General features: G+C 38.4%; 57 protein-coding genes, 1 pseudogene and 1 riboswitch (1 of these 59 running past the window's edge). Of the genes and pseudogenes, 20 read left to right on the top strand and 38 right to left on the bottom strand.

Annotated elements, in window-relative coordinates; genetic code table 11:
• The 3 genes from CD31_RS06305 to CD31_RS06295 all read right to left on the bottom strand — a co-directional run.
• Positions 1-691, bottom strand: the 5' portion of a protein-coding gene (locus CD31_RS06305; protein ID WP_016994356.1) for a conserved virulence factor C family protein. The gene continues 437 nt to the left of window position 1, outside the view; only the first 691 of its 1,128 coding nucleotides appear in the window; it begins with the start codon at positions 689-691; its stop codon lies beyond the left edge, outside the window.
• A 12-nt stretch (positions 692-703) separates the two neighbouring features.
• On the bottom strand, positions 704-2,590 hold the full coding sequence (locus tag CD31_RS06300; RefSeq protein ID WP_036076335.1) for an ABC-F family ATP-binding cassette domain-containing protein: 1,887 nt from the start codon (positions 2,588-2,590) through the stop codon (positions 704-706).
• Between the two features lie 124 nt (positions 2,591-2,714).
• Positions 2,715-3,065: an aminotransferase-like domain-containing protein gene (locus CD31_RS06295; protein ID WP_036076334.1), complete on the bottom strand. Its 351-nt coding sequence runs from the start codon at positions 3,063-3,065 to the stop codon at positions 2,715-2,717.
• Between the two features lie 33 nt (positions 3,066-3,098).
• On the opposite strand from CD31_RS06295, the gene gmtX reads away from it, so the two are divergent.
• The gene (gmtX, locus tag CD31_RS23265) at positions 3,099-3,377 is read left to right on the top strand and encodes a gamma-mobile-trio protein GmtX (protein WP_016994353.1); all 279 of its coding nucleotides are present in this window, start codon (positions 3,099-3,101) and stop codon (positions 3,375-3,377) included.
• A gap of 230 nt (positions 3,378-3,607) precedes the next feature.
• On the opposite strand, the gene CD31_RS06285 is transcribed toward gmtX, so the two are convergent.
• The 9 genes from CD31_RS06285 to CD31_RS06245 all read right to left on the bottom strand — a co-directional run bounded on the left by CD31_RS06285 (position 3,608) and on the right by CD31_RS06245 (position 16,285).
• Entirely contained in the window at positions 3,608-4,186 is a 579-nt protein-coding gene (locus tag CD31_RS06285; protein WP_036076333.1) for a GNAT family N-acetyltransferase, read from the bottom strand.
• Positions 4,187-4,463: 277 nt separating this feature from the next.
• Positions 4,464-5,306, bottom strand: coding sequence for a DUF5700 domain-containing putative Zn-dependent protease (locus tag CD31_RS06280; RefSeq protein WP_036076332.1), 843 nt, complete (start codon positions 5,304-5,306; stop codon positions 4,464-4,466).
• A gap of 392 nt (positions 5,307-5,698) precedes the next feature.
• A complete protein-coding gene (locus CD31_RS06275) occupies positions 5,699-6,313 on the bottom strand; it encodes an HD domain-containing protein (RefSeq protein ID WP_036076331.1) in 615 nt (204 codons plus the stop codon).
• Between the two features lie 699 nt (positions 6,314-7,012).
• On the bottom strand, positions 7,013-8,056 hold the full coding sequence (locus tag CD31_RS06270) for an S-methyl thiohydantoin desulfurase domain-containing protein (RefSeq protein WP_036076330.1): 1,044 nt from the start codon (positions 8,054-8,056) through the stop codon (positions 7,013-7,015).
• 16 nt (positions 8,057-8,072) lie between these two features.
• Entirely contained in the window at positions 8,073-9,647 is a 1,575-nt protein-coding gene (locus CD31_RS06265; protein WP_016994349.1) for an OPT/YSL family transporter, read from the bottom strand.
• 22 nt (positions 9,648-9,669) lie between these two features.
• Complete coding sequence (locus CD31_RS06260) at positions 9,670-10,422, bottom strand: IclR family transcriptional regulator (protein ID WP_036076329.1); 753 nt, start codon at positions 10,420-10,422, stop codon at positions 9,670-9,672.
• 12 nt (positions 10,423-10,434) lie between these two features.
• Complete coding sequence (locus tag CD31_RS06255) at positions 10,435-12,114, bottom strand: hydantoinase B/oxoprolinase family protein (protein ID WP_016994348.1); 1,680 nt, start codon at positions 12,112-12,114, stop codon at positions 10,435-10,437.
• A 3-nt stretch (positions 12,115-12,117) separates the two neighbouring features.
• Complete coding sequence (locus CD31_RS06250; RefSeq protein ID WP_036076328.1) at positions 12,118-14,154, bottom strand: hydantoinase/oxoprolinase family protein; 2,037 nt, start codon at positions 14,152-14,154, stop codon at positions 12,118-12,120.
• A gap of 451 nt (positions 14,155-14,605) precedes the next feature.
• Positions 14,606-16,285: a formate--tetrahydrofolate ligase gene (locus CD31_RS06245; RefSeq protein WP_036076327.1), complete on the bottom strand. Its 1,680-nt coding sequence runs from the start codon at positions 16,283-16,285 to the stop codon at positions 14,606-14,608.
• Positions 16,286-16,498: 213 nt separating this feature from the next.
• Here CD31_RS06245 and CD31_RS06240 point away from each other — a divergent pair, with 213 nt between their 5' ends.
• Both CD31_RS06240 and CD31_RS06235 read left to right on the top strand, forming a co-directional pair.
• Positions 16,499-16,699 (top strand): cold-shock protein, encoded by a 201-nt coding sequence (locus tag CD31_RS06240; protein WP_004269397.1) that lies wholly within the window; start codon positions 16,499-16,501, stop codon positions 16,697-16,699.
• A gap of 133 nt (positions 16,700-16,832) precedes the next feature.
• Complete coding sequence (locus tag CD31_RS06235; protein ID WP_016994894.1) at positions 16,833-17,102, top strand: amphi-Trp domain-containing protein; 270 nt, start codon at positions 16,833-16,835, stop codon at positions 17,100-17,102.
• A 366-nt stretch (positions 17,103-17,468) separates the two neighbouring features.
• Here the strand turns inward: CD31_RS06235 and CD31_RS06230 are convergent, their stop codons facing one another.
• Positions 17,469-18,254: a VOC family protein gene (locus CD31_RS06230; protein ID WP_036076326.1), complete on the bottom strand. Its 786-nt coding sequence runs from the start codon at positions 18,252-18,254 to the stop codon at positions 17,469-17,471.
• Positions 18,255-18,403: 149 nt separating this feature from the next.
• Between CD31_RS06230 and CD31_RS06225 the strand changes: the two genes are divergently transcribed.
• A complete protein-coding gene (locus CD31_RS06225) occupies positions 18,404-18,889 on the top strand; it encodes a flavin reductase family protein (RefSeq protein ID WP_036076325.1) in 486 nt (161 codons plus the stop codon).
• Between the two features lie 91 nt (positions 18,890-18,980).
• Here CD31_RS06225 and CD31_RS22885 read toward each other — a convergent pair whose 3' ends face one another.
• The 5 genes from CD31_RS22885 to CD31_RS06205 form a co-directional block, all read right to left on the bottom strand.
• Positions 18,981-19,136 carry a YezD family protein gene (locus tag CD31_RS22885; RefSeq protein ID WP_004269393.1) on the bottom strand — a complete coding sequence of 52 codons (156 nt, stop codon included), beginning with the start codon at positions 19,134-19,136 and terminating at the stop codon, positions 18,981-18,983.
• A gap of 71 nt (positions 19,137-19,207) precedes the next feature.
• Positions 19,208-19,303, bottom strand: a riboswitch (SAM riboswitch).
• 170 nt (positions 19,304-19,473) lie between these two features.
• Complete coding sequence (locus tag CD31_RS06220; RefSeq protein ID WP_036076324.1) at positions 19,474-20,568, bottom strand: DUF418 domain-containing protein; 1,095 nt, start codon at positions 20,566-20,568, stop codon at positions 19,474-19,476.
• Positions 20,558-21,154 (bottom strand): TetR/AcrR family transcriptional regulator, encoded by a 597-nt coding sequence (locus CD31_RS06215; protein ID WP_036076323.1) that lies wholly within the window; start codon positions 21,152-21,154, stop codon positions 20,558-20,560. Before CD31_RS06215 ends, CD31_RS06220 begins: the two co-directional genes overlap by 11 nt.
• 102 nt (positions 21,155-21,256) lie before the next feature.
• Positions 21,257-21,931, bottom strand: coding sequence for a phosphopantothenoylcysteine decarboxylase domain-containing protein (locus CD31_RS06210; RefSeq protein ID WP_036076322.1), 675 nt, complete (start codon positions 21,929-21,931; stop codon positions 21,257-21,259).
• Between the two features lie 71 nt (positions 21,932-22,002).
• Positions 22,003-22,884, bottom strand: coding sequence for a LysR family transcriptional regulator (locus tag CD31_RS06205; RefSeq protein ID WP_016994900.1), 882 nt, complete (start codon positions 22,882-22,884; stop codon positions 22,003-22,005).
• A gap of 134 nt (positions 22,885-23,018) precedes the next feature.
• On the opposite strand from CD31_RS06205, the gene CD31_RS06200 reads away from it, so the two are divergent.
• On the top strand, positions 23,019-23,918 hold the full coding sequence (locus CD31_RS06200; RefSeq protein WP_036076321.1) for a DMT family transporter: 900 nt from the start codon (positions 23,019-23,021) through the stop codon (positions 23,916-23,918).
• Between the two features lie 36 nt (positions 23,919-23,954).
• On the opposite strand, the gene CD31_RS06195 is transcribed toward CD31_RS06200, so the two are convergent.
• Together CD31_RS06195 and CD31_RS06190 are read right to left on the bottom strand one after the other, a co-directional pair.
• Positions 23,955-24,392 carry a general stress protein gene (locus CD31_RS06195; RefSeq protein ID WP_036076320.1) on the bottom strand — a complete coding sequence of 146 codons (438 nt, stop codon included), beginning with the start codon at positions 24,390-24,392 and terminating at the stop codon, positions 23,955-23,957.
• A 190-nt stretch (positions 24,393-24,582) separates the two neighbouring features.
• Positions 24,583-25,023, bottom strand: a complete 441-nt coding sequence (locus CD31_RS06190; RefSeq protein WP_016994902.1) for a Dps family protein — start codon at positions 25,021-25,023, stop codon at positions 24,583-24,585.
• Between the two features lie 217 nt (positions 25,024-25,240).
• Here CD31_RS06190 and pepF point away from each other — a divergent pair, with 217 nt between their 5' ends.
• Entirely contained in the window at positions 25,241-27,055 is a 1,815-nt protein-coding gene (pepF, locus tag CD31_RS06185; RefSeq protein WP_036076319.1) for an oligoendopeptidase F, read from the top strand.
• 228 nt (positions 27,056-27,283) lie between these two features.
• Positions 27,284-28,267 (top strand): SEC-C domain-containing protein, encoded by a 984-nt coding sequence (locus tag CD31_RS06180; RefSeq protein ID WP_016994903.1) that lies wholly within the window; start codon positions 27,284-27,286, stop codon positions 28,265-28,267.
• 64 nt (positions 28,268-28,331) lie between these two features.
• Here the strand turns inward: CD31_RS06180 and CD31_RS06175 are convergent, their stop codons facing one another.
• Positions 28,332-28,523 carry a zinc-finger domain-containing protein gene (locus tag CD31_RS06175; RefSeq protein WP_004269383.1) on the bottom strand — a complete coding sequence of 64 codons (192 nt, stop codon included), beginning with the start codon at positions 28,521-28,523 and terminating at the stop codon, positions 28,332-28,334.
• A 187-nt stretch (positions 28,524-28,710) separates the two neighbouring features.
• Between CD31_RS06175 and CD31_RS06170 the strand changes: the two genes are divergently transcribed.
• From CD31_RS06170 to CD31_RS06155, 4 genes are all read left to right on the top strand, one after another.
• Positions 28,711-29,103 (top strand): ribonuclease HI family protein, encoded by a 393-nt coding sequence (locus CD31_RS06170; RefSeq protein ID WP_036076318.1) that lies wholly within the window; start codon positions 28,711-28,713, stop codon positions 29,101-29,103.
• A 232-nt stretch (positions 29,104-29,335) separates the two neighbouring features.
• A complete protein-coding gene (locus tag CD31_RS06165) occupies positions 29,336-30,133 on the top strand; it encodes an amino acid ABC transporter substrate-binding protein (RefSeq protein WP_036076317.1) in 798 nt (265 codons plus the stop codon).
• Between the two features lie 67 nt (positions 30,134-30,200).
• A complete protein-coding gene (locus CD31_RS06160; RefSeq protein WP_004269380.1) occupies positions 30,201-30,857 on the top strand; it encodes an amino acid ABC transporter permease in 657 nt (218 codons plus the stop codon).
• Between the two features lie 11 nt (positions 30,858-30,868).
• On the top strand, positions 30,869-31,615 hold the full coding sequence (locus CD31_RS06155) for an amino acid ABC transporter ATP-binding protein (RefSeq protein ID WP_036076316.1): 747 nt from the start codon (positions 30,869-30,871) through the stop codon (positions 31,613-31,615).
• A gap of 799 nt (positions 31,616-32,414) precedes the next feature.
• On the opposite strand, the gene CD31_RS06150 is transcribed toward CD31_RS06155, so the two are convergent.
• Together CD31_RS06150 and CD31_RS06145 are read right to left on the bottom strand one after the other, a co-directional pair.
• On the bottom strand, positions 32,415-33,605 hold the full coding sequence (locus CD31_RS06150; RefSeq protein WP_425319323.1) for an MFS transporter: 1,191 nt from the start codon (positions 33,603-33,605) through the stop codon (positions 32,415-32,417).
• A gap of 5 nt (positions 33,606-33,610) precedes the next feature.
• The gene (locus CD31_RS06145) at positions 33,611-34,009 is read right to left on the bottom strand and encodes a MarR family winged helix-turn-helix transcriptional regulator (RefSeq protein ID WP_016992502.1); all 399 of its coding nucleotides are present in this window, start codon (positions 34,007-34,009) and stop codon (positions 33,611-33,613) included.
• Positions 34,010-34,175: 166 nt separating this feature from the next.
• Between CD31_RS06145 and CD31_RS06140 the strand changes: the two genes are divergently transcribed.
• Complete coding sequence (locus CD31_RS06140) at positions 34,176-34,730, top strand: DJ-1/PfpI family protein (protein ID WP_036076314.1); 555 nt, start codon at positions 34,176-34,178, stop codon at positions 34,728-34,730.
• A 34-nt stretch (positions 34,731-34,764) separates the two neighbouring features.
• Here the strand turns inward: CD31_RS06140 and CD31_RS06135 are convergent, their stop codons facing one another.
• The 5 genes from CD31_RS06135 to CD31_RS06120 form a co-directional block, all read right to left on the bottom strand.
• Positions 34,765-35,091, bottom strand: coding sequence for a DUF3889 domain-containing protein (locus CD31_RS06135; RefSeq protein ID WP_016992500.1), 327 nt, complete (start codon positions 35,089-35,091; stop codon positions 34,765-34,767).
• Positions 35,092-35,146: 55 nt separating this feature from the next.
• Positions 35,147-35,278: a hypothetical protein gene (locus tag CD31_RS23965; RefSeq protein ID WP_004269370.1), complete on the bottom strand. Its 132-nt coding sequence runs from the start codon at positions 35,276-35,278 to the stop codon at positions 35,147-35,149.
• Between the two features lie 14 nt (positions 35,279-35,292).
• Positions 35,293-35,517, bottom strand: a complete 225-nt coding sequence (locus CD31_RS06130) for a hypothetical protein (protein ID WP_004269369.1) — start codon at positions 35,515-35,517, stop codon at positions 35,293-35,295.
• A 126-nt stretch (positions 35,518-35,643) separates the two neighbouring features.
• Positions 35,644-36,480: a type II pantothenate kinase gene (gene coaW, locus CD31_RS06125; RefSeq protein ID WP_036076313.1), complete on the bottom strand. Its 837-nt coding sequence runs from the start codon at positions 36,478-36,480 to the stop codon at positions 35,644-35,646.
• Positions 36,481-37,159: 679 nt separating this feature from the next.
• On the bottom strand, positions 37,160-37,894 hold the full coding sequence (locus tag CD31_RS06120; protein ID WP_016992499.1) for an SDR family NAD(P)-dependent oxidoreductase: 735 nt from the start codon (positions 37,892-37,894) through the stop codon (positions 37,160-37,162).
• A 215-nt stretch (positions 37,895-38,109) separates the two neighbouring features.
• Between CD31_RS06120 and CD31_RS06115 the strand changes: the two genes are divergently transcribed.
• Complete coding sequence (locus CD31_RS06115) at positions 38,110-38,931, top strand: squalene/phytoene synthase family protein (protein WP_081977460.1); 822 nt, start codon at positions 38,110-38,112, stop codon at positions 38,929-38,931.
• A gap of 41 nt (positions 38,932-38,972) precedes the next feature.
• Here the strand turns inward: CD31_RS06115 and CD31_RS06110 are convergent, their stop codons facing one another.
• Positions 38,973-39,461, bottom strand: a complete 489-nt coding sequence (locus CD31_RS06110; RefSeq protein WP_036076312.1) for a metal-dependent hydrolase — start codon at positions 39,459-39,461, stop codon at positions 38,973-38,975.
• A 159-nt stretch (positions 39,462-39,620) separates the two neighbouring features.
• On the opposite strand from CD31_RS06110, the gene CD31_RS06105 reads away from it, so the two are divergent.
• On the top strand, positions 39,621-40,853 hold the full coding sequence (locus tag CD31_RS06105; protein WP_036076311.1) for a ferredoxin reductase family protein: 1,233 nt from the start codon (positions 39,621-39,623) through the stop codon (positions 40,851-40,853).
• A 37-nt stretch (positions 40,854-40,890) separates the two neighbouring features.
• On the opposite strand, the gene CD31_RS06100 is transcribed toward CD31_RS06105, so the two are convergent.
• Positions 40,891-42,921: a methyl-accepting chemotaxis protein gene (locus CD31_RS06100; protein ID WP_036076310.1), complete on the bottom strand. Its 2,031-nt coding sequence runs from the start codon at positions 42,919-42,921 to the stop codon at positions 40,891-40,893.
• 194 nt (positions 42,922-43,115) lie between these two features.
• On the opposite strand from CD31_RS06100, the gene CD31_RS06095 reads away from it, so the two are divergent.
• Entirely contained in the window at positions 43,116-43,742 is a 627-nt protein-coding gene (locus CD31_RS06095; protein WP_036076309.1) for a nitroreductase family protein, read from the top strand.
• A gap of 350 nt (positions 43,743-44,092) precedes the next feature.
• A complete protein-coding gene (locus CD31_RS06090) occupies positions 44,093-44,590 on the top strand; it encodes a hypothetical protein (RefSeq protein ID WP_036076308.1) in 498 nt (165 codons plus the stop codon).
• 29 nt (positions 44,591-44,619) lie between these two features.
• Here CD31_RS06090 and CD31_RS06085 read toward each other — a convergent pair whose 3' ends face one another.
• Entirely contained in the window at positions 44,620-45,669 is a 1,050-nt protein-coding gene (locus CD31_RS06085) for a DUF1835 domain-containing protein (RefSeq protein ID WP_036076307.1), read from the bottom strand.
• A 141-nt stretch (positions 45,670-45,810) separates the two neighbouring features.
• On the opposite strand from CD31_RS06085, the gene CD31_RS06080 reads away from it, so the two are divergent.
• Entirely contained in the window at positions 45,811-46,980 is a 1,170-nt protein-coding gene (locus tag CD31_RS06080; RefSeq protein WP_052125330.1) for a pyridoxal-phosphate-dependent aminotransferase family protein, read from the top strand.
• A 574-nt stretch (positions 46,981-47,554) separates the two neighbouring features.
• Here CD31_RS06080 and CD31_RS06070 read toward each other — a convergent pair.
• Positions 47,555-48,883 (bottom strand): D-serine ammonia-lyase, encoded by a 1,329-nt coding sequence (locus CD31_RS06070; protein WP_036076304.1) that lies wholly within the window; start codon positions 48,881-48,883, stop codon positions 47,555-47,557.
• Positions 48,873-49,346 carry a YaiI/YqxD family protein gene (locus tag CD31_RS06065; RefSeq protein ID WP_036076303.1) on the bottom strand — a complete coding sequence of 158 codons (474 nt, stop codon included), beginning with the start codon at positions 49,344-49,346 and terminating at the stop codon, positions 48,873-48,875. Before CD31_RS06065 ends, CD31_RS06070 begins: the two co-directional genes overlap by 11 nt.
• A 175-nt stretch (positions 49,347-49,521) precedes the next feature.
• Here CD31_RS06065 and gdhA point away from each other — a divergent pair, with 175 nt between their 5' ends.
• The 3 genes from gdhA (at position 49,522) to CD31_RS06050 (ending at position 52,599) form a co-directional block, all read left to right on the top strand.
• A complete protein-coding gene (gdhA, locus tag CD31_RS06060) occupies positions 49,522-50,895 on the top strand; it encodes an NADP-specific glutamate dehydrogenase (protein WP_016995150.1) in 1,374 nt (457 codons plus the stop codon).
• A 217-nt stretch (positions 50,896-51,112) separates the two neighbouring features.
• The gene (locus CD31_RS06055; RefSeq protein WP_036076302.1) at positions 51,113-51,799 is read left to right on the top strand and encodes a phosphoribosylaminoimidazolesuccinocarboxamide synthase; all 687 of its coding nucleotides are present in this window, start codon (positions 51,113-51,115) and stop codon (positions 51,797-51,799) included.
• Between the two features lie 146 nt (positions 51,800-51,945).
• Positions 51,946-52,599 carry a Yip1 family protein gene (locus CD31_RS06050; protein WP_036076301.1) on the top strand — a complete coding sequence of 218 codons (654 nt, stop codon included), beginning with the start codon at positions 51,946-51,948 and terminating at the stop codon, positions 52,597-52,599.
• Between the two features lie 100 nt (positions 52,600-52,699).
• Here CD31_RS06050 and CD31_RS06045 read toward each other — a convergent pair whose 3' ends face one another.
• The 5 genes and pseudogenes from CD31_RS06045 to CD31_RS22880 form a co-directional block, all read right to left on the bottom strand.
• Positions 52,700-53,902 (bottom strand): NAD(P)-dependent malic enzyme, encoded by a 1,203-nt coding sequence (locus CD31_RS06045; RefSeq protein ID WP_036076300.1) that lies wholly within the window; start codon positions 53,900-53,902, stop codon positions 52,700-52,702.
• Positions 53,903-54,309: 407 nt separating this feature from the next.
• The gene (locus tag CD31_RS06040) at positions 54,310-55,140 is read right to left on the bottom strand and encodes an MBL fold metallo-hydrolase (protein ID WP_036076299.1); all 831 of its coding nucleotides are present in this window, start codon (positions 55,138-55,140) and stop codon (positions 54,310-54,312) included.
• 54 nt (positions 55,141-55,194) lie between these two features.
• Positions 55,195-55,749 carry a hypothetical protein gene (locus CD31_RS06035; RefSeq protein ID WP_036076298.1) on the bottom strand — a complete coding sequence of 185 codons (555 nt, stop codon included), beginning with the start codon at positions 55,747-55,749 and terminating at the stop codon, positions 55,195-55,197.
• On the bottom strand, positions 55,742-56,860 hold the full coding sequence (locus CD31_RS23795; RefSeq protein ID WP_244905068.1) for a hypothetical protein: 1,119 nt from the start codon (positions 56,858-56,860) through the stop codon (positions 55,742-55,744). The genes CD31_RS06035 and CD31_RS23795 overlap by 8 nt, the downstream gene beginning before the upstream one ends.
• Positions 56,857-56,970, bottom strand: a pseudogene (locus CD31_RS22880) (sigma factor-like helix-turn-helix DNA-binding protein); the annotation flags it as partial. The gene CD31_RS23795 and the pseudogene CD31_RS22880, both read right to left, overlap by 4 nt.
• Between the last annotated feature and the right edge of the window lie 701 nt (positions 56,971-57,671).

The following is a 57,671-nucleotide window of genomic DNA, read 5'->3' as shown; positions in this document are numbered from 1 at the left end:
CAGCCATTTGATCGAGCAGCTGGAAGCGTTTCTCCCATTCAGGTTGCTGGAACTGCTCTACCGTAACTTTGAGTTTGTCCGTTTTCACAGCCGCTTTTTCACCATCATTATTGATTGCTGCGACAATTTCCGCTAAACGGTCTGCAGAATAAGTGACATCGATCTCCTGCTTGACTGTTTCAGCAATTTCCTCCAGCTCACCGTAGCGAACCCCATAATCAATCCACTTACGTTGGAAAATATAGTTTTCATCTACTGCTGACTCAATAATTTGATTAAAAGCATCGACAAAACGGTCTCCACAGCTAATACGATATTCGCGTTGGTTATCAAAAACTTTTACTTGTAAAGGCACCTGCTTGTAAAACTGTACATGCACATAAACCTCTCCATAAAATTCATTGGCCACAACCGTTTCTTCTTGTGTTTGGACATCTTCCCCTAACACTTGACGAATACCTGCTAAAATACCTTCCCATGCATATTTGGCATTGCGCTCAACCGCAAAGAAATCGGCTACGTGGTAAACGCCCTTTACTCCTTCAATCGCTAAAATAGCAGCCGCCTCGCCAGTTGCTTCGTCTTTATTATCCTTTGTAAAATTATAGCTTTTCCCGAACGGTAGCTCTGTATCAACAACAATCTTCATAGAATTGGGACTTGGCGTCGGTTCAATGGTAATAATCTTCATGTCTATCGCTCCTTATCCGTTAACTATTTCATCTAAATACGACCATCTTTCAATTAGATGCTCATACTGTGCATTTAGCTCATCCAACTTAGCTGTTAATTCCTGTAGCTTGGTAAAATCTGAGCCTGCATTTGCGATTCCTTCTTCGGTCTCCATAATAGCAGTTTCTGTTTTCTCTATCTCGTCTGCAATCGTTTCCCATTCTTTTTGCTCTTTAAATGAAAGCTTTTTCTTGTCTGATTTTGGCTTTTCGGATTTGGCCTTTTCCACTTTTGGCGTTTCTACTTTGACAGTAGCTGCCTGCTCACGTTTCTCCAGATACTCACTGTATAGATCCAGTGTTTCCTCTACTTGTCCCTGACCATCTAGTATCCAAAGCTTTTTCGCAATACGGTCGAGGAAGAAACGATCATGGGAAATCGTGATAACCACGCCTGGGAAATGCTCGATGAAATCCTCTAGCACACCCAATGTTTCAATATCCAGATCATTCGTGGGCTCATCAAGTAATAACACGTTTGGTTGCTCCATCAATAAACGTAATAAATGAAGGCGCTTGCGCTCACCGCCCGATAATTTTCCAATTGGTGTACCATGAGCATGCAGCGGGAATAAAAAGCGCTCCAGCATTTGAGCAGCTGAGTAACGGACACCCTCTGCATCTGTAATATCATTTGAAGCCTCACGTATATATTCAATCATGCGCTCATTTTCATTCATTTTCGGCAATGTTTGCTTGAAATGTGCCAACTTGACTGTTGACCCAACAAGAATTTCACCTTGATCGGGTGTCAGCTCTCCTGCTAGCATGTTCAATAAAGTTGATTTTCCTACACCGTTCGCGCCGATAATGCCAATTCGATCACCCTGCTGTAGTAAAAATGAGAAGTTTTCAAGGATTTTTTGCTGTCCAAAGGCTTTCGAAATATTCTCAGCCTCCAGCACTTTACGACCAAGACGTGTTGTCGCAAGTCCCATATCCAAGGAAACATCTTCTGATTTGCGTTCTAGGTTTTCTTCTAGCTTTTCAAAGCGTTGAATACGAGCCTTTTGCTTGGTTGAACGCGCCTTCGCACCACGACGAATCCATTTTAATTCTGAACGGTAACGATTGCGATCCTTCTGTGCGGAAGCAGCTTGCATCTCCTCACGAATAGCTCGCGCCTCTAAATAATCACCGTAATTCCCTGTATGACGATACAAGGTTTGATTCGCTAACTCGTAAATATGTGTTGATAATTCATCTAAGAAATAACGATCGTGGGTGATGAAAATCACTGCACCCTTTAATCGTAAGACCATCTCTTGAAGCCATTCGGTAGACTGTACATCTAAATGGTTGGTGGGCTCATCCAATAAGTAAAGATCCGCTGGTTCAATTAACACCTTCGCTAATGCAACACGTTTTTGCTGGCCGCCTGATAGCGTTAGTACCTCTTTTTCAAAAGTTTCAATCCCTAGCTTTGTTAAAGCTGTCTTCGCAAGGGCATTGACATCCCATGCCTGCTCTTCATCCATGCGCTGTTGCAGACTAAATAACGTCTTTTGTAAACTTTCGGATGTTGGGTTACTTGCTAGTGCAGCAACCGTTTCCTCATATTGACGATTCAGCTGTAAAATGGGCGAATCGCCTGCAAAGACAGCTTGTAAAACCGTTTCGCCCGACTTAAATGTAGGCTCCTGAGGTAAATAAGCGACACGGTATTTATTCGGGCGATCTACTGTCATCGAATCCGCTTCCATGTCCCCAGCTAAAATGGATAACAGGGTTGATTTTCCCGTTCCATTTATACCGATTAAGCCTGCCCGCTCTCCCTCATAAATGGTAAATTCAATATTTTGAAAAAGCGTTTTATCGCCCACTGTTTTGGTTAAATTTTGTACAATTAAATGACTCATTCCACTATTCCATCTCTTTCATGTTAGGTATTGTTCATGCCCACACGATTTTTATGTAGACGATTATTGATATCCACTATTCATCATAACATCAAACAGCAGGTAAACAAAGAACAACAAACTATCAACGAACTGGTGGCATGTCCTGTAAATAGGATTCCATAAGCTGACAAAGTTTGATGATTCCTTGTGTTAAGTCGTGCGGTTCAGGAAAAGAATAACTAATACTAAGATGGTGATATTGTGGCTCTCCTGGATAACAAGCTGAGCTTGGTAAAAAGGTCATTTGGGCTTGTTGAGCCTTCCATAACAGCTCGTCCGTATTGCCATTACTAGGTAAAGACACCCAAATATTAAGCCCTCCCTTTGGTTCGATCCACGTAACGCCCTTTGGTGCATGCTTATTCAACAATGCAATCGTCTGATCTCTTCTTATCTCAAGCGCAATGCGCAGTTTTTCTAAATGGGCATGCATTCGGTCTGAACGTAAAAATGGAATCAGTGCCTTTTGCCTGTAAACGATGATATCTTAGCAAGTATCTCCGAACCAACAACAAAGGCATTGGTTGGAATGCTTATGGCAGAGAATAAAAAGCTCAAAAGAGAAAACTCTCTGCTTAAAGAACAAACAACCTTTACGATTGATATGCGTCCTATAAACGATCTAAGCAAAAATAAGGATGTCGTTATAGTCGAGCCTTCTTATAATCTGACAGATACCGAAATAGATGCACTGAGAAATGCCATATATGTAACTGCCATACAAAAAATTCTTAATGAGATATAAATGTAGCTTTAAAATAAAGTTTGTACAAAAACACCTCGTAAATCCTTAAATTAAGATTAATAAGAAGCAACCATTTTGAAAAAAGATTAATCAAAATGGTTGCTTCTTTAGCATTTTTTAGTTTGCTTATTATAAAAAAATTTGATCATTTTCTACAGCGTTACTTCATAAACGCGCCCGATTGTTGAATAGTATTATTGATAAATATGTCATTCATAACTTAGAAATGATTAAAATGATTTTTCAAAACAAACACATTGGTGAATACGTTTATTATTTGTAAATTGGTCAATATCTTTCCCAACGTAATGAGTAAAAGCATTAACTAAGTATAGATTGGGCATATTACTTTGAATTCGATGATTCATTTCATTTTCTTCAAAATAAACGTGATAATAGGAATCAACGATATTAAAATTCATTTTTTCATACCATTTCTGAACCCATAAATCATCTCTTGTCCAAGCCTCAAAACGATTTAAATTCACTCTTCTAGCTTTATTTTCAGCAGCATAGAGTAATTGTTGTCCTATTCCACGCCGGGAGAAATCCGGATGAACAGCGATATGCCAAATCATCCCTCCTAACCCTTCTCCCCTGGAGCAAACTGTTCGTTCTTCTATTTCATATTCTACATCAATAAGCCCAACGATTTGACCGTCCAACTCTGCGACTAGCTCGATTGCTGGATTTTCATAACATTCTTTCTTATTTAGTACATTATCAAAATAGGCAGTCTGTAGAAACGCAAGTGTTCGGCATCTTACCCAACCAGTCTCGTCATTAACCCTATAGTCTCTAATAATCACTTTTTTCCCTCCGGATTTTAGGGACCACGCAGTTTATAGGGGATTTATACGCTCTTCCCTTAAAATAGATTCACCCCGTTAAATATGTTCGCGATTTTCATAATATACCGCCTCCTTCTAATTATAATTATTTAAATTTTATCAGATTTTTCCAAAATATACACTGATAAATGACAGATTCCATACACTATAATATCCCCCAAAAAAAAGAAAAAGCACAATTCTTGCTACAGAAATGCGCCCGATTGTCGAATAACTTAACTGTAAATTAAACATTTTAAGTAAGTTCTAAAAGCACAGTCTCTATTTCTTTATTGAAGGTAGATTCTTTCCAAAGTGTAACGGCCTCTTTCTCTTGATACTTTTCAATTAAGATTTGAATCACATTGTATCCAATAAAATACCCTAAACGTGTGAAACCAAAGTAGGAACCTCCATTAATTGAAAACCATTCATGGATAACTTCAGGTTGTGTACGTTTATTTATATCTTCCAAAAAAGTAATGATAATATCATTTTTGTTATCTTCTGCAAATTTTAACCATTCTTCTCCATTATCTTCGTATAAAAAATAGACCGATTTGTCAGCATCAGCAACTTGTTCTGAAAAATACGTTGCACATCCTTCCTGAAACAACGTTGTAAAGGGATGAAACCACTGAACTTTAGACCAATCCACCCCCTCCTGATCTGATAAAATATTATGAAGAGTATGACCAAATTCATGAGCAATAATTACTTTTAAATGTTTATCATCAGAAGAGAGCTTTTCTAAACAAAATGTCACTTCAGGAATAATTTGACGATGTGTAAATGCATTTGACCCATATGCTCCAACAATAATATGTACATCTTTAGTGAACTCGACATTATATTTTTGTCTGTAAGTTAACACCACTTCTTGAATTAGGCTTTCGATTTTTCCACTCGATTCCTTTATCTCACTCATTTTGGAAGGGTATCTTTGAATTGCGTTTTTAATCTTCTCATCTGGATTTTTACAATGATACAGAAAGTATTCCTTGAAGTGTTGTGAGAACTTTTCATGGTAGTGTTTTAAGAACCGCTCCGAGGGCATGTAGTTTAATAAAAAATATGGAACTGTATTATAAATTTTCATAATTACCGTCCTCCATTTCATAACAATCCTCTTCGTTAATTTGAACTATACTTTTATATTTCTCCTAATAATTATTAGTTCCTGCTTATTCCACAATCTGGCCCGATTGTGGAATAAGAAAACTGCATTCCATACAGTTTTTTTATCAAACTTTATTATAAATGATCGAACTTAATTATAAATCATCAATCTTTATTTAAAAAACCACAATAAAAAATACATCCATTATCTCAATAAAGATTTAATGGATGTATTTTTATATACGAAAAGTTTGATTATAAAGTTTGATTATATATAATCAAACTTAAATCCTCTAAACATAAGGTCTGGTTTTGTTTTGTTATACTATTTACCCTATATTATTTTAAAAAAGGCGGTTTTTGTATTATGGGCTACTGACCGATTTCGTGCTGGAGTTGCTTTAAAAAACTTTCCATAAATTGATGTCGTTCAAGTGCCATTTGCTTGCCCTTTTCCGTTACCATTAAATCTTTTAGCAATAATAATTTCTCATAAAAATGAGTAACAGACGAGGTATTTTTCTGACGATATTCTGACTCTGACATAGTTGTTCGTGCTTCTTCTTCCTTATCATAAAGCTTGCGACCTTTTGCTCCACCATAAGCAAATGTTCTAGCAATGCCAATAGCTCCGATCGCATCTAAACGATCTGCATCTCGAACGATTTTTGCTTCTAATGATGTTGCTTCTAGCTCATTCCCACCATTAAAGGACACTTGGGCAATACAATCACGAATATGTTGCTTTTTTTCCTCGCTAACAGGTAATTCCGTAATAAGCTGTTCTTCCTTTTCCTTGCTATCGGTATACTTTTTGTCACTGACATCATGTAAAAGCACCGCTATTTTCACAACTTCTTCATCTGCTGTTGGCTCGCTATGTAGGATAGCTACTGCATTTTGATAGACACGTTCAATATGTTGATAATCATGACTAGCATCAAATTGCTCATATATTTCACGTACTTTATTCATTAAATGATTCATAGTCTACACTCATTCCTTTCCTACAAAATTATACTGTATTTTATTACATAAGAGGTAATCTAGAAAAATTAAAAACCAAATCTATTTCAATTGACTATTTTTTCAGAATATTGTATGATAAACGTACAGAACAGCTATTTGTTCTGTACCTCATATTTTTCAGCACTGTACAACAGCTGTGTGTTTAACTGATTTAACATTAACTTCAGCGGGCTTACAATTGAATAACTGTTTAAAAGATGACGTGCGTATTGAAAACCAATCATCTAAACAAATAAAAGTGAACACTTTCCCTTAGAAATTCTTTGTTTAACCCGCATAGCCAAATGTACATGCCGAAAATGTGAACAACAGGTTAGTTTGTTGCATAACCAAAAGGATTTCGCCAGTTGTAGCAGAAGTGCATTGTTTTTTCATTACTGGTTGTTACCTTCTTCTAGTCAATTCCTTGATTATGTATGAACGTAGCTCCTCCCTTTAATGAAAATCGTACACAATAATTGCTTACAGCTTGTGAATATCACGTTTTATGAGTTGTGCAAATCAAGAAGAAAATTCATTTAAGCCATCAATGTATGAAGTGAAAAAGGAAGTAGGAACGATTGTGATAAAATGTATTACCCTCCCGCTGAAGGACAAATAAAAGCTGCCCATCTTACAATCAAGTAGATGATGGCAGCTTTTACTGTTTTGTTTTCTTTATAGAACGCCTTTGATCACTTCATCAATTTCCTGCAACAGTGCTTCGTTTTGCATTGTTGAACTTAATTTTAAGTTAGATTGATCTACATGAATCACTGCGACATGCATTCCTTCTTGAATACTTGCACTTGGAACAGGAAGCATTTTCTCCGTATCGAACGTCATGATGAGATCTGGGAATTTGGATTGTACCTGTCCTTCCTTCGATAATGTCATATATTCATTCCAGAACGTCAGATGGTAATCACCCACTGATAACTTCCCGACATCGAAGCCATTTTCCTTTGTTAACGAATAATTTGTGACTTCACCTGATATAATGTGCACCCCATTCAAATACTGCAACACATGGGCTAGCTTTTCTTCAAAGGTTTGCCCTTTTAAGAAGCGATAGCCAAGCTCTATGGCCATTGTGATCGCATTTGGCGCTCCATGTTTTTGTAAATAGTCAATCGTCACAGGATTTCGAGTTACCCCTACTAGCCCACCTGCTAAAATAGATGCTTGACGTGCCGTTTTTGCGGTGCTGTGTAAATTCCCTTCCACAAAGCCTTGGACGGCGAAGTCATCTTTTCCTCCTGCATAAAATTGTACGGATTGATAGTCTCGTTGTTCATGGAGATTTAAAGAGCCCATGATTCCCGTTGGATGTGCTCGTCCATTACAAGGAGCATCCACAACCGGTACTTCTAATAAGATGGACTGCAGCCAGCCATTGATCGTCGTGATGGCACCATTTTCATTGGTAATGATGCCCCTTAGACGTTGATTGGTATGGTTGTTCATATGGCGATAGCTCCAACAAAGCTGTTCATTCGAAATGTATTGATCGGCTGCTGATGGCGCACCTACCATTGCCACACAGGCAACTAAATCTTCTTGATCTAATTCGGTAATATCCACTATTTGAGGTTCGCCTGCTGCAAAGATTTCCTCTACCAGCTTGAGTCCTTCCTCTAGGAGACCACCGCCTCCACCGCCAAGGATTGCTCCTCCATAAACAGCAGCAATCCCATCCTCATAGGACAATACTTTTGTCATCCTCTATTACCCCTTTCTATTTCCCTATTTTTAGAATCGAAGAGAAGAAGCTATACAACGCATCCCCAGCTATGACACCTGCTGCAAAGACCGTCATTTCAGATTCTCTCTTACCTTTCGTCATATATGTGAAAATAACACGAAGTAAGATACCAGCTAATACAGCCCAACCAGCAATAGGATTGACAAGTAATAGACCTGTTGCAAATAAAATACCCATTTGTCGTTTTGAACCACCGATTAGCTGAATTAATGCACCTGGAATCGCCCAAATCATTAATTGTTTCGCTACATCGCCTGTAACGCCTGATTGAATTGTTGCTGCATACACATGGTTAACAGGTGCTACTAAACCTTGTGCAAAATAAGATTTATAAGAAAGTAGTACAACTATTGCTGAAATGGAGAAGGCTAACATCCCAGCAATCATTTGCTGTTTACGTCCTTCTTTTTCTAAAGCAGGATCACTACCATTACCACGTAAAATAAAACCAGTTTTTAAGTCATAGCCCATATCCGCAAATGCTACCCCTGTAGCGGCACTATACCCTGCTAATAACGCAAGTGCTGGAGCTGGGAAACCAATTAAAATACCAACAATTAGTGTAATAAATGCCACTGCAAATGCTGGGAACCAACCCGCATGCATCGCCGCGATACCTACAATTAGCTCATGGACAAATGCTGCAATCGTTGCAAAGATGATGAATCCTATTAACATACCGAAAGACATATGCGTAATAATACCACCTAAAATGGCGATTAATAACGCAATGGCTAGATAGGCAATAAATCCTACACCAAAGCCTTGACGAATTTCTTTTGGATCTTTTGAATAGCTTAACTCTTCTGACTTTTTCGCAGAGCGTTTATTCAATAATGTAAACGCTACTTGGAAAAGAGCCACAATGCCGGCACCAATCATAATACCATGTGGAATATAGTAAGCATTTAAGTCAACATTAAATAATTGAACAGAATAGCCTCTTAGTAAAAGACCTATCCCAAACATTGTCAGCGCCCAAATGTTACCGATGAACGCTACCCCAAAAGCTGACATTGGAATTTTCAACACAGATCCCACGATACCAATTAACACACCACCAATTAATACCTTTGCATTCTTACCGCCTTTATCGCCTGCTTTAATGGCTTCAGCTGTTGCAACCCCTGGTGGCCAAGTACCCGCTGCTGGGAAAATCTTTGTATCAAAAAATTTATATAATAATAAAGCATCAACAAACATCGCTAAAATAACACCGATAAACAATGGTAATACTAAATTTTCATAGCCTAATACATATGGAATACCAATTGGCAACATTAAACTACTTGCTGCACTAAATGTAGCAGAAGAAATCGCCGTTTGAATAATATTTTGTCTGTGTACAGATTTAAAGGCAATTAGCTTGCCAATCGGTATTCTTCCAAGAATCATCGCAAATATTGCCCCTACGATTGATGTATTGGCAGAAATCCCTAAAGTCGTAATTAGCTGTATCCCAATAATTGCCCCCACAACAGATGTTAAGACGATCATTAGTAGAGTTACAGGCTCTAAAGCCCTTGGATGTAATACTTTATTATTCATAGTGTCAGCTCCCCTATTGTTGTTATAATTTTGAAATGTGTGATTGTATTTGCTGAGCTACTTTCACTAACTGTTCAAGCATATTTTTCTCCCTTTGATCATCTAAATCATATACTAACCCAGAAATTGTAAGAGACGCAGTGATTTCCTTTTTATAGTTAAATAATGGTACACTGATGCCAAATGCATGTTCATTATACTCCCCAACGGTAACACACCAATTGTTTTGGCGAATTTGTTGCAACTCTTCCTTTAATGATGCGAGGAAAGAAATTTGCTCTTCCTTCGATTGTTCCTCATGAAAGAAGGCGATTAATTCCAACTGCCTGTCCTCATCTAAATAAGCAAACATTACCTTACAGGAAGCACCGATGTAAAGGGGTGTCTTTGTTCCTAAAGACACCGCATACTTTACATTTTTATTGCTTTCGGCTATTTTCGTTGTGACACCATATTCATTGTCCATATAAGTAAGAAATACTGATTCATTGATTTCACTGGCAAGATTTTGCATCAATTCATAAATGGTCGAGTGAGGGTCTTTGGAATTCGATAACACATCATAAAAAAGATACATTTTATAACCTAATTTATATTTTTTCGTGTGTTCATCCTGTATTAAGTAACCCGCTTCTGTAAATGTATTAATGGTTCTTTGCACGACACTTGTCGGCAGTTTCATCATGCGTGAAATTTCACGAACACCTAATGCATTTTCTTTCGTTGCAAAGCATTCTAGTATATCCAATGAGTTTTTTAATGTCTTGACAGTCATCTATTTCTCCCTTTAAGCGTTTTGATAACCGTATCGCTCTTTCGCTACATCTACAGAAATATATTCATTTAATAGATCACGTTCAATGGCCTCTGTGCTTCGTTCATGTGGATGACCATACCCACCGCCAGTTGCTGTAACAAGCTCTATACGGTCGCCTTTTTGCAATTCATAATTGGCAAGTACGCCAACAGGTCCAATTTTCGTTCCATCCTTTTTATGAATGATTAAATAGTTGTGAGAGCCTTCTCCACCACCATTTAAACCGAATGGCGCGAATTGATGTCTACCTAAGTTCACAGAAACCTTTTGACCATCATGATTGACTGTATAAACTCGACGAACACCTAAGCCACCTCTAAATTGACCAGCACCAGCACCGTCACAATTTAAGCTATATTCATCAATTTGAATACCATATTTTGTTTCTGCAATTTCAACTGGAAGATTATAAGTTTCACCATCTCCCATACAGTATTGCCCGCTTTGCCCATCCTCATCATTCGCTGCTCCCCAGCCACCAACAGATGGCTCAACAATTAGGAATGACTCATCATTTTCAGGATTTTTCCCAGTGAGAATAAACGTACAAACAGATTGTAGATGCCCTGCTGATAAGCGTTCTGGTAAATGTGGGGCAAGAGCTTTCCAAATGAGATCTGCTGCTCCAATACGTGCCTCAAAGTTCATAGACACAGGATGTGGACGTTTGGCTGAAACAATGGAATTGTCATCTGTGATAATCGTTAAGCGTTTAAAGACACCTTCGTTAATTACGTCAATATCGCCCAGTAATGCTAGGAACATAACGCGCACACTTGCCATTAAACCAAATTGAGAACAGTTCATTGGCACATTGACCGCAGGATGTGAGCCTCTGAAGTCACAAATAAACTCCTCATCACTGATTGTGACTTTCACTTTAATTGGATAAGGTCCACCTTTTAAAGGGTCGCCTTCAATAAAGTCCTCCGCATAAAATTCACCTTTAGGTAGGTGTTGAAGCTCATGCTCTACAATTTTCTCACCCTTGTCCAATAATTTTTGAATGGACAATTTCACCGATTCCGCACCAAACTTCTGACAAAGCTCTGCGATTCGTTTTTCTCCTGTTTTTAAGGCGGCTACTTGTGCAAACATATCACCAATTGAAAGCTCTGGTAAACGAACATTCGTAGAAATGATTTCATAGACTGCATCGTTCAACTCACCTTTATGATAAAGTTTGACACCTGGTAGCTGTAAACCTTCCTGATAGATTTCATTAGAATTACTTGTAAACGAACCAGGGTCCATACCCCCTACCTCTGTCCAGTGTGCTTTATTGGCAGAGTACGCAATAATTTCACCGTTGTAGAAAATAGGGAGAACTAAGCCGACATCTGATAAATGCGAGCCGCCTCCAACATAAGGGTCATTAATAATAATGACATCACCTTCGTGTAGTTTTTTCCCATTATCAAACTTTTCAATAACACGCTGTACCATTGGACTTAGCATCCCAATAAAGCTCGTTACACCGTTCCCTTGACTAATTAAATTACCCTTGGCATCTGTTAAACCACAAGCGTAGTCTAATACTTCATAGATAACTGGGCTCATAGAAGAACGTGCTAGGGCAACAAACATCTCATCTCCTATAGCCAGCAATGAATCTTGAATAATTTCTACTGCAAAAACATCTTTTTTCATGTTTTATTTCCCCTCCATCTCTACAATCAAGTTGCCATATTTATCAATTTCAATCGATTGCTTGTCATTGATTACGACCGTAGATGTTGGATTTTCCACAATAGCAGGACCCGTAATGACATAGCCAGGTACTAATTTTTGTTGGTCATAGACATTGACCTCTACCCAACCTGTTCCCTTCACATATAAATTGCGTTGTGCCTTAATACATGTGGAATTGTCGATATGAGAGAAGTCTAGCTCTTTAAATTGAACCGCCTCATCTTTACCGTAGATTGTAAGATGTAAGTTGACTAACTCGATTGGCGTAGCTGGTAAATCAAAAGAAAACTCTTGTTTATGTTTGACGTGGAAGGCTTCAGCCAATTCAAGTAGCCCCACTTCATCAAGCGTAGTCGTCGATGCATTTAATTTAACGGCATGCTCTTGACCCTTGTAGCGTAAATCATAATTAATTTCAAAATAATAATGATCCTTTGATAATGGTGCATCTGCATAGGCATTGGCAATCACTTGATCAATATTTTCTTGAATAGCCGCAAGATGGTCTTTGTCAAAGTTCATTAAACTTGTTTGAATATAATCTTGTCGGTATTCAGTCATCATCATTCCTAATGCTGAAAAGACGGATGAGCCATAAGGAATAATGACTTTTTTCATGCCAAGTTCTTCTGCTAAATTAATCGCATGTAGTGGACCACCACCACCAAATGCCACCATTGTAAAGTCTTCAGGGTCATAGCCTTTACGAATAGAGATCAGCTTCAGTGCATTTAACATATTGGAGTTTGCAATATCTAAAATACCTTGTGCTGCTTCTTCTGCTGACACATTAAATGGTTTCGCAATTGCTTCTACAAGAGCCTCCTCCACTTTGTCAATGGATATCGGGTTATCAAAGTTTTCTAAGGATAATCTTCCTAAAAAAACATTGGCATCTGTAATTGTTGGCTGTGTATTCCCTAAGCCATATGCTACAGGACCTGGATTTGCCCCCGCAGAATCTGGTCCAACCTTTAATGAGCCAAACTGATCTACACGTGCGATGGAGCCACCACCATTCCCGATTTCCACAATGTCCACTACAGGTGTTTTAATCGGATAGCCCGCAAATTTTTCATTTCTTTCAATATAGTAATCTGTTGTGACATTGACTTTGCCATCTGTAATCAGCGAGCATTTTGCCGTTGTCCCACCAACATCAAAAGCGATAATATTGGATTCATTGAGAAGTTGACCTAATTTTGCAGCTCCAAACATACCTGCTACTGGACCCGATTCTACAAGATTAATCGGTAGCTCCATTGCTTTATCAAAGCTTGTAGTCCCGCCATTCGATTGCATAATTTTTAAATGGTCTGTAATGCCAATTGTGCTTAGTTTCTCTTTTAGGCTTTTTAAGTAGGCATGTGCAATTGGCTTTACATAAGAATTAAGGACTGTTGTGTTTGTTCTTTCATACTCACGGTATTCTTTAATCGTTTCACTTGAAAGTGTGATATACACTTCAGGCCAAATTTTTAAAATAGCTTCTTTTAACTGTTGTTCATGAATTGGATTTTTATAGCCATGAATTAAGGAAATAGCAATCGCCTCAACCCCCAATTCCTTAAATTTATGAACGATCTCGTCAACTTCCTCGGTATTAAGCGCTTTCATAATATTTCCTTTAAAATCGATTCGCTCATCGATTTCTTGTCGTAAGTAACGCTCTACAAATGGTTCTGGTTTTTTATATTTGAAGTTATATAAGTCTGGTCGATTACCGCGTGCAATTTCTATAACATCACGGAAGCCCTTTGTTGTAATTAACCCAACTACGCCCCCTTTTCTTTCCGTTAATGTATTGATGATAACCGTCGATCCATGAATAAAAGATTCAATTAGAGAATCCTCCGTTACATGTCGTCCTAATACATTTAATATGCCATCCTCAAAGTGACCAGGTGTCGTATGTCCCTTATCAAAATGAAGATTTCCTTTTTCATCTGTGAAAACTAGGTCAGTAAAAGTACCGCCAATATCTGTTGCGATTTTCAAGACTTCATCCCTCCGTGTTCCTATTATCGGTACAGTGTTCCGAATTAGAATTAAATAAATTATATTTAAAAGAAAAAGAAAATTCAATGTATTTTTTAAATAAAAATTCATTTGACAATTGTCCTTCGTTGTAAAAATCCGCTCTATCTTTCCAATATCAGAGAACTATTGATAAAAAATACCAAACACATTTATATAAGGAAGGTTCTCATGATTTTTTTGCAACACAAAAAAGATCCTAGTTTTCACTAGAATCTTAAAATTGCTTTAAAAAAATTAATTTTTGTGAATTTTTACTCAAGGGGTGGATGAGGAAATCATCCGAAATTTTACTTTTATACCATGTTTGCATTGTAGATAGACGATGAATTAGGTCACCTCCTACGAGCCATGTTTACCCATTATCAGTAAAAAAAGCTGCCCAATTAAGTAGGCAGCTTTTAATATTCTATTAGAACAATCCTACCGCATGTCCTTCATTATCGACATTCATGCGTAGAGCAGCTGGTGCTTTTGGAAGTCCTGGCATTGTCATAATATCGCCCGTTAGACAAACTAGGAAGCCCGCACCAAGCTTAGGAATAACTTCACGAATTGTGATGGTGAAGCCTTCTGGACGACCGAGTAAACTTGGTTGATCTGATAAAGAATACTGCGTTTTCGCCATACAAATTGGAAGAGAGTCCCAGCCGAATTTTTCGATTTGGGCAATTTGTTTTTTGGCTTGGTCTGTAAATTGTACATCTTTCCCGCCATATACCTTTTGCACAATCGTACGTACCTTTTCTTCAATCGACTCTGTTACATCATATAAAGGAGAGAAGTTGTTTTCTTCCTCTAGCACAGCTAGTACTTGCTCAGCTAAGGCTAGACCACCTTTACCGCCCTCTTCCCAGACATTCGTACGGGCAATACGAACATGATTTTCTTGACACCAGTTCAGAACGGCTTCTAGCTCAGCCTCTGTATCCGTGATAAAACGATTTAAGGCAATAATTGGTTCAACGCCAAATGTACGAACTGTATCTACATGTTTAGCTAAGTTTTCAATTCCTTGTAGGAGTGCTTCCACATTTTCGCCTACAAGCGCTGTTTTCGGTACACCACCATGCATTTTTAATGCACGAATTGTCGCTACAATGACAACTGCGCTTGGTTTAAAGCCTCCCTTACGAGCTTTAATGTTCATGAATTTTTCAGCACCTAAATCAGAGCCGAAGCCCGCTTCTGTCACCACAATATCAGCTAGCTTACGAGCGGTTTGTGTCGCCATAATAGAATTACAGCCGTGGGCAATATTCGCAAATGGACCACCATGGATAATAGCAGGTGTTCCCTCTAATGTTTGAACTAGGTTTGGCTTAAAGGCATCTTTTAATAATAGTGTTAAGGCACCCTCTACCTGTAAATCACGCACAAAGACAGGCTCACGCTCAAAAGTATAGCCAATCACGATACTTGCGATGCGCTCACGTAAATCCTCAATGCTTGTGGCTAAACAGAATACCGCCATAATTTCTGAGGCAACCGTAATATCAAAGCCATCCTCACGCGGCATACCTTGAACAGGACCACCTAATCCCACCACTACCTTACGAAGGGCACGATCATTTAAGTCCATGACACGTTTCCAAATTATGCGTCGAGGATCAATGTTAAGTGCATTTCCTTGGTGGATATGATTATCAATAAATGCGGATAAGGCATTGTTAGCAGTTGTAATCGCATGAAGGTCACCAGTGAAATGTAAATTAATATCCTCCATTGGTATAACTTGTGCGTAACCTCCACCCGTTGCGCCACCTTTTACGCCCATGACTGGACCTAATGATGGTTCACGTAATGCGACCATCACCTTCTTATCTAATTGATGAAGGGCATCTGCTAGTCCAACAGTCACAGTCGACTTTCCTTCACCAGCTGGGGTTGGACTAATAGCTGATACTAATACTACCTTTGCATCCTCGCCCTGCGCAGTAATTTTTAATGGGTCAATCTTTGCTTTGAAGCGTCCATACTGCTCAAGAGCATCCTCTGGAATACCCGCAGCATTGGCAATTTCCGTAATAGGTTTGATCACTGCTTGACTAGCGATTTCTAAATCTGATAATGGTTGATTTTTCGTTGTCATTTGGCATCCTACTTTCTATGTTGTTCATTTCCATTATAGTCTTAATTGTGAAAAAAAAGAAAGCCAGATACGCAAGCATTTCGTCAATCAATTGACATCTTTGTTCAATTCCTGTATGTTCTAAGAGAAAATGCAATTTTTTCACATTTTCTCAATGAGAGCACCATTTATTTAACTTTATTTTACATTCAAGCGCATTGGAGGCGAATGCTTATGCAACAGGGGATCGTAAAGTGGTTCAATAATGAAAAAGGTTATGGCTTTATTGAATGTGATGATGGCGAAGATGTATTTGTTCATTTTACGGGCATCCAGGAGGAAGGCTTCCGTACACTTGAAGAAGGTCAAAAGGTTTCATTTGATGTTGTGGAAGGCAATCGTGGACCCCAAGCATCAAATGTTGTAAAACTATAAACATAATGGGGCTATCCGTGTAGTTCCAGATTAGCAGCGGATTAGGAAATGAATCGTTTCCTTCATCCGCTTTTTGTGCTGTTTTATAAGCTTAATGACCCCTCCATGTTATAATAGAAGTAATAGGATTTCGATGCAAAAACCAATGACAGAAGTTATTTTGAAGCATAAAGAACGACAAAGTGTAGCAGAATTTGCGGCAACACTGGAAACGATTGCAGAAAAGCTTAAAGAAAATGGTGAATTCACTTTTGTTCAAGGCACAGAGCCAACAGTTGTCAGCCCAAGTGAACAGCTCAAAATCGAATACTCCTATACAAAAAAGGGCGACAAGCATTCATTTGAAATTGAGTTTGATTGGTACACAGGTACAGAAACACCGAAAAAAATGACAATCGAATAATAATAGGTAGCGAAAATCCACTTCTTTGATGAAGTGGATTTTTCCATATTGTTGAATAAAGAGCATGTCACTATAAAAAGACCTTTTAGCAAGGTGAGGGGTTGATTTCGCTCCAGGGTCTCCTGTGTAACGCTAAATCCACAGGAAAGCAAGTAGCCTGTATCAGAAATTCTATTGATGGGTTTGTTTTTCAATACTTATGTACAGAGGCTGGAGCAAAGGTGTTTCAGCCCATAAAAATACCGAGCTATCCACTAAAACGCTTACGAAGTGTTTCGGAATAGTTCGGTTTTTCTAGTTATCATGTATAAAGATTATTCGGCTTAATGAAGGTCCTAGTGTTTGCTATGTTCCAGCCTTTTTTCATTATCGATTTATCCAATAAAAAGCACCTGGGCAAACTAATGTTTCCTTTGTTCGCTTAGGATCCTTTAATGTCACGCCAAATGGTCCCTCTTTGACATGACCGAGTGTCATTGCCTTCGCACTCTCTTCCTTGTAGAAATCTAAACGCATATTCGGTAGCTGTAGTGACATATACTGCTCATATTGCGTAGGCTCTGGTAGCTGTAGCACCTGTTGCCACAGCTGAACGGTTGCCTGCATGTCCCTGACATAGAATTGGACGGATTCCATCGTTATAGCCTGTTTTACATCAATGGCACCACTTGCCTTTAATTGTGCCAAACGCTCTTCATCTTCCTCCGCCCATTCAATCAAAAATGGAAAATCAATTGGAAGATCTGGCTTACCAAAATGCAGTAGCTTCCATTCTACCACTGTGCCATCTGGTCTTGTTCTGCTACATGCATCTGGCCCATATACTTCATAGCCCAATGCTCGCAAGCGCCGACCCTCTTCCTCAATATTTTTTGTACGCAGGGCAATTCGAGAAAATCCCTGGCGCTCTTGATCACGTTTAAACGTATAATGTAGGGAATATGGGTATTGTGCCGCTTGCTCAAATAAATCACGATCATAAATAGCAATTTGTTCAATATAGCTTAAGCCAAAGTAGCTTAACGTATTATAAGTCCCCCACATCGTGTGCTGCCCACCATTCACTGTATGAACATTTCGTTTATTGAAGAAAACCTTTATATTTTCTGGTGATTCCACTTGATGAACCAGATGATCAAAATATAAAGTCATGGCCATTCCCCTTTCTTTCCCCATTACCTTTACCTATATGTTTGATTAGTTTAAAATTTACTCAAGAAAAGGAGTTACTAGTAGGATATGAAAAAAAGTTTCGTTTACCTACAAACTCCGTTCACTAATTTCATAAAGAGGTGATTTGAATGACAGATTTAGTAGCTGCCTTTAAATTGGCATTAGGTAATTATCCTACAGGCGTAACAGTTGTCACGACATGTCATGACACACAACCTATTGGCTTAACCGTCAATTCCTTTGCATCTGTTTCAATCGATCCGCTCCTTATTTTGTGGTCACTCGATAAAAAATCTCAGCTCCATCCTTATTTCACGGCTGCGCCAAATTTTGCGGTCAATATTTTAGCGAGTGATCAAGAGCATTTATGTACACTTTTTGCTAGTAAAATCCCTGATCGCTTTGCGCAAGCACAGTGGTCAACTTCCACTTTAGGACTACCGATTTTACATGATACAGCAGCTAATTTACAATGTAAAACATTTCAACAAATCGATGCGGGCGACCATACCATTTTTATTGGGCAGGTGGTAGACATTACAAATGCTCAAAAAGAGCCTTTGCTTTATCATCGCCGTCATATCGGTCCCATACCAAAAGGCTTTTATAGCTAGCCTATCACACAAAAAAAGGGCCACTTGTAAGCACAGGATATCCTTCATGCTTATAGGTGGCCATTTGACATAAGTTCTACTGAAATCATTGTTATTTTTTCTGCGGAAATCTTTGCTTTTCAAGCCTATTAATTTGCACAATTACACCATCTTGAATCGTAATATGCACTTCACCAAATTCAAGATTTTGAATCGCCTTCGCAATTGCCTCTAGTTTCTTATCATCTACTTTTACTGACTGAGCCATACGAAACACCCCTTCTTTCTTATTCCTTATTGTTCATAAAGAGGCCAACGCATCAAACTGATTGATAGCCCCTCCTATCTCTCAGACACCATCTGTTGGATTTGGCACCTGTTTTTCGGTTGCCGAGGCTTCATTGGGCCAAGTCCCTCCACCTCTCTTGATAAGAGTACTGCGTTTCTTGAAAATAATTCTATAATTCCGCTATAGGAATGTCAATACAAAATATTAGAAAACCTAGTTGAATACTATGCAATATGTCGTTTAGATTAAAAGACTCCCTATACCTAAAGTATTTTATGCCTAGTCAGTGAGAAATAGATGGCAATCCATTAATTTATTACGAGCTCCATTTCCTCATTATGAATTCAAGTGGGCCTCGATGATGTTTAGCCCTCCACCATACAGAAACAAAGACACATCCTAAAAAGTAACAGCAGGCATACAGCATAGAAAAAGCAAGTGTTTGGTTCTCCAGCTTTTGGCAAACAATTAGTATTCCAATGCCTATAAAAACATGGCCAACATAATGCGTTAAAGACATTTGTCCAGTTAAGATTAAAGATTGAATGACTTTATTTTTATATGTCTCTACAAGATAGATGGAGCCCACGATAAGGACAATAGCCGAAGCCGAATTAGATAGGACATACATCATATTTGGTGGAATCGGTCCTGTATCAAATAAATACAATGCACTCTCTACATCCAATAAATGAATGGTTGTCATCTTAATGAATACTGTTGAACAAGCCTCAGTCAAGATGACTAGCAATAAACCAGTCACCAATAAGATTTTTCGTAATGTACGATTTGTTAAATCTAATGTGCCGATTAACATGCCGATCAGAAAAAAACAAATCCAGGGGAAAAGTGGGTGATAGCCATTAAACAGCAAATTTCTAATAAATCCTACTGGTGTCCAAAAATCCAGATACTCTAGTAACACATATGTTGGATGCCAGCCAGCAAGGTAATTAAATTGAATTTGAAGCCATTGTGAAAGGATAAGAATGACACCGATAATAAACATCATCCTTTTCTTAGATTGGGCAATCAACCATGCGGCAACAAACATATACACGCCATAATAATGTAATATATCTCCTGTCCAACCGATCGCATATAGTACTATCCCTATCATGAATAATAAAAGCGACCTCTTCCACAAAATAAGTCGATTCTGACGAAGAAGCATTGGGTCCTTACTCTCTCTAGCCTGACGAGTCATTAAGGCTGTTCCTATTCCTGCTAGCATGACAAATACGGCCGACGCACGCCCCTCAAACATATTTTGTAAGGCAATCAACCGTGTTGAACCATTCGTTGTAGAACCTGTTATGACGCCAAAATTGACAATGAACATACCAAGCATAGCGAGAGCTCTTGCAAAATCAAGACCTTCAATGCGCCGATCATCATTTCTATTTGTCATCTTTGCCCCCTTGAATAACGCTATGTACAGCCTCCTTCCAAATAGCTCTATAGTTCAATTGGTTACCTGTTAACATGAAATTACCGATATTATCATAGACCAAGGCTAGCATCTGTGCCTTTGCTTCTATATGAGGCGTATCGTCTAGAACTCCTAGCCGCACACCCCATTGTAGGACTTCAACAAAGCTTGTTAAAAAGCTGGTTTCTAGCTCCACTAATTGGCTCTTATAGCTTTCATCGCGAGCCGCTAATAGCACATATTGATTAAATATTTTATTAAAATAAGGATCCTTGCCCTGTGCCTCAATAGACTTATAGCCTAGCTCGAGTAATTTTTCCTTAAAATTAGCGGAAGTAAGCTCTTTATAATCCACAGCGATATCCTGTTGAATTTCTTTATACAATTCATCAAATATGTAAGCGATTAATTGATCTTTTGATTGAAAATAATAGTAAATGGCTGGTTTTGAAATACCTACCTCTGTAGCAATCATTGCTAAGCTTGTTTTTTCAAACCCATTTTCCGCAAACATCACATAAGCAATTTCTATAATCTTTTGAAAGGTTTGTTCTTTATTTCCCATTATTACCCTCCTTTTTTACCGACCGTTAAGTAAATATTATAGGATGCTAACCTTTTAGACAAGAAAAAACTGTGTAGAAATAGTTCTCTACACAGTTCACATTTATTGATTTTGTAAATGCATCATTAAAGCTTCTGCTGTTTTTTGCTTACCCATTACTTTAATAGGCTGTCCATCAGCAGGTACAATCCAATGAGGTTCATCCCCCCCATATAAAGACTGAGAGCTATTTGCTACCATAAATTGAGCATTGGCTGTTTCCATACGCAGTCTTGCGCGAGCTAACAAGAATTCCTCATCATTCGTGGCTTCGAGCTTAAAGCCTACTAATGTTACATTCGGTTGCCAGCCCTTAATTTGACCTAATACTTTTGGCGCTTTTTTAAAATGAATAATAGGTGGTTCGTCAGAAGGCATTTTCCCCGTTTCCTCCATTAAATTACCTGATTGATCATATACTTTGTCAATGACCCAATCAGAGCCCGCAGCCGCCATAATGACAATATCGATATGTTGTTGTTGAACTGCATGACGCACCTTTTGTCCTAAATCCTCTATGCCTTCAAATTGTATCAATGTCATATCATTTTGGTTTTCTGGGAGCTGTGCAAAGTAACCATGCATGTACACTACATTAGCGCCAGCAGCCAGCGCCGCCTCTGCTAAATAACACCCCATTGTGCCTTTTGATAAATTCGTGTGACCTCGTACACGATCCCATTTTTCAAGTGTTCCCCCACTTGTAATCAGTACGGTTTTGCCCTGTAATGTCCCCATACACTCACCTATTTTCTGAAATATATACAATTACTATTTTAACGTAATGTAAGGATATGCTTCAATAGCCACTATTTTAGGGAGCTGTTTTGCTCTTTTAGCCAAGCACTTAATATCTCTGCAAATTTCTTTGTGACGGGCGAAGCATGATGTTTCATAGCAATACCAATCGTTCGGTAGCCACCTTGCTTTAATGGAATCGCTTTCAATGTTGGCGGTAAATTTTGAATAACCAACTGAGGTAAAATACTGATCCCTAAATGATGAGAAATCATGGAAAGAATCCCTACCTCCTCAGAAAGCTCAAAGCGGATATTCGGCTTGACATGATATTGCTCTAATAGCACCTTGACATCATTTGTCCCTTTATAGGAAGTCATAATAAATGGCATATCCTCTAAATCTACGATATCAATTTCTGTCTTATTAAATAAAGGACTTTTATCCGAAACAATACATAACAATGGGTCCTGTTGGAGCTCAGTGAACTGATATTGCTCTGACTTTTGGCCATTCAAAAATCCTACTTCCACTTCACCGCTTAAAAGCCATTGTTCAATTTCATAGTAATCTCCCTCTCGTAACTCCACCTGTATCCCTGGAAATTGATTATCCATGATCTGAACAATTTCTGGCATCCAATTCGAGGAAATACTCGATATTACACCAATTCGAACCTTACCGCGTGTTACCCCAAGAATATGAGCTGCTTCCTGTTGCAATAATTCCTGAGCATCCAAAACCTGACGCATTGCCCTTAGCATTGTTTGTCCCTCACTCGTTAATGTTACACCTACCCGACTTCGATGAATGAGAGCAAAGCCAAACTCTTTTTCTAAACTTGATACGGCATGACTCACAGCAGACTGTGTTAACCCTAGTGCATCCGCTGCTTTTGTAAAGCTTGCCACCTCTGCCACCTTTGTTAAAATCTCATATTTAACTAAGCTCATCCGCAATCCCTCAATATACATGAATTTTTTTAATCCTATTCATTATAAACATTCGTTTTACTAATCACAATACAAGATATATAGTAATTTTTAGTATAAAAACTGTTTTAGTACACAGATGGTAGGTGAACATAATGAGTATCCAAGGAAAAGCAAATGTATTGATGGTTATTGTCACAATGTTTTGGGGGCTCTCTTATACCTTTATGGTCATGGGGCTAGAAACGTTGGCAGTTTATAATGTGGTGGCATTACGTTGTATCATCGCATTTTTTGTAGCAGGACTTATTTTTTACAAACGGATGATCAAAGTAAATGGTAAAACATTAAAATATGCGGCTATTCAAGGATTTTTACTATTCATTGTGTTCGCGTTAAGTTTATTTGGTTTACAGTCTACTTCTGTTTCAAATGCTGGCTTCATCTTGAGCCTAACAGTCGTGTTAGTGCCGATTTTCAGTAGCTTTATTGAAAAAAAGTTACCTTCACGTGCAGTAAGCTTTGCGATCATTTGTACCATGATTGGGATTACCGTCTTAACAGCACACGGCACATTCACTTTCCATAAAGGCGATTTATTAGTCGCAATTGCAGCGTTAGGTTATTCAATTTATTTACTTTTAAATAGCTCATTCACGCGAAATGTAGAGTCCATTTCATACGGAATTTATCAGCTTGGCTTTGCTGGTATTTATGCGCTAGTGTTAACTTTTCTATTCGAAACACCAACATTGCCAAATTCAACAACATCCTGGATTGCTATTTTAGGGCTTGGCATCATCTGTAGTGCGTTTTGCTTTGTGGGTCAAACTGTTGCACAACAGTATACTTCTGCTACACATACAGGTCTTATCTTCTCCTTAGAACCTATTTTTGCCGCTATGTTTGCCATGATGTTTATCGGAGAAGGCTTAACAATGAAATTAATGATTGGTGGTAGCTTTATTCTTATTGGTAATTTAGTGGCTCAATTAGAGCACTTCCATGCCCTACGCTTTATAAAAAAAGACGCACAAGAAAAAGTCATACAGTAAAACAGAGTGATCCCAGTGATCACCCTGTTTTACTCTTTATAAAAATCTTCTATATTGCTCTGCCTCTATCATACGTTGTTGATTTCTTAAACGCTCCTCTTGCTCTTCAGCAGTCTCTGGATATGTTTGGAGTGTATCAACATCATCCTCATGCTCTGCATATAAAACAATACTGCCTTGTTCTACAAGGTGTGCATAGTAAGCGATTTGTCCCTCTGACAGATTAAATCGTTTTAAGCCCTCTGTAACGGCTGAGTCGCCTGTAAACCAAGATTTAAATTGGTCTACCCAATTTCCAGCCTCATGCGTTTGCACATCGGCATCCCATTTTACATCCTCAAACTGTTGGGGATCTCTCGCAATAATATGAATATCGTCTTGGTGATAACCTTCCATTCGCATATTCTCTAAAATGTGAAGCATTTCATCCCTTGTATGGGCCACCTCAATTTTTGGATTTTGTTCATTCATCATGTTCAATTCCTCCTATGTTGTATGGCTTACTAGATAATTACCCGCACTGCACACAAGCAAACCCATTTTACTCAACTGTAATAATTGTTAAATTGCCTTAAACTACGTTGCCCGTTTGACATAATGCCTTCAGGGCAGAAAAAAAGCATGCTGGAGAGACTGTCTTCTCCAGCATGCCAATTGTCAATTTTTACTTGTCAAGAAAGGCTTTTAACATCCATGTATGCTTTTCAAGAGACTGGTACATGGCATTGAGTAAATCCTCTGTACGGTCGTCTCCTTCTTCTGCAGCTAGCTCCATTGTAGAGTTTAAAGCTTTCATCAGCTTTTGGAAATCTGAGATTGTCGTTGCAACCATGTCCTCTGTCGTTTCTTCACCTGTAGCTTCCTCTACATAGGATAGCTCTAGATGCTCTTTTAATGTCGCCACTGGCTTGCCATCCTTTGATAAAATACGCTCTGCTATTTCATCTAAATTCAATGTTGTTTCATTATACAGCTCTTCAAATTTTGCATGTAATGTAAAGAAGGCTGGACCTGTGACATACCAATGATAATTGTGTAGCTTTGTATAAAGCACAGACCATGTCGCCACTAGCTTATTTAGTTGTTTGTTTAAGTTTTGTGTCATAATCAAGTTCTCCTCCAATATGTCTCGTTCTAGCCATTAGTATGCGTAATGAAAGATGTTGGCTATACACTCATTGTTCCCGACCGACAATATTTCAAACATCCTTCATAAGAAACGATTTAGAGTAAGAATATTTCAACTATTCTACGAAATTATTTCACTTTCCGAAATAGTTTCGTTATAATGAAATCACTTATATGTAAAGGGGTGTCCATAAATGAAAGTTTTACCATTACGAAAAGATGTTGCAGTAGAAGAAACTTGGGATTTAACAGATTTATTGAGCAATGAGGCTGATTTTGAACCTACCTTAGCACAATTAGTGGAAGATGCACTTAGCTTCGAGCAACAATACAAAGGTACGATTACAAATGCACAAAAAGTAATTGATGTGTTAACAGCCTTTGAAGAGCTGCAAAAAAAGTTTGTTCCGATTGGCACATATGCAAGCTTAAATCTCGAAACAGATCGCACAAATGATGTAGCCCAAATGCGTGCGGCAAAGTTTGGTACAGCTATCGGAAAAGTCAGCAGTGCACTATCCTTCGTGCGTAGCGAGTTACTGGCATTGGATGAAGCTGTTTTACAAGAAGCAGCAGCATTAAGCCCTCTTTACAAACGCTATCTAGAGGAATTATTAAAACAAAAACCACACCAGCTCCATCCTGAAGTGGAAAAAGCGCTGGCAGCCTTCAGTGCCACATTTGACGCGCCATATAAAACGTACAATACGACGAAATTAGTGGACATGGATTTTGGCGAATTTGAAGCCAATGGCGAAAAGCATCCTCTTAGCTTTGTGCTGTACGAAAATGACTGGGAGTTTGAAGCAAATACAGATGTACGCCGTGCTGCATTTCAAGCTTTTTCAAGCAAGCTACGCGATTACCAGCATACAACGGCACAAGTATATAACACACATATTCAACAAGAAAAAACAATGGCTGACCTAAGAGGCTTTAATTCTGTCATTGATTATTTATTATTTGATCAAGATGTCGATCGTTCCCTCTATAATCGTCAAATTGATTTAATTACAAAAGAGCTTGCCCCGCATATGCGTCGTTATGCAACGTTGATTCAAAAAGCCAACGGAATCGACCAAATGACATTTGCAGATTTAAAAATTGCGCTGGATCCTGAGTATGATCCACGATTATCAATGGCTGAGGCAAAAGAATATGTTGAAAAGGCCTTAGCCGTTATGGGTGAAGACTATAATCAATTAATGGAGAGAGCCTTTAATGAACGCTGGATTGACTATGCGCCAAACAAAGGAAAATCTACAGGGGCATTCTGCTCAAGTCCGTATGGTAGCCATCCTTATATTTTAATGTCTTGGAATGAACAAATGAATGAAGTCTTTACACTTATTCATGAGCTTGGTCATGCTGGGCATTTTGCAAATACGTATGAGCATCAGTCTTATCTTAATAGTCGACCATCTCTGTACTTTATTGAAGCGCCATCGACAATGAATGAAATGCTGTTAGCGAATTATCTACTAACACATAATGATGATCTACGCTTTAAACGTTGGGTGATTTCCAATATTGTAGCGAAAACATATTATCATAACTTTGTTACACATTTACTAGAAGCTGCCTATCAACGCAAAGTCTATGAATTAATTGATGCTGGAGAAGCAGTGAATGCAACCATCCTCAATCAATTAAAACGTTCCGTATTGGAAGATTTCTGGGGTGATACAGTCGCTATTTCTGAAGGTGCTGAACTCACATGGATGCGTCAGCCGCACTATTATATGGGCCTTTATCCATACACATATAGTGCAGGGTTAACCATCTCCACACAAGTGTCTCAACGTATTTTAAAAGAGGGCGCTCCAGCTGTTGAAGATTGGCTAGCAGTTCTTCGGGCTGGCGGCACAAAATCACCAGTGGAGTTAGCGCAAATGGCTGGGGTTGATATTACGACCGACCAACCACTTCGTGATACAATTGCCTACATTGGCCATTTAATTGATGAGCTTGAACGTCTGACAGTGGAAATCGAAGCCGTTCAGCAATAATTTAACTAGAAAACGGTCCTACCTATTCAAAGGTGTAGGTCGTTTTCTTTTTTTAGTTCTAAGTAGAAAAATACGTACATATACTAGAATCAGGGCGTCCCTCTACATTTTTTAGATATTTCAAAATAGACAATCATTTTTCTTCATACAAAAGTACCGTTATTATTAATAGTACGCAAATTATTTAGCAATATACGATTAACAATGATTAAAGGAAGTGTTCTAATTATGGTAAAACGTAATGATCCATGCCCATGCGGTAGCGGCAAAAAATATAAAAAATGTTGTGAAGGCAAACAACAAGTAACAGTGGAAACAGTACAAATCGAAGAATTAGAGCGTGTGCTACAAACATTTTACTTAGAATATCCTGAACGTAAAGATGTTCGTGCCTATATTGAGCATGTGGGCACATGGCAGCCTAAATTAGAGAGCGTTTTACAGCGAGAGCTAATCGAAGCCATCGCTTTAGACGACTTTTTCTTCCATCAAGAGCCATCTATTTGGAAAAATTATCTGAAGAAAACGAAGAAAAAGGCGGTAAGACCTTCTACGGTCAAAGTACTTGAAGATTGGTCTCAGCCTACTTTATTTATTGGTACAGTGTCTGTTGTTGAGGAAAAATATTTCAAGGCTAATCATTTACTTACAAATGATGAGCTTTATATTCGACGTGAAAATAACAAACCGATCCCTGAAGGAATGCATGTATTTGCCTTCATTTTACCAGATGGTACGAAGAAATCGACTCATTATTTAGCTGTGTCTACACTGATTTTCTTCCCAGAGGATCATGCGAAAGTATTTGAAGAATTCAAGAAGAGCTTTGAGGCTTCAGAGAAGAAGGTTGGCTCCTTCTTAAAAGAAGAGCACCTAGCATTCTGGGAGTTATTAGTATCAAATGGCTATAAAGGTGAGGAATTCTCAAACTTTGAGAGCAATGTCCTATCACAAGTAAAAGACTTCTTAGAGCAAAATGAGCGTGAAACAGCACCAATGCTTGAGCTTTTAGAGGACTATTTAATTGAAGGTCAACCGACTGCGCGTAAAGAAGCAGCCATTGCAGCTGGTGCAATTCGTTATGGTCAGGAAAAAGAACTATTCGAGTCTCTATCCATGACCGTGAAAGAAATCGCTGCAACATTTGATATTTCGGCTTCCTCTCTTACAAAGTATTATCAAGACCTAAGCAGCTATGCTGAAACGAAATAATCATGACAATTAAAGAAGCTACATGTATTAGCGTTTCTAATACATGTAGCTTTTTCTCATGTGTTCATTTACTATAAACTTTTAAAAGCTCTTCCCCTAGGAACTGTAGCTTTTCTCCAACTGAACAGGCTTCAATGCAGAAACGATGAGCCCCTGGTTTACCACGTTCTTTACGTAATTGCTTAATCACTAAGCAATCCGAACAATACGTATCATGCAGTTCGTCAATATCCTTCATAACCGTCACTTTATCCATGTCGAACTCTCGCTCCTTTCACGTCCAAAATTCACTTCCTACTATTATGAAGCGTTCAATTTCAACACGCAACTATTTTGTTTGCTTCCTACGTATTTTTTCAAACACGAATTGCTCACAAGGATGCTTTGCACCATAGCCATGTTGTACAATTATAGAGAAAGTCAAAACGCAAAGTAGGGATGATATGTTAGAAGTTTATATAGATGCTGCCAGTGCAGGAAATCCTGGTCCAAGTGGGATAGGCATATTTATTAAAGGTGAAGGTCACCATATCCAAATCAGCGAGTATATTGGTGAGACAAACAACCATATTGCTGAATTCACGGCATTGGTTCGTGGCCTAGAAGAAGCACAAAAGCTAGGCTCCCCTCTTGTCTCAGTGCGTTCAGATTCCAAAATCGTTGTCGCCTCTATGGAAAAAGAATATGTGAAAAATGAGGAATTTAAACCTTATTTAGAAAAAGCTTTAGCGCTTGCCACAAGCTTTGATTTATTCTTTATCAAATGGGTGCCCGACTCACAAAACAAAGCGGCTGATGCCCTGGCCCGCAAAGCAATTCAAAGCAAAAATAGTTAATCTCATTTCACAGGACTGTTCGTTAGGAGCAGTCCCTTTTTCTTTCCCCTATTCTTCAGTTACTTATTATCTCCCAATTTCATTATTTTATGATATGCAAAAAAATGCTAGAAAACGCCGCTCATTTTCTGATTAATCCAAAACGATATTGACATTGTTAAAGCACGATGTTATCCTTTAACACATTAGTAGTTTAGCAAACGAAAGCGATAGATTATAGGGGGAAACAAAAATGAAACGTGTATTGACTTTATTTATGATGCTGACAGCTGTCATCGTTTTAGCAGCATGCGGTACTTCAAAAGAAAAGACAGCAGAAAAAGACGAAACAGCAGCAGATCAAGAAAAAATTATTATTGGAATTGACGATAAATTTGCACCAATGGGCTTCCGCGATGATAAAAATGACATCGTTGGATTCGATATTGATTTAGCTCGTGCTGCAGCAGAGCATATGGGTGTTGAAGCGGAATTCCAGCCAATCGATTGGAAAACAAAAGAGGCTGAATTATTAAGTGGACGCATTGATTTAATTTGGAACGGTTATACCATTACAGATGAGCGTAAGGAAAAGGTTTTATTTACAAAGCCTTATCTTGAAAACTCTCAAGTTGTGATAACAAAGGCAGATTCAAAGATTACAAAGCTAAGTGATTTAGCAGGACAAGAAGTAGGTATTCAATCCCTTTCTTCTGCGGCAGATGCATTAAACGGTAACCCAATTCACAAAGACGTGAAAAAAATTACAGAATTTGCGGATAATGTTTTAGCATTATCAGACTTAAAAACAGGCCGTGTTGATGCTGTGGTAATTGATGCTGTAGTTGCAGAATATTACATGACACAAGAGCCTGACACATTCAAATTATTAGAGGAATCACTCGCACCTGAGCAATACGGTATTGGTGTGAAACCAGGAAATGAAGCCTTATTAGAAAAACTACAAGCTGCGTTAGACAAAATGAATGAAGACGGTACTGCGGCTGACATTTCAACAAAATGGTTCGGAGAAGACAAAGTATTAAAATAATGACAGGATACATCAACTGTAAGAGTTTCCTTAGTGGAACTCTTACTCTTTTTGGAGGGACATCGTTATGGCGGATTACTGGCAAACTATGATATTACCGATGCTAGAAGGGGCAAAAATGACAGTTTTACTGTTTTTCATCGCCATTTTGGTATCGATTCCATTCGGCTTTTTACTAACACTCGCCGTAAAAAGTCGGATTAAACCACTCGCTTGGCTTGCACATACGTATATTTATATCATGCGTGGTACACCACTATTACTGCAATTATTATTAATTTGCTTCGGTTTACCTATGCTACCAGTAATCGGTGAATATTTAGTACTCGATCGTTTTGTGGCCGCTTGCCTTGGCTTTATTTTAAATTATGCTGCCTACTTTGCAGAAATATTCCGTGGTGGTCTTCTTGCCATCGATAAAGGACAATATGAGGCAGCCCAGGTACTCGGCTTATCCAAATGGCAAACGACGACACGTGTTATTTTGCCACAAATGTTTCGTGTCGCCTTACCCGCATTATCAAATGAATCCGTTACACTAATTAAGGATACAGCCCTACTTTATGCAGTTGCTGTTCCAGAATTACTACATTTTGCGCAAACAGCTGTCAATCGTGACTTCACAATTACACCGTTCTTTATTGCGGGTGCAATTTACTTAGTCATGACCCTTGTATTGACCGTGTTCTTTAAATGGCTGGAAAAACGCTTTAAATTCGAATAGAGGTGACACATATGGCATTGATGGAAGTAACAAATTTGAAGAAATCTTTCGATCAGGTGGAGGTTCTGAAACAAATTACATTTTCGGTAGAGAAGAACGATGTCATTGCAGTTATCGGTCCCTCTGGATCTGGGAAAAGTACAATGCTTCGAAGCTTAATACATTTAGAAGAAATCGATGGTGGCAGTATTGTAGTAGATGGTGACTATCTTGTACAGGATGGACATTATACAAAGCCACAGGACATTAAAGCAATCACAGCTAAAATGGGGATGGTCTTTCAACACTTTAACCTGTTCCCCCACTTAACCGTTCAGCAAAACCTCGAAATGGCACCGAGCTTATTAAAAAAAGAATCGGCAGAAGCCATTACGAAACGCTGTCAAGATTTACTACAAAAAATTGGGCTTGCCGACAAGGCCAAGGCTTATCCAGCCAATCTTTCTGGTGGTCAAAAACAGCGTGTAGCGATTGCCCGTGCCCTAATGATGAATCCTCAAATTTTGTTATTTGATGAACCTACCTCTGCCTTAGATCCTGAGCTGACAGGCGAAGTATTAAAGGTTATGAAAAGCCTAGCAGAGGATCAGATGACGATGATTGTCGTGACACACGAAATGGGCTTTGCACGAGAGGTAGCAAATAAGGTAGTCTTTATGGACGGTGGTCAAATTATTGAAGCCGACCATCCAGACAACTTCTTTACAAACCCTCAAAACGACCGTACAAAGGCGTTTTTACAAAAGAATTTTAACTAAGTTAAAGGAGAGCTGGCTTATGCCGCTCTCTTTTTTTACAGATTTTTATGTACAGAAAAGAGGATGGGACAAAAGAAAGAATGTTAGACCATATACAAGTTTGGTCTAACATTTTTTTGCGTTATTAGAACAAATATACTTTTAAAAATAAGAATTTGCTGTTCTGGATGTCAATACGGCTTTTAGCAATTGACAAACCTAATCCGCTACCTTGACTTGATCTCGAATAAGATCGATTGCTTCTAAAGCATGGTAAGCTTTGAATGCTTGATATCCATCGTCTAAGTAGTTTATTTCACCCTACCAACTGATTCCCCAAAAATCATTTGTAGTCCATAACAATTTATTTTACATTATTTGAAAAAAACCGTTTATCCATGTTATAATTCTTAGTGAAGATGTATATAAGTAAATAAGACCATTGGTGCTGGAACACCAATGGTCCTAGTAACAAGACGAATCGCTTCAAAGGCGATTTGCAAGGTGATGAAAGTAAACCATCTCACATGCTGGCGAGGCAGGGGCGGTTTACTTTTTTTGTGTAAAAGTAAATGACAATGCAAGTACAGAAACAATAAGTGTTGAAAGACTTATCGCAACCATTATTGCTTCAAAAATAGTCAAAGGCATCAACTCCTTTCTCTTCAATAAGTTGAATGAGATAGGTTAAAATTGTGCCAACCGCCCATGAAACCTCTATCTAGTTACGCTCTTATTATACCATATTTTGGTCTAAATCAGCCACGCTACATGATTGCCTATAAAAATAAAAACAGTTGGGACAGACCCAACTGTTTTACTATATATTCACAACTTTTTTCGGTTTCATCTTTGCAAGGCGTAATAGATAAATAATAAAGACAACCCCTAGTAAGCCTGCACCTGACAAGTAGACTGAAGCATAGCCTGCCTGCACAGCTACCATTCCCAAAATATAGGAACCTAATGCGATCCCAAGGTCAAACATCGTAAAATAGGTTGCTGTAGCATAGCCACTTCGCTGGATGGCTGTGGATTGAACGGCTAATGCTTGCAAGCTTGTCGTCACAGCTCCATAGCCGAAGCCTACAAAAATAGCAGCACTTAAAAATAACACAGGTCCTTCTACAAAAGTGAGCATAACGAGCCCAATGGCGAAGGAGATAATGCCGGGAATAATAACAAATTGCGGCCCCTTCGTATCATAAAGTTTACCTGTGTATGGCCGCGTAATTAACATGGATGCAGCAAATACTGCATAAAAAAGACTGGCCACAGCCATTAAATCCTTTTGCTGTGCATAGATCGATAAAAAGGATAAAACACTGGCATACGAGAAGGCTACTAAACTAGCAATCGCAGCAACAGGTAACGCTTTTCGCTCAAACAAATCATCAAATTTAAAGGTTAGTTTTCCTTCATGTATAGGCTTCGGTAAATCATCGGTATTGACCGTTAACGCTAGAATTCCTCCTGCTAGAATACAAATACTCATAACGATGAACAATACCTTAAAGGTACTATATTGTATTAATAATAGCCCAATAAATGGACCAATAACGACAGCTAGATTTGTAGACATCGTAAAATAGCCAAGGCCTGCTCCTTTTCGTTTAGCTGGAACGATATCAGCCGCTAAAGAACCTGCAGCTGTTGTAATAATACTAAAGAAAATCCCTTGAATAAAACGTAGACCAAGTAAAAGTCCGAATGGATGAATAAATAAATATAAGACGGTACATATAAAATAGCCCACTATCGAAAGGACTAACAGTTTCTTCTTACCAAAGACATCCAACAGCTTTCCTGAAAACGGGCGTACAATGATAGCTGACAATAAAAAGCCAGACAATAGAAGCCCTGCCTCCTTATCTGTCTGATGTAGCTCCCCTATTGCATATAGCGGCAAAGTCGTTACAAGTCCATAAAATACAAAGAAAACTGAGATATTCGTTAAAAATAGACTAATGAAACGCTTCGTCCATATTTGTGTATTCTCTTCTTGCTGCATGTCCATCAACCTTTCATTTTTTCCAATAGCTTCAGAAGTTGCTCTTGTTCTTCAGCAGTTAAAGACCCAACCATTTCTTCCTCAAACGCTAGAATAGTTGCTGTAATGGCTGGTAGGCGTTCCTCTGCTTGTGCGGATAAAGTCACAATCTTTTCTCGTTTATCCTCACCATCTAATCGTTGTACCCAGCCCAATGCCTCAAGCCTTGTAATCGCTCTTGTGATACTTGGTGCTTCTACATTTAAATATTTCCAAATTTGCGTCAATGTCATGGGTCCATTTTTATGTAAGCAATACAAAATGGTCCATTGAGAACTATATAAATGATGCTGCTTCAGCACTTCATTTAAGCAATTAGTTAGATAGCGATTTTTTTGGAATAAAGCATGGAAAATTGGATTCATCACTACTACCTCCTAAATTTATTTACCTAGCTAAATAAATACTATACGCTTCATTTTTTTCTTTGTAAAGGAAGGAATTTGGAAAGATGGCTCAATCATCAGCAGGGAATTTTTTGCATGTGTCGAATAAAACATAATAGATTCACAATGAAAAGGAGATGGAATCATGGGGAAAAAGGTTTTAATACTTGCAGGAGATGCAGTAGAGGCTTTAGAGATTTTTTATCCTTATTATCGTTGTCTTGAGGCAGGCTATGATGTCACAATTGCAGCACCAACAGCTAAAAAATTACAGACTGTATTACATGATTTTGTAGATGGCGTCGATACATACATCGAGCGACCTGCCTATGGATTAGAGGCACATACTTCTTTTGCTGATATTGATCCAACACATTTTGATGGATTGATTATTCCGGGTGGTCGTGCGCCAGAATACATTCGTTTAAACGAGCATGTTCCACCACTTGTGTCCCATTTTTTCGAAACCAATAAACCGATTGCAGCCGTTTGCCATGCAGCACAAATTTTCGCGACCATTCCTGAAGCGCTAAAAGGACGTGAGCTGACAGCCTATATTGCCTGCAAGCCAGAGGTACAAGTGGCTGGCGCTACTTATATTGAAGCCAATCTTCATACAGATGGCAATTTAGTAAGTGGACATGCATGGCCTGATTTACCAGGCTTGATGCGTGCGTTTATTCAAAAGCTTGAAGATTAAATGAATGAGGATGCCTTTTCTGGGCATCCTTTTTTCATGACGTACTTTCTTGTAATTCAATTTTTTCCACCTTTTGTGTTGCACTTTGATAACTAATTCTTACATAGACACCAAATTCCTTATCGGGTTGCTTGAGCCAAAGTTTAAACTTTTCGATTGTTGACGCCCCATGTACTTCTTTACCCTCATGCAAATAATCGATAATTTTGGCTGATGGATATTTTGTCTTTACCTCTTTGATAGCCAGTTGTCCCCATTTGGCATAGGCTGGTGTTTCTTGTTGTGCATTGGCGGCCATTGGTGTTTGTATGAACACAGCAAGACAAACAAGCAGAAGCCCAAGTAAATATAACTGCCTCACTTGAATCACTCCTTTAAAAAATAAGCGCTCCAAAAAGTTTTGGAGCAGCTTGTCTTTATTGCTTTGGCTGTTGAGGGTTATTATGAATGACTTGGTTAAACTCTGCTGAGTACTCCTCACGATCATTCTTTTTATGCGTATCTTCCTTCTTTTTCTTTTTAAAGCTTGTTTTTCTCTTTTTTGCCATGATTTTCACCTCCGCTATTTTGTTTTATTGGACTGCTGGTTTTTATCATGATTCGTTTTATTGTTTTTATTTTTAGCTTTTGCATCAAATTCTGCTGCGAATTCTTCGTTTAAGTTATCATTCGGGTTGTTATTATTGCTATTACTTCGATCAAGATCTTTACTTTTGTAGGTACCAAAAGGATTATGCGTTCGCATATTCATGGTTTTACTGTTATTTCGATTATTACGTTTGCCCACGTAACATCACCTCCTGCACATAATTTGTTCAAATTGAGGCGTTACTATGTAGGTCAGTTTCTTCGCTAATTGTAAAAAAATGAACATGACTAATATGTATTAGTCATGTTCATTCTTATTTCGTCCCTAGACAATTGTATATTCTGTAATGTTGAGCAATGCTCCGACAGCGCCTGAAAAACCATGATCGTTAATAAAGACAGGTGTATGCTTTTTCGTACGTGTATAATTTGCAATCACACGGGCAAGATGAGCATTATTGCTGAGAGTTGAACCAATATAAACAATATGCTGTGCCTTTTTTTCTTCCGCATATTGAATGCTAAGTGTTGTAATGACTTCGCCTACTAGTCCCTGAACCGTCGCTATAATATCCTCTGCTGGATGTTTCATGGACTGGGTAATGCCTACTTTCCCAAAATTACTTGCAGTTAAATGACCATCAATGGGTGTATCCATGCCCTGATAAATGTCCTTAACTAATAAATCAATGCTCTCACGATGGCCCTTGTCAGCCATTTCTCGTATTTCATTGTAATCTGTAATCCCTGTTGTAAGCGCTGACAATCCAATTAATGTCCCACCACCAACGCCTGTCCCGCCAACGCGAATATGGGTATTGCCCTCCATATAATGAATGGAAGTGCCTGTCCCGATATTGGTAATCATACTACGCTCAAAAAAGTAGCCTTCTTTATTTAGTAAAAATCGGACACCCTTTAAAGTTGCTTCAAACTCCACTATATAATGAATCGATTTCATTGTTTTAATGACATCAAGTAATTGCTCTGTACGTCCCCCCGTAACACCAATATCCTCAATATCTGGATGGTCGATAATCCATTTTTTTACAGATTGCAGATCATTAGACGGAAAGGTTGTTAAAACAAGTTCATTGTGTTGATCTAAATAAGCAACCTTTGTCAATGTGCCGCCTGCATCAATACCTATAGCCTTTGGCATACAATTCTCCTTTGATTTTATTACGCAGTTTACGCGATGATTAAGGCAACTAATAAAGTACATGCCCTCTTTGGTACGAAGGATTTTGCAAGGAGTTTTGTGTGCCAAAATCCTGACCAATTAATTTGTTCGTACAAAAGCTAAACGCTCAGTACAATCCCCCAAATTGTGTAATGACATTTTCGCCCTTTCTAAACTTTAACGCTGTTGAAATGATTGTGCAATAACTTCGTAAACTTTCATGAAAAAATCATGGAAAATATCAAATTTTTTCTATTCGATCGCTGAATTTTAACGCATTTCTAAAGCTTTATTATCATTCTACTAAAAAAATAAAGCTTTGTTAAAGCATTATGCTGTTTTTGAAATTTAACAAATATTCTAAAGTGGAGCAAGTAAGTCTTTGTCATATTAGGGGATACACCTGCATTCAGGTACGCATAAAATATTTGCTTAATTAGAACAAGAAGATTTCAGATTCCAAAAGAAGAAGGCTCATTAGTGCATGCACGATGCCTATCGTAATGAGCACATTGTATTCCTAAGTATGTAAGGTGCTAAAAGGGGGTTTATGAAATATTGACCAAATCGAACGTTCCCCTATTTTATCCATGAGAAACATAAAAAAAGTGAAAATACACTGCTTGAACAGGCACTTTCACTTTCCAAAAACGATTATTTAGCGTGCTGAATAGCCACCATCAATGACAAGCTCGGCACCTGTAATGTAAGAAGCTTCATCAGATGCTAAAAATAAAATAGCATTTGCTACTTCCTCTGGTTGGCCAAGGCGACCCATTGGTGTTGCTCTTACTAACATATCCATTGCTTCTTTTGCTTCTGATAATTTAGCAGTCATTGGTGTTTCAATGACACCAGGGAATACTGTATTGACACGAACATTGAAAGCACCAAGCTCTGATGCCGCTGCACGAGCAATCGCACGTAAAGATCCTTTAGAGGCTGTATAGGCATTAAAGCCAGCGCCAATAATCGCTGTGTAAGAGGATGTATTAACGATAGAGCCTTTCCCAGCTTCTTTCATATAGTTAGAGGCATGTTTAATGCCCAAGAAAGGTCCAAAGGCATTGATATTATGCATGATTGACCAGTCCGCTTGTGTAATTTGATCTGGTCCTTTTTCGGAGGAAATACCAGCATTGTTAATTAAAATATCAATGCGACCATATTTCTCCACAATGGCCTTTGTCACTTCTGCCCAGTTTTCATCAGAGGAAACATCTAATTTCATACCCTCTACATTGTCTAGCTCAGAGATCTTTGCTAGGTTATCTTCATTAATATCAGCTGCAATTACTGTAGCTCCCTCTTGTGCAAACAATTTCGCCATTGCTGCACCCATACCAGATGCGCCACCAGTAATCATCGCAATTTTATTATCTAAACGTCCCATTTTCTAAACTTCCTCTCTTCTGAAATGTGGTTTTTAACCTATACTTTCGTCCACATTAAAAGTATAGGTTTAAATAGTTTACTACTAAACTATATCATCTTTAGGAAACGTTTTCAAAGAATATCTCTCTAAATAAGAACAATCTGTTTTATCTTTCCCTTTTTTTACGATACGATATACTATAGATGTGGAACCATTTGAACGGAGGAATACAAGTGAACGAGCAAAAAAGACTATACAAAGAAGCGATGCAGGTTTTGAAAGATACAAGCCGCACGTTTTATATACCTATTACATTTTTAAAAAATGATTTAAAGATATCAGTGGCTGCAGCCTATTTAGCAATGCGTGCAATTGATGAAATTGAAGACCATGAAGAACTTTCTAATGATGTAAAATTTGAATTACTGTCAGCAACGAGTGAATTACTAAAGGACAATTTCAATAACGAAGCCTATCAGTCATTACTTGCACCTTATGCAGAGCTATTACCTGAAGTATCCCTTCGTTTAGCAGATTGGCTGACATTTTGCCCTGAGGAATCCAGAAAAATTGTACAGGCTTCCACAAGTGAAATGGCTTTTGGGATGGCAAAATGGGCAAAGGCGAATTGGCAGGTCCGTACACGTGAGGATTTAGACGATTATACATACTACGTGGCTGGGCTTGTAGGGACGATGCTGTCTGAGCTTTGGGCATGGGGTGCAGGCGTTCAAACGGATCGCGAGCTAGCAATAGGCTATGGCCGTGGATTGCAGGCTGTCAACATCTTACGTAATCAGCATGAGGATTTAGATGAACGTGGTGTAAGTTTCGTACCAGAGGGATGGACACGCGAGGATTTATTTGCGTATGCAGAAGAAAATTTAGCCAAAGCAGATTTATATATGAAGGATATCAATAAACGTACTATTCAGCTATTCTGTCGCCTACCACTTGCCTTAGCGCACAAAACACTAAAGGCAATGCAAGAAGGACGAGAAAAAATGACTCGTGCTGAGGTAGAGCAAACTGTTGAAGAGGTACAGGCAGACTAACATGAAAAGCCCCAGTAAACGATTACTGGGGCTTTTCTTATTTATATCGCATCAATAAATCTTACAATTAATTCATAGCTGAAATAGATGGATAGCATCGATAACAACATCAGTACGACACCTTCTACCTTGCTACCAGTTTTCGTTGTAAGTGGAAAACGAATGGAGACAGTCGCAGGGAAAAATAGTTTAACCCCTTTTTTTGTACACATATCAAGTATGATATGACTAGCCATCCCGATAATTATTCCAATAGATATCGCTCGATAGGGAATCAACATATGTAATAAAACCATCATGCTTATTAAAAACAACAAACTATGTGTAAAGGAACGGTGTCCAAATACTGTAGTCACTAGCTTCGCGATGAGGGGAAATGTTCGACCTATTTTACTACCTCTGTGGCAAATATCTGGAAGTAACGCACCAATAACCCCTGCACCAACTAAGACAAGTGGGTTATCATTTGAAAACTGTGCAAAGGCAAGACTTGCTGTAATGCCCCCAACAATATGGGTATTCCCTTGCATAAATTACTTCCACTCCTTCTCTCTCTTATTTTTCCTTCTTAATGTAACATAATTCGACACAAAAGGGAACATACATTCCGAACGTACGCTCGAAACTTTTTACCTCTCTGATTGTATAGCTAGATAAAATATGGATAAACATAGTGATGGAGGTAAACTATGAGAGCTTATAAAGGAATACTTTTTATTTTATTCATTATGTGCGGTAGTGCTTTGCTTTGGTATTTTGCCAAACCAATGGCACCCATCCACCCGTTGAACACATTAAGTCATGTCATTGGAGGCTTAGCCATTACTTGTTTATTTCTTGTATTTTTATTAGCTACAAGAATAAAAACGTTGGAGCGTTGGTTTAATGGTCTTGAGCGGGTCTATTTTTATCATAAATTACTAGCCATTCTTTCACTTGTATTGATTTTTATCCACGGACAATTACAAAAAATGGTTCCTGATGAAGAGCTAATACAATCAACGCCACTCAACGAATTCGCAAAAGATCTTGGCGAGCTTGCCCAATACGGCTTTATCATCCTAATCATTCTTGCCTTTATTGCAAAATTCCTGAAGTACGAGCATTGGCGCTGGCTTCATCGATTATTACTTGTGCCGTATACATTTGGCATTTATCATGCTTATTTTTCTAGCCAATATGATTTATTACAACCCTCAGCTTTAGGGATTTTTACAGCACTAACAACTACAATTGGATTTATGTCAGCACTTTATATGCTGACAATGTATCAGGATATGTTCTTTCCCTATAAAGGTCATATTTCATCCATTCAAAGGCTGACCCCTGAGGTATTGGAAATTAGGCTGAAGCTTACAAATCAGCTGAATTATCGACCAGGACAATTTCTCTTTCTGAAAGTCTTTCAAGAGGGGATCGAAAAAGCACCACATCCCTTCTCTATTTCTGGAGGGTGTGGACAACAAATCAATATTACGATGAAGGCTATAGGAGATTATACCAAACAGGTTTACAACCTTATTCAGGTTCATACAGAGGTTGCTGTAGATGGCCCCTATGGTCATTTTGACTTTGACAGCGGGGATGCACAGCAGCTATGGATTGCAGGAGGTATGGGCATCACCCCATTTCTTGCCTATTTACACACGAAGCCTGATAAGAAAATTGACTTATATTATTCTTTTCACGGGCAAGACAATGTCATCTACAAAGATTTTTTAGAGGATTATGCACAAGCAAATGACCATTTTACGGTCACATTTATTGATACAACACAGCGCAATAGACTCTCTGTTGATGAGTTATCCTTCTCTTCACAAACAACTATTTTTATATGTGGACCAGAAAAAATGATTAAGCATTTCAAATCAGCTGCTCCTAAGAATAATGTACAGTGGGAAGCTTTTTCATTTAGATCTTAGAAAGGTGTACACCTAAACCTAGATGTACACCTTACCATTAAATCGTGAATTTAGTTGCTTCTTCTTGCAGATTTTGAGCAAGTTGTGCCAACTGCTCAGAGGCTACGGACATCTCATTCATCGTAGATGCCTGCTCTTCCGTGATGGCCGATACATTTAATGTATGATCATTTGTTGCAAGTGCCTGTTTGCTAATTGCTTGCACCTTTTCGGTTACTGCCTGCAGCTTTTCAAAAGCCTCAGCTGTCGTTTTGCTTGTCTTTTGCATGGTGTTTTGGAGATCTTCAATTGCACTGGCAATTGTATCGAAGGTCGTGCCTGCTTGTTGAACAGAGCCAATGCCTTGATGGGCTATTTTTCGACTTTGCTCCATCATCTCTACCGCGTCATTCATTTGTTCCTGAATCGTCTGCACAACCTTTGCAATATCTAACGAGGCACGGCTAGTTTGTTCAGCAAGTGCTTTGACCTCTCCTGCAACAACGGCAAAGCCTTTCCCTGCTTCCCCTGCTCGTGCCGCCTCAATGGCAGCATTAAGCGATAGTAAATTGGTTTGGTCGGTAATAGCCGAAATGAGCTGACTCATCTGCTCTATTTGAATCGAATGCTCCTTCAAGCCATTCACCAGATTGGCACTACTGTCAACCTGTGCATGGAGGTGGACAATATCATTCACGAAACCATGTATTTTTTGTGATCCGCCAGTAGCGAGCTCAGAGGTTTTTTGTGATTGTTGGACCGCTTCATGTAAATCGTCCATGGCGGTCTTCATATCCCCACCTAGTTGTGTTGTTACACCCTCTAACTCCCCACTCACCTGTTGTTGTGAACTTGTATTTTCTGCCACCTCTTGCATAGAAACAGCAACTTCTGTGACAGTTTTATTGACCTCTTGCACACTTGCCGTTAATTCTTCTGCAGTAGAAGCAACTGTCTCGGTTTCAGCTACAATGCGCTGCATCATCGAACCTAATGCTTCCACAGAGTCATTATAATACTGTGCCATTTCACCAAATTCATCCTTTGTTTGAACGGCCATTTGTTGCGTTAAATCACCCGTAGCAAGAAAGCCTAAATGAGTATTCATTGTTTTCACTTCCCCTCGGATATAACGAGCAAGGAAATAAATACTAATTGCGATTAGCAAGATTAGAACAACACTAATCACGATTTGCTGTTGGAGCATTGTCTGTATTTCGCCGTAAAGCTCAGTTGTCGGAACCAGTAAAACTAGCTTCCATGGCATATCTTGTATTTGCATAAATTGTAAGGTAAAATCACTACCCTCACTGCTTGTATGTATTAACTTTTTTTGATCAGAAATCTGCTCCACAGGCATATTCAACAACTGCTGGATCGTTTCTTTATTCACTTTATTTACATCAGGGTGCGTTAAAATTTTGCCACTATCATCAATTAAAAACGCATAACCACTCTCTCGAATTTTCACGTCAGAAACAATGGATTGAATTGAATCTAATACATAATCCCCTGTAATGACACCAATGGGCGTAGAATCTTTGACAATTTGTGTACCAAATGAGATAAACATTTCCCCCAAAGCTTCATCAAAATAAGGTGCTGTATGAACTACCTTATTAGATTGGATACTATTGCGATACCATTCTTGCTCGTGAAAATGATAGGCAGGATCTTCATAAGCATCCGTAGAGACAATTTTTTCTTCTTCCTTATAGGCATAAGGCCCAAAAATTTCTCCCTTTGCCACATCCTCCTCTAGCCATAAGCCCATACCATACGTTTCCTTATTGAAAGGCAATAGCTGCTGTACGTAGCGAATAAAATGCTCTCTGGTCATCAGACTGTCAGCCGATTCTATTGTTGTCTTTGCACTATTTATGAGCTGAATGTGTGCATGCAATTTGCCCTCAACGGAACCTGCAACGTCAACCGCTAGTATAGACATTTCATTTTCAATAGAGCTTTCAAGTTCATTGGATACGTTCAAATAATTAAGGAAGGTCATACCACCTAAAAAAACAGTGATGACAGGAATAAGCATTGCGATTTTTGCCATAATATTTAAATTTCCTAATAGCTTTTTCATTCACCTTCACTCCATATCTATTATTATTGCTCTATTCCATCTCTAGTATAAATGGATTATACCTACAAAAATATGTTTTTTTTGTAACTTTTAAATCCTAGATTCAAGACTCTTTAATTCGAGCAATTTACTTGGAAAATGAATTCATTTATCGTATAGTAAAAAACGCATCATACCATGAAGGAGACAAAATAATGACAGTGACAAAAAGTTCTTTAACTAAAGTTATGCACGAGCGTAAATCCGTTCGTAAATACGATGAAAACTTTAAAATCCCGCAGCAACAATTAGAAGAATTACTTGTAGAAGCAACGTCTGCTCCATCGTCTAGTAACCTACAGCCTTGGCGCTTTTTAGTAATTCAGGATGAAGCGGTCAAAAAAGAGCTACGTGCTATTGCCAATAACCAAGAACAAGTAGAAACTTCCTCAGCAATTATTGCCGTTTTAGGTGATACAAAGATGTACGAAAATGCCGAGGCTGTCTATACAAAGAACTTCGATCTTGGCTATATCAATGAGGCAACAAAAGATTCAATGATTAACAACTCAATCAATCTATATTCTCAACTTCCCCAAGAAGTGTTAAAAAATATCGTTACATTTGATGCTGGTCTAATTTCCATGCAGATTATGCTACTAGCTAAAGACATGGGCTATGATACAGTGCCAATGGGTGGATTTAATAAAGAAGCCTTTGCTCAACGCTTTGAATTAGCTGACCATATCGTCCCAGTTATTTTAATTGCAATTGGTAAGGCAGCCGCACCTGCTTACAATTCTTCCCGTATTGAACTTGAGCACATCGCCAAATTCATTTAATACACGTGAAAATAGTCATCTTACACTGTAGTTAAGATGGCTATTTTTATTTTTTGTGGCATTTCTTGTGCATCTACCATCATAGGATAGTAATGTTTTTGTACGTACTTGTTAAAATTAATAAAACGGAAAATGATTCTCAAAAACTAGCATAATAATGTTCCTCAGGATATTTTTTGTATTTTTATCATAAGGTACTCAAAAAATCATCATTAAAGACTTAAATAATCCACATCATTCTAGTACATTTGTGTGATTTCTACTAAATATTACATCTAAATTGTTGTAGCCTAAACACTTGAGGATTGTTATGATTAGGAGGTATTTTCAAATGAAGGGAGGTTTTTCTGATGAATTATGACTATAATGATTCTTATTATTACTCAGATTTAGATGCAGCCATGGGTGGTTTATTTTTTATCTTTATACTAGCCGCTCTTGCAATTGGTTTAATTGCCTACATTATTAGTGCACTTATTTATTTTATGACATCTAAAACAAATGGTTTTGGAGATGTAGCCTATATTGCTTGGATTCCCATTATTAATGTATATAGTCTCTTCCTGCTGACAGCTGGTGGGGATACTCGAGAAACAATACGTGCAACCGCTTTAAAAAATACGCTGATTTATGCGGGCTTAATCATTGTTTCATTTATTCCATTTATCGGTATTCTGGCTTCTTTAGGAGCGGCAGTTTTTACACTCTATTTCACGTATCGCCTATTCTACCGCTGGTGTGGTGAAACAGGTAAGGCTGTATTATACACAATCCTAATGGTACTAACAGGTGGATTGTTCTTTGCCATCTACGGCTTAATGCGTATGAACAGACCTTTCGTTGCTTAATTGTTTTAAAACCTCTTTATGCCCTCAGGCTAAAGAGGTTTTTTACGTAATTTCACAGAGTAATGGTGCATTGATTTAGGAATTCCCTTTAACTCAAAGACCCCGCTATATACTAAATAGCGAATTCTATATTCTAAAAAGAAGATATTTGGGGGAGCATCCATTCTGGTTAATAGCTCTGAGATGACTACACCTGTTTGTATAAAATCAGTATCCCCTTGCTCCTCATGAAGTTGTCCAATCGTTGACATAATCAAATGATCATAATAATTCTCGTGGACTGCTTGAATTTGTTGATGTAGCCATAGACGACAAACATCCTTTGTCTGCGCTAAACTTTCCCACTGCTGCTGAAAAATAAGACGCTCCTTCGCGGATAAGCGTTTTATGTCATATAGTTCCATGTTCCATTGGTGGTCAATAGCCCGCTGTTCACCTGTGTTGATAAGAACAACTTCATTGGTTTTATCACGTAATAAATAAAGAAGAAATCTAAGGCCACACTGTTCTTCTGCATTGTACCCACACCAAATGTAAATCGGCAGGTTGCTTGGAATATCCTGTATCTCTCTAATTGTGTTCATCAATTTATTACGATTTACAAAATCATCCACTCCATCATTCATATTTTCTCTTAGCCACTCATCACGGAATGCCTGTCCTCTTTTTTCATCGAGTTTCCACAATGGTCCAATCGACAAATCCTCTGGAAACCCGATCACATATTTCGGTGGAGCAAGCGCCGCTCGTAATGAGCCTGCTGCAGATTCCGAGCAAACAATATGTACCATTTGTGCCGAAGTAGTGGTTATGACCTGTTGAATATAATCATTCATAATTTCTACCAAATGATAAAGCTCTTCCTGCCCCATAAAGAAAGACCATCCCTGCTGAGGGGTGCTTTGTTCATGATGGAATGCTGTAAATGATTCAAATGGCTCAAGCTCATACCCCTGCCATTCCCCCCTCCTCATCACATCTTCTATTGTGATATACTCTAGCGCTTGAATTTTGTATACTAGCACCTGGTTTGTGCCGTAGAAGAAATAGATAAATGGATAATGCATGGATGTTTCCATTCGCACAGCCTCCTTTTTAAAAATTGTACCACAATGACAATCTCTTCCATCATTTTTCAAAAAAGTAGTTAGCTAGCACCATAAATATGCTATTATTATAGTTAGAAAATTTAGAATTTCTAGCAAAGGGGATTGATGAATATGTATGAAAATATTTTAAGACATCCGGGGCCAACACCGATACCAAAAAAGGTACAGCTTGCGATGAATCGGGATATTTTTAGTCATCGTAGTCAGGAATTTGTAGAATTATACCGAGAAACTATTGAATTAGTAAAGCCCGTTTTCGGTACGACACAGGACATCTTACTTTTACCATCAGGCGGGACTGCTGCACTTGAGGCTGCGGCTGTTAATACGGTATCTGCTGGTGAAGAGGTTGTCGTCATCACAGTTGGAGCTTTTGGCGACTATTTCGTTTCTATCTGTGAGCAATATGGCTTCCACGTACATAAGCTTGAAAAAGAATGGGGACAAGCTTGCACAGCAGACGAACTACGAGCATTTTTACAGCCATTACAAACTGTTAAAGCCGTTTTTGTTACGTACAATGAAACATCCACAGGTATTTTAAACCCTGTTGCTGAACTAGCACAGGTAATCCGTGAAGAAACAGATGCCCTCGTTATCGTTGATGGTGTAAGCTGTATCGGTGGTGCTCCTGCTGAAATGGATGCTTGGGGCATTGATATTCTCGTGACAGGCTCTCAAAAAGCAATGATGCTCCCACCTGGACTCTCTCTTGTCAGCGTAAGCGAAAGAGCTTGGAAAGTCATTGAAGAAAATCAAACACCTGCTTATTATTTGAATCTTCAAAGCTATCGTAGCTGGGCGGAAAAGGGCATGACACCTAATACCCCTGCTATCACACTGATTTATGGACTGCACGAGGTGTGTAAGTTAATTGAACAGGAAGGTGGCTTTACGCAAACGGTTGCCCGCCATGATCTTATGAAAAACATGGTGCGAAATGCAATGCAAGCATTACACATTGAGCTATTAACTGAAGATCAATATGCTTCCCCAACTATTACAGCAATTAAAACACCTCAAGGAATTGATCTTGGTGAATTTTTGACGCACCTTAAGCAACACTATCATTTAGATTTCGCAGGCGGACTTGGTCATCTACAGGGTAAAATTTTTAGATTCGGCCATATGGGCTATTGCTTCCCAAGTGACATTTTACAAGCCGTTTCCCTACTCGAGGCTGCCCTACAAGACTTCTCCTATGATTTCGAACTAGGAGCAGGCATCCTTGCCGCACAAGAAGTATACTTAGCCGCACAACGTAAAGCACTACAACGTTAAAACAGCAAAAACAGGTGGAGAAATTTCCACCTGTTTTTTAATTGGATTTTTTTCTACTAAACTTGAAGTTGCGTTGCGCGTTTGTGGACGCTAATCTGAGCGGGTTGCATCACTTTTTGAGAGCTTAAGACCCCAGTTTGAGCGGGTCCATACATTTTGTGAATGCTTTGGTCTCCTATTGGAGCGGATCCATACATTTTGCGAGCGCTTTGGACTCCTATTTGAGCGGATCCATACATTTTGTGAGCGCTTTGGTCTCCTACTTGAGCGGATCCACACATTTTGTGAGCGCTTTGGACTCCTATTTGAGCGGATCCACACATTTTGTGAGCGCTTTGGTCTCCTACTTGAGCGGGTCCATACATTTTGCGAGCTCTTTGGTCTCCTACTTGAGCGGATCCACACATTTTGTGAGCGCTTTGGTCTCCTACTTGAGCGGGTCCATACATTTTGCGAGCTCTTTGGACTCCTATTGGAGCGGGGCATCTCACTATTTGAATGCTTTACCCTATGCTCGAGCGGGATATCACTATTAGAGGTCGAGCTTCCATCCAAACATAGCTCCACACCGTCTTTAATTAAATTCCTTGGCCTTTGCTAAATAAGCGGCTCGCATTGTAGGTGGAACCATACTACCACCAGTGGCCCATACGAGATGTGTGGCTTGTGGGAGATGGCTTACTAATGCATGCTTTTCAAGATAGGATTGACCTTGTTGCAATAAACGAATGGCTCCAAACATCCCTGCGTGTGCAGATGGCTCTAAAAATAAATCTTCACTTTCCATGGCTAATCCTAGAGATGTAAATAATTCTTCATCTGATACTGTATAGCAACCACTTATATACGTCTCCATCACTTTTCCTACAAATTTGGAGGCGCGTCCAACAGCTAACCCATCCGCTTCTGTTCGATTGTCAAGACCTATATCTTCTACACTAATTGCATCATGTAAGCCTGTCATCAGCCCAATCGTCATACAAGGAGAAGCAACAGGTTCTGCAAAGAAAATATGCACATGCTCACCGTAAATCTCTTTTAATCCATAGGCAACACCACCTGGTCCTCCACCTACGCCACATGGTAAATAGACGAACAATGGATGTGCTTCATCCACTGTAATATTCGTCCTTTCTAGCTGCCCCTTTAAACGCTTAGCGGCTACGGCATAGCCAGCAAATAAATCCTTTGAATTTTCATCATCAATAAAATGACACTTTGGATCTTGCTCAGCTTTTTGACGTCCCTGCTCAACAGCTACACTGTAATCAGCTTCATATTCAATCACTGTAGCACCCTTTTCTCGCAGTAAGGCTTTTTTCCACTCCTTGGCATCACTCGACATATGTACAACGACATTAAAGCCGAGCTTCTTGCCCATAATGCCGATACTTAATCCTAAATTTCCAGTAGAGCCTACTGCAATCGTATATTGTTGGAAGAACGACTGAAATTCTTCTGTTGCTAAAATCGCATAATCATCCACTTCTTTGAGTCTTCCACTTGCCAAAGCTAGCCTTTCTGCATGTTTTAATACCTCATAAATTCCTCCGCGTGCTTTGATTGAGCCAGAGATCGGTAGTGCATGATCACATTTTAAAAGCAATTGGCCAGGAATCGCCACACCATATGCTTGTTCAATAGCATTTTTCATTGTAGGAATCGCCTTGATCGTTGACTCAATTAAACCTTCGCTTTCTAGAAGCTCTGGAAAAGCTACTTTTAAATAAGAAGAAAAACGTTGTAATGTTGCTTCCGCATCATCCACTTCAGGCATCGTAAAGAGCGTTGTTCCAGGATTTTTCGTCCAATTTGTATTTTCCCACAATACAGTATCTTTATTTGCTAGTTCGTTCAACTGCGGATATTGTTCAAATAGTTCGTGTTTATGTTCATTTTTCACCTGTAGATTCCTCCAGTTTATGGGCTAAAATTGCTCGTTCACAAATTTGTCGAAATTTCATTTCAAACGAAATATTGTTTTCTTGTGTTTTTTTTTTAGGTCCCTTTGTTCGTCCACCTGCCCTTCTAATTTTCTGACCAACATGTCGCATATCGAGCAAACGTTCGATGTTTTCATCAGACATTTCTCGTCCATTTTGATCAATCGGATACCCCCCTCTTGCTAAAACCATGGCTGCTAATCCGTAATCCTGTGTAATAACAATATCGTGTTTTGAAAGCGCGTTCACTAGCGTAAAATCAACCGAATCTGGACCTTTGGGTACAATAATTGTTATTACATTATCACGTTCAACACGATGGGATGTATCGCAAAATAAGATAGTTTCTATCTCAAACTCAGATGATATAGATAGCGCCAAATCCACGACTGGACAGGCATCAGCGTCTATAAGAACCTTCACAATAAGGCATCATTCCTTTCTCGTAATTAGATGAATCACTAAGAACTAAATTATATTAATATAATTTCAAAACAACCTCTCTTGCTCAATTTTTCACAAACTTTAAAAGTATTTTATTGAATAGTTTGAAAAATAGATATACGATACATCTATCAACTAAATGGGGGTTTTATTTATGACAATTACAACTGTTAGCAATGAACAATTAGCAAAAGAATACGTAGATGGCGTATTTGAGCAACTTAAACAACAGAACAGTCATCAAGCGGAATTTTTACAAGCTGCTGAAGAAATTTTCATCTCATTAGTACCCGTATTCGCGCAACATCCTGAATATATTAAAGCCAATATTTTATCTCGTATTGTGGAGCCAGATCGCATTATTTCTTTCCGTGTAGCATGGCAAGATGATAACAATCAAGTACAAGTAAATCGTGGCTATCGTGTACAATACAGCAATGTCATGGGCCCATATAAAGGCGGTCTTCGCTTCCACCCTTCCGTAAACGAATCCATCATTAAGTTCCTAGGCTTTGAGCAAATCTTTAAAAATGCTTTAACAGGGCAGCCAATCGGTGGTGGTAAAGGTGGTTCAAACTTTGATCCGAAAGGTAAATCAGATTCAGAAATTATGCGATTCTGCCAAGCATTCATGACTGAATTATACCGCCATATTGGTCCAGATGTCGATGTTCCTGCTGGTGATATTGGCGTAGGTGCTCGTGAAGTAGGATATTTATGGGGCCAATATAAGCGTTTAACAAAAGCAAATGAATCAGGCGTATTAACTGGTAAGACTCCTGGCTATGGTGGCTCTTTAGCACGTAAAGAAGCAACTGGTTACGGTACTGTTTACTTTGTGAACGAAATGCTAAAGGATGCTAATGACTCATTCGAAGGTAAAACAGTGGTTGTTTCTGGTTCTGGTAATGTATCTACGTATGCCATTGAAAAAGCGCAACAGTATGGTGCCAAAGTGGTTGCTTGCTCAGATTCTTCAGGCTATATCTATGACCCAGAAGGCTTAGATTTAGATGCCATCAAAGAAATTAAAGAAGTAAAAGGTGACCGTATCTCAACTTACGTTAATTACCGACCAAATGCTACTTTTACAGAAGGTTGTACAGGTATTTGGACAATTCCTTGTGATATCGCCCTACCATGTGCTACGCAAAATGAAATTAACGGTGAATCAGCTCGCACATTAATTTCGAATGGTGTGAAAGCAATCGGTGAAGGTGCTAATATGCCATCAGACCTTGAAGCAATCAATGAATTCTTAGAGGCAGGCGTATTATTTGGTCCAGCAAAAGCAGCGAATGCTGGTGGCGTTGCGGTATCTGCTCTTGAAATGGCACAAGATTCTAGCCGTGTATTTTGGTCATTTGAAGAAGTAGATGCGAAACTTCATCAAATTATGAAAAATATTTATACAGACAGCAAAGCAGCAGCTGAAAAATATGGCTTCCCAGGTAACCTTGTAGTGGGCGCAAACATTGCTGGCTTTATCAAAGTAGCAGATGGAATGCTTTCTGAAGGCGTCTATTAATAACATTCTATTTTCAATGTTTCCCAGGATTCGAATTCGGAATATTCTTATTTTCAATCAAGGTGGTAACGAACATTCGTTATCACCTTATTTTTTATTTGTGATTCTGTTATAAAACATAAAAATAAACGCTTTAAACGAACGTTTTTATCATTAACTATACAAAACATTCGTGTTATAATTTTAGAGTACTATGAAAAATATTGGAGGGTTTTTTGTGGAATTATTGTATACAGGTAAAACAAAAAATGTGTTCAAATTAGAAGATGGTCATTATTTATTAAAATTTAAAGACGATGTTACAGGAGAAAACGGCGTATTTGACCCTGGTGCAAATACTGTTGGTTTAACAATTGATGGGGCTGGCTTAGCTGGTTTGCGCTTAACTTCTTATTTTTATTCAAAATTAAACGATCAGGGTGTTCCTACGCATTTCGTTGATGCTAACTTCGAAGATGCAACCATGACAGTAAAGCCAGCAACTGTTTTCGGTAACGGCCTAGAAGTCATTTGCCGCTTCAAGGCAGTTGGATCATTCCTACGCCGCTATGGTGCCTATGTAAAGGAAGGACAAGATTTAGACTCCTTTGTAGAAGTAACCATCAAAGATGATGATCGTTTAGATCCTCCAATTTCTGAAGATGCCTTAGCGATGTTAAACCTGTTAACTCATGAAGAATATGCCATTTTAAAACAACGTACAATTGAAATTTCCAAATTTGTAGCGGCAGAGCTTGCTAAAAAAGGCTTAACGCTTTATGACATTAAATTAGAATTCGGCCGCGATGCGAAAACGAACGAAATTATATTAATCGATGAAATTTCAGGCGGTAATATGCGTGCTTACAAAGGCGAGCAATATATTGAACCGTTAGAGCTTGAGAAAATTATGTTAGCTGAATAATAGAATCATTTTTAAAAAGAGTCGACATTTACGACTCTTTTTATATGTGTGAGCTTATTTTTATTTTCCACGAAACTTTTCTTTCCTTCACTCGTATATTAACTATATGTAACAAGCAATTATTCTATTATTTTGGAGGTAGTTTGATGGAAAACTTGAATGAGACATCGAAAGAAGAGAGGTCAAAACTAAATCCATTTTTATCGGTTTGGATGCATCCAAAGCAAACGACTCGTTATATGATTAATGAAAAATCTATTGGCTTTGCTATTTTGGTTTTGTCTATTGGTTATATTGGCTCGCTTATGTCTGGGTTAATTGATTCAGAATTTCTTCCTGATTTTTCTCCATGGCTTTTAGTCCTATTATGTGTCATTTTTGCTCCTATTGCAGGTGTGATTGGCACAGCTATTTCTGCACTCATCTCATGGCTATTCGGGAAATTGTTTAAAGGTACTGGAACTTACTCGGACTTATTTAAAGGGTTAAGCTTAACAGCAATTCCATATATCGTGCTGGTTCCACTTTATATTATTTGGATGATGACTTCCCCAGATTCATTATTGGATCCGAATTTTATGGGCTCATTACCGTGGATTTTTTGGCCAACTATTTTAGTAAGCATCATTGTTACGATTTGGTCATTTGTTATTAGTGTAGGTGCAGTCGCTGAAGCACACCAAATTTCAAACTGGATGGCTTTCTTCACCATCTTTATTCCAGCTATTATTATCTTCATCGTATTATTTGTTCTTTTCTTTGTCATTCTCATCGGTATTATTGGTGTTGGCATGATGTAAAAACTTGAGATAAAGCCTTTGTTTAATCGACACAGCATAATAATAAAAGCAGATAGAGAAAAAGCCTGTAACTTTTCTCTATCTGCTTTTTTAAATTTTATTAAACAGATAGTGCTGTACTTTGCTGGAATAGCTCCGATACGCCAGATTCTACAGCTGCCCCACTTACTGCGCGTGAGACGATTGCCACAACGCGTTCGTCCAAAGATTTAGGCACAATATATTCTTCCTTTAATTCCTTATCACTCACAAGGGAGGCAATGGCTTCTACAGCAGCTAGCTTCATCGACTCATTAATATCCGTAGCACGCACATCTAAAGCACCACGGAAAATACCAGGGAATGCGAGAACATTATTAATCTGATTTGGATAATCAGAACGGCCCGTTCCCATAACACGTACTCCCCATGCTTTGGCATTTTCATACGTAATTTCAGGATTTGGATTAGCTAAGGCAAAGACAACTGGATTTTCATTCATGGACGCAATATGTGCCTCCGTTAATAGATTGGCTACAGAAACACCAATAAAGACATCTGCATCTGTTAGTGCATCCTCTAGTGTACCATGCTGCTTATTAGGATTTGTCAAATGAGCAACCGCTTCTTTAATTGGATTCATCCCCTCTGTACGACCCTCATAAATAATACCCTTTGTATCGCACATATAAATATTTTTATAGCCCATTTGCACAAGAATGCGTAAGATCGCAATACCTGCAGCACCAGCACCGTTAATCACAACCTTCATCGTTGCTACATCCTTTTTCACAATACGATTAGCATTTATCATCGCCGCTCCTACAACAATCGCTGTTCCATGTTGATCGTCATGAAAAACGGGAATATCACATTCTTGACGTAGGCGATCTTCAATTTCAAAGCATCTTGGTGCTGAAATATCCTCTAAGTTTACCGCACCAAATGTCGGGGCAAGCGCCTTCACAATGCTGACGATTTCATCCGTATTTTTTGTATCTAAGCATATTGGAAAAGCATCAACATTGGCAAAACGCTTTAGTAAAATCGCCTTCCCTTCCATTACAGGTAATGCCGCTTTTGGTCCAATATCTCCTAACCCTAAAACCGCTGTCCCATCCGACACAACAGCTACCATATTGCCCTTCATTGTATAGTCGTACACAAGCGAAGGATTTTTCTCAATCTCTACACATGGCGCTGCTACCCCCGGTGAATAAGCCAAACTAAGATCATAGGAATCTTGTACAGGTACCTTTGAGTTCACCTCTAATTTCCCGCTATAGTGTGCATGCATTTCTAATGCCTTTTTCATTACGTCCATTCCATCCCATCCTTTTCCCTTTGAATTTTTATTATATTTCAGAATCATAATACTTTGTGAAAATATAGTCAACGAATTTTCTGTCAATTTATTTTAATCTTCAAAAAACCATTATTTAATGACTTCCATTACACTTTTCTGTCAAATTAAACATTTCACAATCAATTATTCTAAGATAATTAATGCGATTGTTAACACTTTATAAAGTGTACACATAGAGCCATTTAGCCTGTTCAACTTTTCACATAGTATTTTTCTTATGTAAATGAGAATTTTTTCACAAACTTTTGTAAGCGCATCCATTGTCCTTATTGACTTTGTCACAATTTATTCACATTTTTTCACAAAGTTTTTTATTATACAGATCAAAGTATTTGTGAAATTCTTAACAAGCAAAAAAAGAGCCCTTATATAAAGGACTCTTGGGTAAAATGATTAATAAAGGCCGTGATGATATGTTTGGAAGACCATTGCTCTCCCGAAACTTTTGTAATCGGATAGTCACGAGGAAAAATTGTTTTAGTAATTTCTTCAACTGAATAACCTTGCATAAATAATTGCTTTACTTTCCCTTCCATGTCTACCAAATAATCAATTTTTTCTTGTATTTTCGTTCGACCATCCTCTATATACCCTGCATGACAGCAATAGACGACATCGAAATCATAGTTTACTATTTTCCTTAAAGATGCCAAGGTATGGACAATGTTTTCTTCATCAAGCACAACCTTTGTCTTTGGCTGGATAAACAAATCACCTGTAAACATAGCCCCTGTTTCCCGATTGTAAAAAGAAAGATGGTCTGTAGTATGCCCAGGTGTTTCAATGACATCCCATGATGCTGTGTTCGATTGTAACGTTTCACCAAATGGTTGGGCAATAAATGCTGGTCGTTCCCCCCACAATGCCTGTCGATAAAGTGGATAGTCTCCATCCTCAGCACAGAGATTGACTGAATCACGATGAATATAAATAGGTACATTCTTATGACGTTGAATCCATGCTGCATTTCCTGCATGATCCTCATGAGAATGTGTTAGTACCAATTGTTCTATCGGTATATCCTTAAAAAAGGATTGAAATTCCTGCGACAGTGAGTAGGAACCTGTATCAATCAGTAGCCCATCCACAAAAAAGCTATATACACTCATGCCAATCCCATGTACTGCAACTTTCCCGTGTGCACATTGTACACCGTGATGCTGCTGAATCTCTATACTTTTCTCCCGTTTAAACATCCTGCTCCCCCTTTACCCCTTGTACAAAAAGTGTAGCATAAAATGAATGGTGAGTCATTTTTGCAAGTAGGTAACAATATAAGATTTGTTCTTTACATGTTTACGAAGTGCTAATACATGAAGAAACAACCGTATATTCACAGCCAATAAAAGCAATGCGCCTAGGAACAATAATCCCATCTGCCAATCACTTGTAACATTTATTAAAAGCGTCCAACTTATAATGACAGCAAAGGCAATCGCAATATATTTTTTCATCACTCGTGTAGTTGGACCCTGTGCATCATGTTTTTGTTCAATACTCAATAAAATTTTTCCAAATTCCATTATAATTAGTAAATCAATTCCTTGAATTAAAACCGTACTCCAATAGAAGAGAAGATGTGAAGAAAAGAAAGTACTCATCAAGGTAAGAATCATAGCGCAAGCCATATATTTGCTGATAGGGGTTTTTTCTTTATAGAATGAAAGACTTTTTAAATAGGCCCCATAAACAAGGATATCTTGTAGTAGATTAGCGTATTTAAAAACATTTAAATAGATAAATTGAAAAAAAAGGGCCACAGCTAACCATTGTAAAAGTTTTACCTGTTGTTTAGATTCAATCATTGTTTTCACGCACCTTTTTCACCAAATTCGTCGTAAAATACGCTTGTGAATATAATCTTTTAGTTAAATAACCATCCGGGCCACTAAAACCTATGGACGTATTGATATCTAAGGTATCTTCCTTAAATTGAATCATCAGCTCCAACCGTTGACCTGCCGTTACTGAAAAAGGAAAATCACTAACGGTGTAGCGCTGATCGTTTAATCGCCATTCCTTCAACAGTATTTTATCCTCTAATGAAGTTGGAACATAAAATGCATCAAAAACAGCATCCTGTTGGAGGGTGAATGAAATGATTTGTTCCGAATCATGTTGTGACTGACTATAGCTATGATTCATGATCTGATTTTCATCAATGAAGGTTTCTCTCGTAAAATGAATTGGGGCAGGCAATTTCATCCCATCGCTTAATACGAGATAAATATTTTCGCTTGTCATCACTTTTTTCATCGTGTTTAAATCAAGCTGAAAAAAAGCTAAACGAATATTTTGATAGAGTAAATCTTGAGACGTATCCAATGGATAATAAAAGCCATTGACTAGATTTGTTTGCTCCGTTTGATCATATACTATTGGTAATTGCACGTCTTCTGCCTGTAAATATTTCACATATCGATGGTCATCTTTGTTTGTAATATAGCGTATCTCTAAAGCATTCTGTAAGCTATCTGTAACTTCAATTACAGTAGGTACCACTATCGGTTTTATTAATTGATGTTGTAAAAAAATCGTACTGTTACCGATCATTAGAATCAAAACTATGGCAACACCAATCGTCTTTTTCTGATCAGTGCCCACTTTAAGGTTTTTCCTAGAGCTGAATAGTATGATGCATACGCACAAAATAGCCAAAATCCAGTACATTGGAGGGGATAAATTTTCTAATTGTGACCTTAGCACACTAGCCCGATCATTACCTAAGTGTTGCTCCCCCACCATGAATGCCACAAATACACACGCTGCTAGTGTTACAGCAATAGTCAAGACTTTAGGTACCCACGGCTGAGGCTTATGCTGCTCTATTTTTGCTTGTTCAATGCCTTGTAGACTACGCTGTTGTAACGATTCTGGAATGTCTATTTGATCCATCTGCTTTTTTAGATTGTTCACCCTTGCCCCTCCTGTTCCAGTACCTGCTTTAATTTTTTTAATGCACGATACAAAATGGTTTTCGTCGTCCCTAATTTAAGCTGCAATACCTGAGCCACCTGAGACAAAGTATAATCATGAAAATCTCAACAAAATAACATCCTTTTCCTCTTTTGTGAGCTTTGTCATCACATCTGCCAACGCCCACCTCTCAGGAAGTTCTTCATGTGGTTCTTCACCTAGTGCTGACTCCTTTTATGACAATCCTTATTAACCATGTTTTTAAATAGGATGAATTTTGAAGAGAATGTATGTATTTAAAGCTACGGTAAGCGACTTCCTGTACGACATCGAGTGCATCTACCTTTTGATCAAGTATAAAATTCTATCCACTACTTTAAAAGGGCTATCCTTCCCTTTTTCATTTTAATCCGCCACTTTGAGCAGGTTATCCCCTACATTAAAATTTATCCGTCACCTTGAACGTTCTATCCTCCACTTTTTCTTCCTTATCCGCCAATCTGAAGAGATTATCCACTACATTAAATTTTATCCCTCACTTTGAATGTTCTATCCTCCACTTTTCCTTCCTTATCCGCCACTTTGAGCAGGTTATCCGCTGCATTAAATTTTATCCGTCACTTTGAATGTTCTATCCTCCACTTTTTCTTCCTTATCCGCCACTTTGAGCAGGTTATCCCCTACATTAAATTTTATCCGTCACCTTGAACATTCTATCCTCCACTTTTCCTTCCTTATCCGCCACTTTGAGCAGGTTATCTGCTACATTAAAATTTATCCGTCACCTTGAACGTTCTATCCTCCACTTTTT

This window comes from Lysinibacillus boronitolerans JCM 21713 = 10a = NBRC 103108, assembly GCF_000772935.1.
In the GTDB taxonomy this organism is placed as follows: domain Bacteria; phylum Bacillota; class Bacilli; order Bacillales_A; family Planococcaceae; genus Lysinibacillus; species Lysinibacillus boronitolerans.
This window is presented reverse-complemented; position numbering and strand designations above follow the sequence as displayed.

Bases quoted from the DNA above. Each gene is read 5' to 3' on its own strand.
- CD31_RS06110 (WP_036076312.1), bottom strand. From the start codon at position 39,461: ATGCAAGGGAATACCCATATTGTTGGGGGCATTACAGCAAGTCTTGCC.
- CD31_RS06145 (WP_016992502.1), bottom strand. From the start codon at position 34,009: ATGAATCCAATTTTCCATGCTTTATTCCAAAAAAATCGCTATCTAACT.
- CD31_RS22885 (WP_004269393.1), bottom strand. From the start codon at position 19,136: ATGGCTCAGTCAGTAAAAGTAGATGATAAGAAACTAGAGGCAATTGCG.
- CD31_RS06140 (WP_036076314.1), top strand. From the start codon at position 34,176: ATGGGGAAAAAGGTTTTAATACTTGCAGGAGATGCAGTAGAGGCTTTA.
- CD31_RS06085 (WP_036076307.1), bottom strand. From the start codon at position 45,669: ATGGAAACATCCATGCATTATCCATTTATCTATTTCTTCTACGGCACA.
- CD31_RS06105 (WP_036076311.1), top strand. From the start codon at position 39,621: ATGAGAGCTTATAAAGGAATACTTTTTATTTTATTCATTATGTGCGGT.
- CD31_RS06120 (WP_016992499.1), bottom strand. From the start codon at position 37,894: ATGGGACGTTTAGATAATAAAATTGCGATGATTACTGGTGGCGCATCT.
- CD31_RS06255 (WP_016994348.1), bottom strand. From the start codon at position 12,114: ATGAAAAAAGATGTTTTTGCAGTAGAAATTATTCAAGATTCATTGCTG.
- CD31_RS06265 (WP_016994349.1), bottom strand. From the start codon at position 9,647: ATGAATAATAAAGTATTACATCCAAGGGCTTTAGAGCCTGTAACTCTA.
- CD31_RS06295 (WP_036076334.1), bottom strand. From the start codon at position 3,065: ATGCATGCCCATTTAGAAAAACTGCGCATTGCGCTTGAGATAAGAAGA.
- CD31_RS06095 (WP_036076309.1), top strand. From the start codon at position 43,116: ATGACAGTGACAAAAAGTTCTTTAACTAAAGTTATGCACGAGCGTAAA.
- CD31_RS06035 (WP_036076298.1), bottom strand. From the start codon at position 55,749: ATGATTGAATCTAAACAACAGGTAAAACTTTTACAATGGTTAGCTGTG.
- CD31_RS06275 (WP_036076331.1), bottom strand. From the start codon at position 6,313: ATGAATCATTTAATGAATAAAGTACGTGAAATATATGAGCAATTTGAT.
- CD31_RS06150 (WP_425319323.1), bottom strand. From the start codon at position 33,605: ATGCAGCAAGAAGAGAATACACAAATATGGACGAAGCGTTTCATTAGT.
- CD31_RS06160 (WP_004269380.1), top strand. From the start codon at position 30,201: ATGGCGGATTACTGGCAAACTATGATATTACCGATGCTAGAAGGGGCA.
- CD31_RS06080 (WP_052125330.1), top strand. From the start codon at position 45,811: ATGTATGAAAATATTTTAAGACATCCGGGGCCAACACCGATACCAAAA.
- CD31_RS06245 (WP_036076327.1), bottom strand. From the start codon at position 16,285: ATGACAACGAAAAATCAACCATTATCAGATTTAGAAATCGCTAGTCAA.
- CD31_RS06190 (WP_016994902.1), bottom strand. From the start codon at position 25,023: ATGACACAAAACTTAAACAAACAACTAAATAAGCTAGTGGCGACATGG.
- CD31_RS06260 (WP_036076329.1), bottom strand. From the start codon at position 10,422: ATGACTGTCAAGACATTAAAAAACTCATTGGATATACTAGAATGCTTT.
- CD31_RS06225 (WP_036076325.1), top strand. From the start codon at position 18,404: ATGACAGATTTAGTAGCTGCCTTTAAATTGGCATTAGGTAATTATCCT.
- CD31_RS06050 (WP_036076301.1), top strand. From the start codon at position 51,946: ATGGAAAACTTGAATGAGACATCGAAAGAAGAGAGGTCAAAACTAAAT.
- CD31_RS06240 (WP_004269397.1), top strand. From the start codon at position 16,499: ATGCAACAGGGGATCGTAAAGTGGTTCAATAATGAAAAAGGTTATGGC.
- CD31_RS06180 (WP_016994903.1), top strand. From the start codon at position 27,284: ATGGTAAAACGTAATGATCCATGCCCATGCGGTAGCGGCAAAAAATAT.
- CD31_RS06170 (WP_036076318.1), top strand. From the start codon at position 28,711: ATGTTAGAAGTTTATATAGATGCTGCCAGTGCAGGAAATCCTGGTCCA.
- gdhA (WP_016995150.1), top strand. From the start codon at position 49,522: ATGACAATTACAACTGTTAGCAATGAACAATTAGCAAAAGAATACGTA.
- CD31_RS06040 (WP_036076299.1), bottom strand. From the start codon at position 55,140: ATGTTTAAACGGGAGAAAAGTATAGAGATTCAGCAGCATCACGGTGTA.
- CD31_RS06205 (WP_016994900.1), bottom strand. From the start codon at position 22,884: ATGAGCTTAGTTAAATATGAGATTTTAACAAAGGTGGCAGAGGTGGCA.
- CD31_RS06280 (WP_036076332.1), bottom strand. From the start codon at position 5,306: ATGAAAATTTATAATACAGTTCCATATTTTTTATTAAACTACATGCCC.
- CD31_RS06090 (WP_036076308.1), top strand. From the start codon at position 44,093: ATGAATTATGACTATAATGATTCTTATTATTACTCAGATTTAGATGCA.
- CD31_RS06165 (WP_036076317.1), top strand. From the start codon at position 29,336: ATGAAACGTGTATTGACTTTATTTATGATGCTGACAGCTGTCATCGTT.
- CD31_RS06200 (WP_036076321.1), top strand. From the start codon at position 23,019: ATGAGTATCCAAGGAAAAGCAAATGTATTGATGGTTATTGTCACAATG.
- pepF (WP_036076319.1), top strand. From the start codon at position 25,241: ATGAAAGTTTTACCATTACGAAAAGATGTTGCAGTAGAAGAAACTTGG.
- CD31_RS06300 (WP_036076335.1), bottom strand. From the start codon at position 2,590: ATGAGTCATTTAATTGTACAAAATTTAACCAAAACAGTGGGCGATAAA.
- CD31_RS06230 (WP_036076326.1), bottom strand. From the start codon at position 18,254: ATGACTTTATATTTTGATCATCTGGTTCATCAAGTGGAATCACCAGAA.
- CD31_RS06155 (WP_036076316.1), top strand. From the start codon at position 30,869: ATGGCATTGATGGAAGTAACAAATTTGAAGAAATCTTTCGATCAGGTG.
- CD31_RS06235 (WP_016994894.1), top strand. From the start codon at position 16,833: ATGCAAAAACCAATGACAGAAGTTATTTTGAAGCATAAAGAACGACAA.
- CD31_RS06195 (WP_036076320.1), bottom strand. From the start codon at position 24,392: ATGATGAATGAACAAAATCCAAAAATTGAGGTGGCCCATACAAGGGAT.
- CD31_RS06045 (WP_036076300.1), bottom strand. From the start codon at position 53,902: ATGGACGTAATGAAAAAGGCATTAGAAATGCATGCACACTATAGCGGG.
- CD31_RS23965 (WP_004269370.1), bottom strand. From the start codon at position 35,278: ATGGCAAAAAAGAGAAAAACAAGCTTTAAAAAGAAAAAGAAGGAAGAT.
- CD31_RS06270 (WP_036076330.1), bottom strand. From the start codon at position 8,056: ATGACAAAAGTATTGTCCTATGAGGATGGGATTGCTGCTGTTTATGGA.
- CD31_RS06215 (WP_036076323.1), bottom strand. From the start codon at position 21,154: ATGGGAAATAAAGAACAAACCTTTCAAAAGATTATAGAAATTGCTTAT.
- CD31_RS06220 (WP_036076324.1), bottom strand. From the start codon at position 20,568: ATGACAAATAGAAATGATGATCGGCGCATTGAAGGTCTTGATTTTGCA.
- coaW (WP_036076313.1), bottom strand. From the start codon at position 36,480: ATGCCAAAGGCTATAGGTATTGATGCAGGCGGCACATTGACAAAGGTT.
- CD31_RS06175 (WP_004269383.1), bottom strand. From the start codon at position 28,523: ATGGATAAAGTGACGGTTATGAAGGATATTGACGAACTGCATGATACG.
- CD31_RS06210 (WP_036076322.1), bottom strand. From the start codon at position 21,931: ATGGGGACATTACAGGGCAAAACCGTACTGATTACAAGTGGGGGAACA.
- CD31_RS06100 (WP_036076310.1), bottom strand. From the start codon at position 42,921: ATGAAAAAGCTATTAGGAAATTTAAATATTATGGCAAAAATCGCAATG.